Origin of the sequence: Acinetobacter sp. V102_4 (assembly GCF_031799005.1) — a bacterium.
Taxonomy (GTDB): domain Bacteria; phylum Pseudomonadota; class Gammaproteobacteria; order Pseudomonadales; family Moraxellaceae; genus Acinetobacter; species Acinetobacter calcoaceticus.
The window spans coordinates 115,343-173,013 of the sequence record NZ_JAVQNR010000051.1 but is presented as its reverse complement, the minus strand read 5'-3'; the positions used below and the strand labels follow the sequence as shown (position 1 = coordinate 173,013).

Annotated in this window: 43 protein-coding genes and 1 pseudogene (2 of these 44 running past the window's edge); 27 read left to right on the top strand and 17 right to left on the bottom strand. The window is 38.9% G+C overall.

Features of this window, described 5'->3' with window-relative positions; all coding sequences use genetic code 11:
* Window positions 1–87 carry the start of a hypothetical protein gene (locus RMB13_RS16605; RefSeq protein ID WP_017390715.1) on the bottom strand. It extends 204 nt beyond the left edge of the window, so only the first 87 of its 291 coding nucleotides appear in the window; the start codon lies at window positions 85–87; its stop codon lies off the left edge, out of view.
* A 1,037-nt stretch (window positions 88–1,124) separates the two neighbouring features.
* Between RMB13_RS16605 and RMB13_RS16600 the strand changes: the two genes are divergently transcribed.
* Genes RMB13_RS16600 through RMB13_RS16565 form a run of 8 tightly spaced genes read left to right on the top strand, consistent with a single transcriptional unit; the run spans window position 1,125 to window position 10,833 of the window.
* Window positions 1,125–2,183, top strand: a complete 1,059-nt coding sequence (locus RMB13_RS16600; RefSeq protein ID WP_132069849.1) for an ABC transporter substrate-binding protein — start codon at window positions 1,125–1,127, stop codon at window positions 2,181–2,183.
* Between the two features lie 12 nt (window positions 2,184–2,195).
* Window positions 2,196–2,906 (top strand): class II aldolase/adducin family protein, encoded by a 711-nt coding sequence (locus RMB13_RS16595; RefSeq protein WP_045432357.1) that lies wholly within the window; start codon window positions 2,196–2,198, stop codon window positions 2,904–2,906.
* Window positions 2,907–2,939: 33 nt separating this feature from the next.
* Window positions 2,940–4,133 carry an LLM class flavin-dependent oxidoreductase gene (locus RMB13_RS16590; RefSeq protein WP_311085824.1) on the top strand — a complete coding sequence of 398 codons (1,194 nt, stop codon included), beginning with the start codon at window positions 2,940–2,942 and terminating at the stop codon, window positions 4,131–4,133.
* Between the two features lie 10 nt (window positions 4,134–4,143).
* Window positions 4,144–5,715 carry an ABC transporter substrate-binding protein gene (locus RMB13_RS16585; RefSeq protein ID WP_311085823.1) on the top strand — a complete coding sequence of 524 codons (1,572 nt, stop codon included), beginning with the start codon at window positions 4,144–4,146 and terminating at the stop codon, window positions 5,713–5,715.
* Between the two features lie 5 nt (window positions 5,716–5,720).
* A complete protein-coding gene (locus tag RMB13_RS16580) occupies window positions 5,721–6,872 on the top strand; it encodes an ABC transporter permease (RefSeq protein WP_281833824.1) in 1,152 nt (383 codons plus the stop codon).
* Window positions 6,869–7,717 (top strand): ABC transporter permease, encoded by an 849-nt coding sequence (locus RMB13_RS16575; RefSeq protein WP_311085822.1) that lies wholly within the window; start codon window positions 6,869–6,871, stop codon window positions 7,715–7,717. Before RMB13_RS16580 ends, RMB13_RS16575 begins: the two co-directional genes overlap by 4 nt.
* Window positions 7,718–7,719: 2 nt before the next feature.
* The gene (locus tag RMB13_RS16570; RefSeq protein ID WP_311085821.1) at window positions 7,720–9,537 is read left to right on the top strand and encodes an ABC transporter ATP-binding protein; all 1,818 of its coding nucleotides are present in this window, start codon (window positions 7,720–7,722) and stop codon (window positions 9,535–9,537) included.
* Window positions 9,538–9,564: 27 nt separating this feature from the next.
* Window positions 9,565–10,833: an acyl-CoA dehydrogenase family protein gene (locus tag RMB13_RS16565; protein WP_311085820.1), complete on the top strand. Its 1,269-nt coding sequence runs from the start codon at window positions 9,565–9,567 to the stop codon at window positions 10,831–10,833.
* A gap of 338 nt (window positions 10,834–11,171) precedes the next feature.
* Here RMB13_RS16565 and RMB13_RS16560 read toward each other — a convergent pair whose 3' ends face one another.
* Window positions 11,172–12,224, bottom strand: a complete 1,053-nt coding sequence (locus tag RMB13_RS16560; protein WP_311085819.1) for an ABC transporter substrate-binding protein — start codon at window positions 12,222–12,224, stop codon at window positions 11,172–11,174.
* A 283-nt stretch (window positions 12,225–12,507) separates the two neighbouring features.
* Between RMB13_RS16560 and RMB13_RS16555 the strand changes: the two genes are divergently transcribed.
* The 4 genes from RMB13_RS16555 to RMB13_RS16535 all read left to right on the top strand — a co-directional run bounded on the left by RMB13_RS16555 (window position 12,508) and on the right by RMB13_RS16535 (window position 20,106).
* On the top strand, window positions 12,508–14,319 hold the full coding sequence (locus RMB13_RS16555) for an ABC transporter ATP-binding protein (RefSeq protein ID WP_311085818.1): 1,812 nt from the start codon (window positions 12,508–12,510) through the stop codon (window positions 14,317–14,319).
* Window positions 14,316–16,148: an ABC transporter ATP-binding protein gene (locus RMB13_RS16550; protein ID WP_311085817.1), complete on the top strand. Its 1,833-nt coding sequence runs from the start codon at window positions 14,316–14,318 to the stop codon at window positions 16,146–16,148. Before RMB13_RS16555 ends, RMB13_RS16550 begins: the two co-directional genes overlap by 4 nt.
* Window positions 16,149–16,313: 165 nt before the next feature.
* A complete protein-coding gene (locus RMB13_RS16540; RefSeq protein ID WP_311085816.1) occupies window positions 16,314–18,806 on the top strand; it encodes a TonB-dependent receptor in 2,493 nt (830 codons plus the stop codon).
* 88 nt (window positions 18,807–18,894) lie between these two features.
* On the top strand, window positions 18,895–20,106 hold the full coding sequence (locus tag RMB13_RS16535) for a lipase family protein (protein ID WP_311086023.1): 1,212 nt from the start codon (window positions 18,895–18,897) through the stop codon (window positions 20,104–20,106).
* A gap of 94 nt (window positions 20,107–20,200) precedes the next feature.
* Here the strand turns inward: RMB13_RS16535 and RMB13_RS16530 are convergent, their stop codons facing one another.
* Window positions 20,201–21,289, bottom strand: a complete 1,089-nt coding sequence (locus RMB13_RS16530) for an LLM class flavin-dependent oxidoreductase (RefSeq protein ID WP_311085815.1) — start codon at window positions 21,287–21,289, stop codon at window positions 20,201–20,203.
* A gap of 314 nt (window positions 21,290–21,603) precedes the next feature.
* Here RMB13_RS16530 and RMB13_RS16525 point away from each other — a divergent pair, with 314 nt between their 5' ends.
* Window positions 21,604–22,680, top strand: a complete 1,077-nt coding sequence (locus tag RMB13_RS16525) for a sigma-54-dependent Fis family transcriptional regulator (RefSeq protein WP_017390729.1) — start codon at window positions 21,604–21,606, stop codon at window positions 22,678–22,680.
* 29 nt (window positions 22,681–22,709) lie between these two features.
* On the opposite strand, the gene tatC is transcribed toward RMB13_RS16525, so the two are convergent.
* The 7 genes from tatC to RMB13_RS16490 form a co-directional block, all read right to left on the bottom strand.
* Window positions 22,710–23,456, bottom strand: a complete 747-nt coding sequence (tatC, locus tag RMB13_RS16520; RefSeq protein ID WP_045432324.1) for a twin-arginine translocase subunit TatC — start codon at window positions 23,454–23,456, stop codon at window positions 22,710–22,712.
* Window positions 23,453–23,866: a Sec-independent protein translocase protein TatB gene (gene tatB, locus RMB13_RS16515; RefSeq protein ID WP_309950968.1), complete on the bottom strand. Its 414-nt coding sequence runs from the start codon at window positions 23,864–23,866 to the stop codon at window positions 23,453–23,455. Before tatB ends, tatC begins: the two co-directional genes overlap by 4 nt.
* 13 nt (window positions 23,867–23,879) lie before the next feature.
* Window positions 23,880–24,095 carry a Sec-independent protein translocase subunit TatA gene (locus RMB13_RS16510; protein WP_045432320.1) on the bottom strand — a complete coding sequence of 72 codons (216 nt, stop codon included), beginning with the start codon at window positions 24,093–24,095 and terminating at the stop codon, window positions 23,880–23,882.
* Window positions 24,096–24,191: 96 nt separating this feature from the next.
* The gene (locus RMB13_RS16505) at window positions 24,192–24,947 is read right to left on the bottom strand and encodes an ABC transporter ATP-binding protein (protein ID WP_311085814.1); all 756 of its coding nucleotides are present in this window, start codon (window positions 24,945–24,947) and stop codon (window positions 24,192–24,194) included.
* A 33-nt stretch (window positions 24,948–24,980) separates the two neighbouring features.
* Window positions 24,981–25,769: an ABC transporter permease gene (locus tag RMB13_RS16500; RefSeq protein WP_250375717.1), complete on the bottom strand. Its 789-nt coding sequence runs from the start codon at window positions 25,767–25,769 to the stop codon at window positions 24,981–24,983.
* Complete coding sequence (locus tag RMB13_RS16495) at window positions 25,769–26,608, bottom strand: ABC transporter permease (RefSeq protein ID WP_311085813.1); 840 nt, start codon at window positions 26,606–26,608, stop codon at window positions 25,769–25,771. The genes RMB13_RS16500 and RMB13_RS16495 overlap by 1 nt, the downstream gene beginning before the upstream one ends.
* Before the next feature lie 3 nt (window positions 26,609–26,611).
* Window positions 26,612–27,685, bottom strand: a complete 1,074-nt coding sequence (locus tag RMB13_RS16490; RefSeq protein ID WP_311085812.1) for an ABC transporter substrate-binding protein — start codon at window positions 27,683–27,685, stop codon at window positions 26,612–26,614.
* A gap of 314 nt (window positions 27,686–27,999) precedes the next feature.
* Here RMB13_RS16490 and RMB13_RS16485 point away from each other — a divergent pair, with 314 nt between their 5' ends.
* The 4 genes from RMB13_RS16485 to RMB13_RS16470 all read left to right on the top strand — a co-directional run bounded on the left by RMB13_RS16485 (window position 28,000) and on the right by RMB13_RS16470 (window position 31,314).
* A complete protein-coding gene (locus RMB13_RS16485) occupies window positions 28,000–29,133 on the top strand; it encodes an LLM class flavin-dependent oxidoreductase (protein ID WP_005040664.1) in 1,134 nt (377 codons plus the stop codon).
* Window positions 29,134–29,323: 190 nt separating this feature from the next.
* Window positions 29,324–30,151 carry an energy transducer TonB gene (locus tag RMB13_RS16480; protein WP_311085811.1) on the top strand — a complete coding sequence of 276 codons (828 nt, stop codon included), beginning with the start codon at window positions 29,324–29,326 and terminating at the stop codon, window positions 30,149–30,151.
* Window positions 30,152–30,175: 24 nt separating this feature from the next.
* Window positions 30,176–30,910 (top strand): MotA/TolQ/ExbB proton channel family protein, encoded by a 735-nt coding sequence (locus RMB13_RS16475; RefSeq protein WP_017390738.1) that lies wholly within the window; start codon window positions 30,176–30,178, stop codon window positions 30,908–30,910.
* Entirely contained in the window at window positions 30,910–31,314 is a 405-nt protein-coding gene (locus tag RMB13_RS16470) for a biopolymer transporter ExbD (protein ID WP_001018517.1), read from the top strand. The genes RMB13_RS16475 and RMB13_RS16470 overlap by 1 nt, the downstream gene beginning before the upstream one ends.
* 65 nt (window positions 31,315–31,379) lie before the next feature.
* Here RMB13_RS16470 and RMB13_RS16465 read toward each other — a convergent pair whose 3' ends face one another.
* The gene (locus RMB13_RS16465; RefSeq protein WP_311085810.1) at window positions 31,380–32,960 is read right to left on the bottom strand and encodes an ABC transporter substrate-binding protein; all 1,581 of its coding nucleotides are present in this window, start codon (window positions 32,958–32,960) and stop codon (window positions 31,380–31,382) included.
* Between the two features lie 285 nt (window positions 32,961–33,245).
* On the opposite strand from RMB13_RS16465, the gene RMB13_RS16460 reads away from it, so the two are divergent.
* The 3 genes from RMB13_RS16460 (at window position 33,246) to RMB13_RS16450 (ending at window position 39,660) form a co-directional block, all read left to right on the top strand.
* Entirely contained in the window at window positions 33,246–35,858 is a 2,613-nt protein-coding gene (locus RMB13_RS16460; RefSeq protein WP_311085809.1) for a TonB-dependent receptor plug domain-containing protein, read from the top strand.
* A 252-nt stretch (window positions 35,859–36,110) separates the two neighbouring features.
* Window positions 36,111–38,441 (top strand): TonB-dependent receptor, encoded by a 2,331-nt coding sequence (locus tag RMB13_RS16455; protein WP_409070793.1) that lies wholly within the window; start codon window positions 36,111–36,113, stop codon window positions 38,439–38,441.
* Window positions 38,442–38,463: 22 nt separating this feature from the next.
* Window positions 38,464–39,660: an LLM class flavin-dependent oxidoreductase gene (locus RMB13_RS16450; protein ID WP_311085808.1), complete on the top strand. Its 1,197-nt coding sequence runs from the start codon at window positions 38,464–38,466 to the stop codon at window positions 39,658–39,660.
* Between the two features lie 1,081 nt (window positions 39,661–40,741).
* Here the strand turns inward: RMB13_RS16450 and RMB13_RS16445 are convergent.
* From RMB13_RS16445 to RMB13_RS16430, 4 genes are all read right to left on the bottom strand, one after another.
* Window positions 40,742–41,296 carry a TetR/AcrR family transcriptional regulator gene (locus RMB13_RS16445; RefSeq protein WP_311085807.1) on the bottom strand — a complete coding sequence of 185 codons (555 nt, stop codon included), beginning with the start codon at window positions 41,294–41,296 and terminating at the stop codon, window positions 40,742–40,744.
* 694 nt (window positions 41,297–41,990) lie between these two features.
* Window positions 41,991–43,061, bottom strand: coding sequence for a 2,3-butanediol dehydrogenase (locus tag RMB13_RS16440; RefSeq protein ID WP_311076847.1), 1,071 nt, complete (start codon window positions 43,059–43,061; stop codon window positions 41,991–41,993).
* A gap of 28 nt (window positions 43,062–43,089) precedes the next feature.
* Window positions 43,090–44,328, bottom strand: a complete 1,239-nt coding sequence (locus RMB13_RS16435) for an MFS transporter (protein ID WP_311085806.1) — start codon at window positions 44,326–44,328, stop codon at window positions 43,090–43,092.
* A gap of 24 nt (window positions 44,329–44,352) precedes the next feature.
* Entirely contained in the window at window positions 44,353–44,886 is a 534-nt protein-coding gene (locus RMB13_RS16430) for a 2,4'-dihydroxyacetophenone dioxygenase family protein (protein ID WP_311076845.1), read from the bottom strand.
* A 249-nt stretch (window positions 44,887–45,135) separates the two neighbouring features.
* Here RMB13_RS16430 and RMB13_RS16425 point away from each other — a divergent pair, with 249 nt between their 5' ends.
* Window positions 45,136–46,107 (top strand): helix-turn-helix domain-containing protein, encoded by a 972-nt coding sequence (locus RMB13_RS16425; protein ID WP_311076844.1) that lies wholly within the window; start codon window positions 45,136–45,138, stop codon window positions 46,105–46,107.
* A 130-nt stretch (window positions 46,108–46,237) separates the two neighbouring features.
* On the opposite strand, the pseudogene adeC reads toward RMB13_RS16425, so the two are convergent.
* Together adeC and RMB13_RS16415 are read right to left on the bottom strand one after the other, a co-directional pair.
* Window positions 46,238–47,458, bottom strand: a pseudogene (gene adeC, locus RMB13_RS16420) (AdeC/AdeK/OprM family multidrug efflux complex outer membrane factor); the annotation flags it as partial.
* 491 nt (window positions 47,459–47,949) lie between these two features.
* Complete coding sequence (locus tag RMB13_RS16415) at window positions 47,950–51,402, bottom strand: ATP-binding protein (protein WP_311085805.1); 3,453 nt, start codon at window positions 51,400–51,402, stop codon at window positions 47,950–47,952.
* 224 nt (window positions 51,403–51,626) lie between these two features.
* Between RMB13_RS16415 and urtA the strand changes: the two genes are divergently transcribed.
* The 6 genes from urtA to RMB13_RS16385 form a co-directional block, all read left to right on the top strand.
* The gene (gene urtA, locus RMB13_RS16410) at window positions 51,627–52,865 is read left to right on the top strand and encodes an urea ABC transporter substrate-binding protein (RefSeq protein WP_192454418.1); all 1,239 of its coding nucleotides are present in this window, start codon (window positions 51,627–51,629) and stop codon (window positions 52,863–52,865) included.
* A gap of 79 nt (window positions 52,866–52,944) precedes the next feature.
* Window positions 52,945–53,865 carry an urea ABC transporter permease subunit UrtB gene (gene urtB, locus RMB13_RS16405; RefSeq protein WP_192454419.1) on the top strand — a complete coding sequence of 307 codons (921 nt, stop codon included), beginning with the start codon at window positions 52,945–52,947 and terminating at the stop codon, window positions 53,863–53,865.
* A 19-nt stretch (window positions 53,866–53,884) separates the two neighbouring features.
* Window positions 53,885–55,048 (top strand): urea ABC transporter permease subunit UrtC, encoded by a 1,164-nt coding sequence (urtC, locus tag RMB13_RS16400; RefSeq protein WP_311085804.1) that lies wholly within the window; start codon window positions 53,885–53,887, stop codon window positions 55,046–55,048.
* Entirely contained in the window at window positions 55,045–55,803 is a 759-nt protein-coding gene (gene urtD / locus RMB13_RS16395) for an urea ABC transporter ATP-binding protein UrtD (RefSeq protein WP_192454421.1), read from the top strand. The genes urtC and urtD overlap by 4 nt, the downstream gene beginning before the upstream one ends.
* Before the next feature lie 11 nt (window positions 55,804–55,814).
* Window positions 55,815–56,513: an urea ABC transporter ATP-binding subunit UrtE gene (gene urtE / locus RMB13_RS16390; RefSeq protein ID WP_192454422.1), complete on the top strand. Its 699-nt coding sequence runs from the start codon at window positions 55,815–55,817 to the stop codon at window positions 56,511–56,513.
* Between the two features lie 225 nt (window positions 56,514–56,738).
* A protein-coding gene (locus RMB13_RS16385) for an aliphatic amidase (RefSeq protein ID WP_192454423.1) crosses the window boundary here: on the top strand, window positions 56,739–57,671 show its 5' portion. 111 nt of this gene lie beyond the right edge of the window; only the first 933 of its 1,044 coding nucleotides appear in the window; it begins with the start codon at window positions 56,739–56,741; its stop codon lies off the right edge, out of view.

The window sequence follows — 57,671 nt, the reverse complement described above, 5'->3', positions numbered from 1 at the left end:
TATCATTATTGTGTTATTTGCATAACAAAATAATGGGGAAGTGGAAAGCACCATCAGAATAAGAAGTTTAAAAATATTATTTTTCATTTTATATACCTATTTATAAAATAGTTTATATATATTTGATACAATATTTTTAATTTAAAAACAATAATTAAGTTCAATCTAATAAAAAAATATTAATTTTAATGTGATATAAATCACATTAATTGCTTTAAATAATGTAATAGTTAAAATTTATTAACCCATATTAATAAATATAATGATTATAATCCTTTGAAAATTATTATCTACAAATTAAATCATTGATATTTATATTTATTTAATAAATTTAGCTCAATATATCAACAAAATAAAATTAAAAAACCAAATGATATATGATTAAACATTTAATAAATATGTAATTTATTTTTTGTGATCCTAATTTTTACATTGCATGATAATTATAGAGAAATAAGATTCTAATTTTATTTAAAATGTGATTTATTTAACCTTTTATTTATAAATAAAAAATAAATTCACTTTATTTATTGAAGACAATTACTATACTGCCAATAAATTGAAATTAATCACACATTTTAAATATATTGAGGTACAAAAGATAATTTTAGTTTTTCGAAATATTTAAAAGTTCCTGTTACAATTTAAACGTGTACGATCTTTTCAAGATCAAATTATATAAAGTAGAAATATGAGTTAGATCAAAGCATAGTAATATTTAAACTTGATGAAAATCACTGTTTAATTGAATTTTATAAATATTATTTGATTGCTGAAAACTTTATTCTAGAAAAAAATATTTTAAGAAAGCGACTAGAGCATTATCTACAACATTTAACGCTGTACATACCATCTGTAGACTCCGCTCTACTCCAACAATAAATACTCAACTTGCAAACAGAACGAGTTCTAGGGCGGCTGATTGCATGATTCTGCATTTTTGTAAGTTATGTCTGTCGGAGGTAAGTGTTGATAAAACAACACTGGTATTGAAAAATGATGAAATATAAACATTTCCAGCCCAAATGTTTTTAAATAAGTTGTTGAAAATAAATAATAAATTAAATTGGCATAAAAGCTGCTCAATGTGACTGATGAAAGTGGAATTATCCTAAGGAATCCGTATGTCACTTGTAGTAGATAAAAAAGAAAATTCTAAAGAATTTGTAAAAAACATCCTGTCTGAAATTTGGGTTACTCGATGTCCTGTACCCACAGCAACAGGTATTTCCTTAAAGCGCGGCACTCTGGTTAAAAAATTTGAAAAGCACGGCATTGATGTTGCTGTATTGCAAGATGCGCGTAAAGGTTTGTCGGTTCATCATTTTGATCATCAATTACCCGCGTTGTTCAGAGAAGGGGGCAATGTACCTGCATTAGCTGCTCGTTCCGAAGGTGCACCCAGCCGACTCATTGGATTGACTTGGATTGATGAGTGGCAAGTCATTATTGTTCGACCTGATTCAAACATTAGCCAGCCAGAACACCTAAAAAATGTGAAAGTAGCGTTACCAGAATATGCTGACAAGCGTGCTGGTAGTATTTTTAGAGCCATGTCATTGCAAGGTATTCGTGGCGCGTTACAACTTGCCAACCTCACTTTCCGAGATGTCAATTTTATTGAAGTACCTGAGCGTGCAGGGCCTAAAGAGAATCGTGATGCGAGTACATATTGGTCTGGCCTTGATGCATTAATCACAGGTGAAGTTGATGCTGTGTATGTAAAAGGAGCTTCTGCTGTTGAAGCTGCAACTAAACGCGGCCTCAAAGTTGGTATTGATTTAGATAAATTTGAAGATGTGACTTCTCGTGTAAATAACGGAACGCCTCGTCCAATCACAGTCCATGAAGATTTATTAGAAGATCATTTTGATGTCGTAGTCGATTTTCTTGAAGAGTTATTTGATACGGCGGATTGGGCACAAGATCATTTAGATGAAGTGTTGGTCATTCTAGAAGATGAAACGATTGCAGGGGCTGAGAGTGTTGCGACAGCCTACCGAAATAATTTTCATAAGTCTTTACATCCCTCATTAAGTGAAGAGCGTTTAGAGCTTTTAAGACAACAAAAAGATTTCCTTTGGTTACATGGCTTTTTAGAGCGAGATGTCGATATTGATACATGGGTTGATCATCGTCCTTTACTCGAAGTTTTAAAGCGCCGTCAAAATAAAAAATTTTAAGAGGATTTAATCATGACAACACTTACTCAAACGCCATTGTCTCGTGAACTCAATGACTTTATCGAATTGAACCGCGAAAAAGCTGAATTTGCTTTTGAAGTGTTCCGTGAAACAGGAACAATCACAGCAAATGGAACGGTTAATTTTGTAGAACGTGGGCCTGAAAATACCTTAGTCACTTTTAACTATGCAGGGCCGTGGTCTAAAGATAAAAAAAGCAAAGTACTGGTGGAGACAATTGATGGTGAAGTTTTACTGGGAAGAAAAAGTGCAGGTGGGCGCTATAACAAGCTTTTTAAAGAACATGCAGATGTCACCACAATATCTCATGTACACGCACCGAATTTAGGTGCTTGGGCTCAAACCCATCGTACTTTACCGATTCGTTATGTGCCTGTGCAGCGTTTCCATTTATTTAAAGAGTTGCCGATTTACATTGACCGCCGTCAGGCAGAAGTCGATTTCATTTTAGATCAACTCAAAATTGATATTGAGTATCGAGCCATCTTAGAAGCCAACGGTGGTGCAACCGTATGGGGTCGTCAAGGTCTACAGGAAACAGCTGAATTTATCTTGTTGCTAGAAGAAGGGGCTCAAATTCAGCTTCTCGCAGAGTTAGTAGGCGGTAGCCGAGAATACGGGCAAGGGGTTTTACATCAGCAATGGAAAATGAGCGGTTTGACTGAAAAAGCAAAATCTCTTGGATTGCTCCCCCTCAATTAGATAAAGATTTAAAAAATAAAGATCGAGAATATTATGGCTGTAAAACTTTTATGGTATCTCACGTCTCCAGATGGGCCATATCCTTGGTTGGAATCTGGGCGATGGGATACCGATTATGAACACTTGCAACAGATTGCGATTACCGCAGATCGACTTGGTTTTTACGGTTCACTCATGGGTACAAGTGAGTATGAAACACTTTCTGTTGCTGCAAGTTTAATTCCATTTACTGAACGTTTAAAATTTCTGGTTGCCCAACATCCCGGAGAAGTCCAGCCAGCAGTTTTGGCAAAATATGCTCAAACTTTTGACGCATTTTCTAAAGGGCGTTTGCTATTTAACGTAGTGAATGGAAATGATAAGGGTTTAGCAGCTTTAGGTATTCACTATACTCATGATGAGCGTTATGACTTTAGTAAAGAATATTGGACTGCATTTCAGAAAAACTATTTAGGTGATACATCTGGTTTTGAGGGTGAGTTTATCCAAATTGCTCCACGCTCAGAAGGTGGATCTCCAATGTCAAAATGGCGTGGCCCCACTCAAAATCAGGGTATTCCTTTGTGGGGAGCTGGAACTTCTGCGAAAGGCGTTCAGCATTCTGTTGAATTACTAGATGTGTATTTAAGTTTTGCGAATACGCCGCCATTACTTGGAGAAAAGTTTAACAAGGTTGCGGTTGAGGCTGCAAAAATTGGCCGAACTTTAGAATTTGGCACTCGATTACAAATTATTGTGCGGGAAACAGAAGAAGAAGCTTGGCAATATGCTCAGTCGTTACTTGACAAAATTGATGTAAATTATGCAATCGAAGCTGTTAAACGACAGCTTCCTCCAAATGAAACTTTTGAGAGTTATCAAAGTAACAATCCATCTATTCAAAAGAACTTAGAACAATTACGTCGAGGTATTTTGCCTCAAGCTAAAGATTTTGAAATTTATCCTAATATTTGGACTGGCCCATCTTTATTTGGTTTCGATATTTTAAACCCAGCCGCAGGGACAGCCTTAGTGGGAAGTGCTGAAAATATTGCCAAACGAATTAAAGAATACGAAAGCTATGGCGTATCAGCCTTTATCTTGTCTGGTTTTCCTTTAATTGGAGAAGCCTATCGGGTAGCAGATTTATTGTTCCCATTATTGGAACTCGATCATGGTTTTGAGTTACCTAAGCTCAATAAAAATTCATCCATTGATTCCCTTTTGAATCAAGAAGTCGTGGTTTAAGGGAGAAGGCATGAATAAAATTACACGTAGAGAACTGATTAAACAGACTGGATTAGGTGTTGGCGCTTTTGCTGCAATCAGCCTTATCGGGTGCTCTAAACCAGACTCATCGTCTGAGAGTGCTACTGCTAGTACAACCCAAAATGATACGCCGAAAAAAGGTGGCGTTATCAAAATTGGGGTAATCAATGGTAATCAAGCTGGCAATTTAGATGCACATAAACCTATTGGTATGTCCAGTGCGTTCAGAGGTTGGCCTTTGTATGCAAAATTATGGGAATGGGGCAGAGATATTCAGCCTAAACTCGCACTTGCTGAATTTGCTGAACCAAATAATGACGGAACGAAATGGACCATTCGCCTAAAAAAAGAGCTTGAATTTCACCACGGTAAAACCATTACTGCCGATGACGTTATTTTTTCTTTACGTCGTTTGACTGACCCTAAGCTCGCTTCTCCATTTGCAGCCTATCTTTATTCTTTGCAAAGAGATGCAATTAAAAAGCGCGATGAATACACGGTTGAAATTCCTTTTTCTCAAGGAAAGGGATTGGTTGCTTTACCAGAAGCATGGATGAGCTGGGGTGGTATTGTTCCTACAGATTACGACCCAGTTAAAAATGTCGTAGGAGCTGGACCCTTTAAGCTTGAAAGTTTTACACCGGGTCAGCGTTCACGCTTTGTTCGTTTTGAAAACTACTGGAAAGAAAACCAGCCTTACGCCGATGCGATTGAAATCATTGATTTTAAAGATCAGACGGGGCGTCTTGCTGCCTTGCAATCAGGCCAAATTGATATTGCGTCTGGTGTAAGTGCGGAGCACATTGCTTTAATTCAAGCCAATAAACGACTAAATCTGGTTTCATCTGAAACAGATGCTTGGCAATCATTTGATATGAATACGTCTAAAGCACCGTTCAATGACCCACGAGTGCGACAAGCTATTCGACTAATCGCCAATAGAGATGATTTGGTGAAACGCGCTTTGGCTGGTCAAGGGCGAGTTGCAAATGACCTTTATTCGTTTAGTGATCCTGTATATGACCATAGCATTGCTCAGCGTAAGCAAGATTTAAATAAAGCAAAAGCTTTACTCAAAGAAGCTGGTTTTAATAACAATTTGACAGTCGATTTATATACAGGCCCAGATAGCAATGCGGCATTGGTTTTTGCTCAGCATGCTGCTCAGGCTGGAGTCATCGTTAATGTTAAACAGGTTGAAGCTGCTACCTTTGCTGATGCTGTAAAACAAGATTGGGCATTTAGTACCGGTTCGAACGTTTCACGTCCTTTCTTATTAACAGTCTTGCAAATTGATGGGCCGGGTGCGGCAAATAATAAAACTCGTTTTAAGAATGAGCGCTTTACCGAATTAGTGCATGCGGCATTGCAACAACCCGATTTGGAAAAACGAAAAGTTCTTGTTCATGAAGCACAGCATATTCAGCATGAGCAAGGCGGTTTACTCATTTGGGGCTTTAATAATGTACTTGATGCACATTCGAGCCAAATTGGTGGTGTAACACCTGATCGCACTGGCTTTGCTGCGTGGCGTACTGATGAATTTTGGCGTAGAGGGTAACCGATATGACAATTCAATCCAGTAAAATAGAGGCATCAATCCAACATCCGACAATTGCCAAGTCATTTGAATTTCCTGCGTGGTTACCTTGGTTTTTCACACGTTTGGTATCAGGGGCATTGGTTGTTTTTGTTATTAGCCTCATTGTATTTATTGCCACACAGGCACTTCCATCGGATCCAGCTCGCGTCATTTTAGGTCCAGAAGCACCTGAAGCCACGGTTCAAATACTTCGTGAACAATTAGGCTTGAATGATCCGATATTGGTTCAATACTGGCATTGGTTAAGTCAATTATTACAAGGTAATTTTGGACGATCGATTGATTCCAATGTGCCTGTTTTACAAATTATTCAGAATTATTTTGGTAACACAGTTGCACTCACGAGCCTCGTGATTGTCGTTACTGTACCGATTTCAGTCGTGTTAGGTGTGTGGCTCTCGCTTCATCGCGATAGCAAACTCGACCGTATTATTGTCTCTAGCTCTATTGTGTTTAAAGCAGTGCCAGGGTTCGTTATTGCGATTTGGTTAATGATGTTTTTTTCAACATCGGTTTTACACATATTGCCAGCCGCATCGTTGCTGATTCCTAATGAGTCGCCTTATAGCCAACTAGAGTTTTTAATTTTACCAATTTTAACTTTAGCTTTATCACTCATTCCATATCTGATGCGTTTAGTGCGTGGTTCTATGATTGATGCGCTAGAGTCGGAATATGTGACCTCTGCACGGCTGCGTGGTATTCCTGAGCGACGGATTATCTGGAAACATGTTTTACCAAATGCATTGGTGCCAGTGGTGCAGGGAACAGCATTGACCATCCGAGTTTTGCTAAGTGGTGCTTTAATTATTGAGGTGGTTTTCAGTTATCCCGGTATTGGTAATGCGCTCAATGCAGCAATCGAAATGAGGGATATTCCGACCATTCAAGCGATTGTTTTATTGCTCACCATTTGTGTGGTGGTCGTTAATTTAATTGCAGATTTAATCACGACTTTACTCACACCAAAAATACGAACTGCAAAAAGACATAAAGCACGTTCACCGGGAAGACGTCAGGCGTTACGTTTATGGAAGTCTGGCCGGCCAATTACAGTAAAACCTGTAGACCGTCGCAATGCTTTAAAGAATATTCAGCAAGGAGGTGGGAAATGAGCTCACTTCACTGGTACCAAAGAAACTTTTTTCAAACATTAATTCGTGAAAGACAAGTACGTTTTGGATTTGTAGTCACTACTTTGGTTTTGATTTTTGCACTGGTTGGCCCGTTATTCGTTCCATTTGAGCCCACTGCGTTGGTCGGCATGACTTATGGCTCACCTGAAGGACGTTCATTTTTAGGTTATGACTATATTGGTCATGATGTTTGGTCTCGTGTACTTGCTGGCGGTGCTTCTATTATTTGGATGACACTGGCTGCTAGTTTAGTTGCATTAATTATTGGTTCTAGTTTAGGCATATTTGCTGCTTTTGCCCGAAACAAGATTGATCAGTTCGTGACTTGGCTGACTGATGTTTTTATGGCCTTTCCCGATCTCATTTTAGTCTTACTTATTGTTTCGATGTTAGGTCGGCAACCTTGGCTCATTGTTTTAACGGTTTCAATTGCTTTTATTCCCGGAGTCGTACGTCTTGCACGAAGCGTTGCACTTAATTTAGTGGAACAAGAATATATCGAAGCCGCCCGAATTCTAGGTTACTCAAAAACCTATATTTTATTTCGCGAAATCTTACCCAATATGTTGACGCCGTTATTAATTCATCTGGGGGTGATGCTGACATGGGCAGTGGGCATGTTATCGGGTTTGGCTTTTCTTGGTTATGGTGTGGCACCTCCAGCAGCAGACTGGGGACTCATGATTAATGAAAATCGTGCTGGTTTATTAGTTCAACCGTGGGCTGTGTTTGCTCCTGTCATTTTAATTGCTTTGTTTGCGCTCGGAACGAATGTATTGGCTGAGGGTGTTGGACGTGCAGCAGCTCGGATTGAGGAAAAATAAGCATGACAGATACATTTAAAAATACAGTATTGAGCGTAACAGACTTAACCGTGGCATTGGTAAATACAGGCAATCACATCGTTTCTGATATTTCATTTAGCTTGCGAGAAGGTGAAGTTCTAGGGTTAGTCGGAGAGAGTGGTTCGGGTAAAACGACATTATCGAGTGCCTTACTGGGCTATGCACGACATGGTGCCAAGATTATTCAGGGAACAATTGAGTTAGATGATCAAAATATTCTCAGTTTAAATGATCATGCTTTGCGTCAGGTTCGTGGTCATAAAATTAGTCATGTCGCTCAAGATCCTGGAACAGCGCTTAACCCGGCATTAAGTATTGGGCAACATTTACTTGAATTATTAGAAGTCCATCAATCACAGTTATCTAGTGCTGAAAAATACCAAAAGGTTGCCAAAATTTTAGATGAAGTGGGGTTACCTCATGATGAGCTATTTCTCAAGCGTTATCCCCATCAACTTTCAGGTGGACAACAACAACGAATTTTATTGGCCTTAGCGTTTTTGCTACAACCACGTTTAATTGTTTTAGATGAGCCAACCACCGCCTTAGATGTGACGACACAGACTTTAGTATTGAACATCATTCGTAAATTATGCCGCGAATATAATGTTGCTGCTATTTATGTATCGCATGATTTAACGGTGGTGAAAGACATTGCAGATCGGGTGATTGTTTTATATTCAGGGCGAATTGCTGAAGATGCAGTATTAACCCAACTATTTGAAACCCCTAAACACCCTTATACGCAAGGTTTACTTAACGCCATTCCCGATGTGGCCATTCGTAAATATTTATCTCCAATTGAAGGTCATGCTCCTTCACCAAATGAGCGTCCAGCGGGATGTGCTTTTGCAGTACGTTGTACTTTTGCTACCGAAATATGTCGCAAAAAACAACCCGAATTAACTCAATTAAAAGATGAGTTTGATCCGCATTTTGTTGCTTGTCACCATTCAGATGAAGTCGGTGTGATTAATTTTAAAGAGATTGAGCATCCGGTACGTGAATTAGAAACTGACACAGAAGCGTTGTTAAAAGTTGAACATATTAATGCTTGGTATGGGCAGCAACAGGCACTTTTTGATATCTCATTTCAACTCAAAAAAGGCGAATGTTTAGCATTGGTCGGCGAATCGGGGTCGGGTAAAACCACGTTATCCCGTGTTATTGCTGGGTTGAATGAAAATGCAGACGGCCAAATTACATTAGGGGATGAAGTCTTGTCATTGCGTGGGCAACAGCGTCATTTGCAGCAGCGACATAAACTGCAATATATCTTTCAAAACCCTTATAAAGCGTTGAATCCAGCGCATACCATTGGTCAGACACTCATTAAGGTCGTGCAGCATTTCTTTGCAGCATCTCGACAAGAAGCCATAGAAAAAGTCACACAGGTACTTAAACAAGTCTCTCTGCCTATACAAGTTCAAGAACTCTATCCTAGAGATTTATCGGGTGGAGAACGACAACGTGTGGCTATCGCACGAGCTTTGCTGTGCCAACCTGATGTTTTGATTTGTGATGAGATTACATCTGCTTTAGATGTTTCAGTTCAGGCATCCATCTTGAAATTACTACAATATCTCCAGCAGCAAGGTGTGACCTTATTATTTGTGACTCATAACCTAGGGGTTGTTCGTGCAATCGCCGATCGGGTCGCTGTATTAAAAAATGGACATATTGTTGAATACGGCGAAACAGACCAAGTGCTTAGCCATCCTCAACATATATATACCAAAACTTTGCTTATACATGCACCGAGCTTGTTTAAAAACAACGTGCTTGAAGTTTGCGCATAAAAAAGAACAGATTTTTCGGAGTTAAAAATGAACGATATTAACCAACGTAATTTTTTAGAATTAGGTAGCGTAAGACATATTCAAAGCGAGCAAGAAGCACTTGATATTGCAAAAGAGGTGGCAAATCAACTGAATCAATTTGCTCGAGACCCGAGTTATAACAAAACGGTGCCTTATGATCAGGCTCGCTTAATTTCAGAAGCTGGTTTAACCTCGATTATTGTGCCTAAGCAATTTGGGGGCTTAGGTGCCAGTATTTCAACATTGGTCAATGTGATCAAAATTATTTCATCTGCCGATGGTGGTGTAGGGCAGTTATTACAAATTCACTTCACTATGTTCCGAGGAATTTTAACGGGCTATGACGATGAAATTCGTGATCAATTACTTGCCGATGTATTAAGTGGAAAACGCTTGGGCAATGCACTTGCAGAAGTGGGAGGCAAAGATAAGTTTCAGCATAAAACACGCGTAGAACGAAATGCGGAAGGACAATTAATTTTAAATGGCAGTAAGTTTTATTCTACGGGCTCTTTACTTGCAGAATGGATTTCTTTATTTGCTGGTAGTGATGATGGACCAGTTTCGATTTTAATTCATCGAGATACACAGGGAGTAGAGTTGCTTGATGACTGGGATGCAATGGGACAAAATAATAGTGTCAGTGGCACTGTTATTTTTAAAAATGTGATTGTTGATGAACGTTATATTGCCAAGCGAAATACAGGCGGTTTAGGCACGGTTTTACGTACGGGTCTTACTTGGCCCCAAATTTTACATGCTGCAATGGATACAGGAATTGCCAAGGGGGCATTACAAGGCGGGATTGATTATTTACAACATCATGCTCGTCCTTGGGTAGAAAGTGGTGTTGATTCGCCTACCCATGAATCTCATATCATCAAACAGATTGGTGAATTCGCTGTTTTGGTTCGTTCAGCTGAAGCATTGTTGGATCGTTCGGCACAGATTTTTGAACAGCATTTGGCAAATGTAGAAGATGAAGACTTACAAACTGAACTGATTTTATCGGTTGCTGCTACACGAAGTCAGTCTGATCATGCATCTTTAAAAATTTCGAGTGAAATTTTTGGATTACTCGGGGCAAGTTCAACCTTATCGAAATGGAATCTAGATCGCTTCTGGCGTAATGCTCGAACTCACACCACGCATGATCCAATTCGCTGGAGGCTATATCATGTTGGAAATTATTATTTAAATAATATTCCACCAGGAGAATACAACTCAGTGCTTCTGAAGAAACAGGCGGAAAATGTGACTAAATTTAGTAAATAACCAGAGTTCGAAAGTAAATATGATACTCGGAAACATCATCTGCAACCTGCATGGTTTAAACAAGAGACTGTTTCTACGAGAGGTTTTAATAAATCCAAGAAAAGAACAGGTTTTGCAGATGACAATGCCTTTGGTTACTTTGGGCGAAACCAAAGTAACTCCAGCTGAAAGCTAATCCTAAAATTGGAAGAAACTCGATAAGGCTCCGTTAAAATAATTGTTATTAAAGAGATTAACATTACCGATGCCAACTACTACGATAGTTTACGGTTACTTGAATTTGGATGTTAAAAATAAAAAAGGTTGTCATCAAGACAACCTTTTTGCTTTTTGTATTGTTACGCTACTTGAGCTTGAATAGAAATATCCTGCGCCAGCCATTTACGAACATTAATTTGTGCAGGAATAAAGTTCCAGCGGTAGAGAAAGTCACTCAAGTCTTGTAAAGCAACAATAGAAGTCTCATCAAAGTTAGTGTTCAGTTTTAGATGTGCATCTGCACCGTATGCCGCATGAACCCATTGCTCACTACTATTACATTCTTTTGCTAGATAACGATGGGTTTCATCGGCGTGTGCATGGGCCCATTGTTCTGCTTGTAAAACAGCATCGACGATCGATTGGGCTTGCTCTGGATATTGCGTTAGAAAATCTTCATCGACAGTGAGCGTTCTTGGTGTCCCATTATTAGAGCGTAGAATAGGGTCTGGATGTGAGCCAATATCAATAATGATATGCAGGGCGAAGTCATGAGCAATTTGCGCAGCATGTGCACCTTTTAGAAAAATAGCATCAACATCACCTTTAATTAATGCCACGATTTCTGCACTTGCATTAATTTTGTTGCGATTGCCATAAAAACTAGAATCATTTTCTTCAGGCTGTTGTTGCTGTGCGGCTAAAATATCTGCTCGTAAACAATCAACCAACTCAAGATCGCTCACCTCCAGATTTACTGTTTTTAAGGCATTTTCTAACCCTCGAATAGCCTGTGCGCGAGAGAAATCAATAATTGCATCTTGATTCAGTGGAATTCCAAAACGTTTGTCTTTTAGGTCGGCAACAGTTTTGATGTTTGAATCATAGCGTGTTAACAACAATTGAACTTCATCAGCCCAAGATAAGCCAATCACTTTAGTTTTTTGACCAGATGCATATGCCCAGATTGCAGGAATACTGCCACCATGTCGAACTGAGTTGGCAAGGGTATGGTTAAAATGAGAGTTACGAATATCTTTTGAATTTGATTCTCGAATTGATTTTATTTCAATCTGCTGCTCATTAAACTTTTCTTTGAGCCAACCTTTTTGAATTGAAATGCCTAGACCAGTTGGTACAGGGCAGCGTGTATACCAAAGTGTGTTTAATGGTTGAGTTTGAAGTGTTGTCATCATGACATCCTTTTGTGGTTTTCATGCTTTAAAGCAAAATTGATGCCACTCAATAATTTATTGATATTTAATGATTATTTTTGATATCGTTTTTTATGATGTTGATATATCAAATTTTGTTGCGATTACAGCAAATCATTTACGCTAGTGTTTTAAAATCAACACCCCCATAAATAGTTAACTATAAAATCAATATAAAACAATAATTTAAAATCTTTTTAGAGATCATTAATTTGGCATGAATATCGCAATAAAACGGAATCTTAAATTTTTACTATCTTTTATGTTTAAAAATTATCCATTATTACGAAGTTTGGCTTTATACCGTTTTATGCCATTTCGTTTCTTATTGACGGCGACCTTATTTGTTATTGCAAATATAGGGTTAGCACTCCAACAGTATTCAATCGGACATGCGATTGATACCTTAAAACATAGTGAACGAGAAACCTTATTTCAGCATGCTATTTCTGATCCTTTAAATCCTTGGTTTTGGTTCATTCTACTTGCGAGTATTGCTGGTATTAGGGCTGTTATTCAGTATTTGGCAGGGCTAAGTGCTTTAAGCATTGGCCAGCAATTACTAAGTATTTTAAGAGAAAGAATCTTTAGCCAAGTACAGCATTTAGATGTTTCATGGCACTGGAAACATGGGTTAGGAGAGGTGCTATCTCGAACAACCCGTGATTCAGATAAATTAAAAGAAGCTCTTATTAATTTTTGGCGTCAAGTATTTGAATCAAGCCTTGTTGTTACTATAACCGTTGGACTCTTGTGTTGGTATCATCCTTGGCTCGGCCTAGTCCCTTTATTATTTATTTTTCTAGGGCTGTGGGTCCTCTTTAAACTGACCAATCAATTAGTGGTGCTGGATCATCAAGTCGCATCCGCCTACGAAAAAGTCAGCGATACCTTAGCAGAAAGCGTGAATGGAGTACGGGTAGTCAAAGCGTTCCAACTTGAAGAGAAACTTTTACAGCGTTTTAATCATGCCGTAGATCTATTTATTCATCACTCTATTCAAACCATAAGCACAAGTGCGAAACGCTTGCCCATTCCACAAGTGATTATTGCGTGTTCTTATTTATGGGTGATTGGCTTTGGTGCTTATTTAATTGGCCAAAACGAGTTGCAGGTGGGGCAGTTTGTAGCTGCGATACTCATGGCAAATTTATTGGTGTTTCGTATTGAAAGCATTGGTCAGGTCTTACAAATTTTTGCTGATGCTCGCTCTTCGGCAACAAGAATATGGCAAATGCTAGATGAGAAGTCCGCAATTGAAGACCAACCACACCCTTTGCAGTTGCAATGGCGTGATGGGATAAATATTAGATTAGAAAATGTAAGCTTTCAGGATAAAACAACACAAAAGTTTATTTTAAAGCAGTGTCATGTTGAATTTCGTGCAGGTGAAATCGTCACTGTCGTAGGCAAAACTGGCTCAGGTAAAACCACCTTGATGAATTTACTTAATCGGTTTATTGACCCAACAGAAGGGCAAGTCCGGATTGGTTCTGAGCAACAGGGATGGATCAATATCAAAGATTTAAGCCTGTTTGAATTACGCCATTTAGTTCAGATCATTCCTCAAGAAAATTTCTTTTTTAGTGGCACACTGGCAGATAACTTAAGAGTTGCTAAGCAAGATGCAACTGAGCAAGAGATGCGAGACGCTTTACATTTAGCTTCCGCATCAGAACTATTACAACGGCTTGATGATGGATTAGACACTTTGATTGGAGATAAAGGCGTTACTTTATCTGGAGGACAAAAACAGCGGATTGCATTGGCTCGTTCTATCTTAAAAAACTCGCCAATTTTAGCCCTAGATGACTCAACCAGTGCTTTGGATTCGACCACAGAAAAACAGATTTTACAGCGTCTATCAGCGCTTTCTGATATGGGAAATCATTTTAAGAAAACCATTATTATCAACTCAAATAAACAAACCACGATTGCTTTATCTGACCGAATTATTGTTATAGATCAAGGGCAAATTATTGCTCAGGGAACACATAATGAATTAGTACAAAGTTGTTCATTCTATCGAGAGTTGATGGGTTTTGAGTTGCCACAACAGGAGCTTGAAGCATGAATACAAGTGTTAAAAATTTCCATCCGTTCGCAAAATCAGCCGATCTACAAATCGAAGAAAATTTGGCAAAAACCTCAATTCATAGAGGGATGTTGACGAAACTTATTCCTTTAATTTATCCCATTCGTTATTTGCTACTTGCTTTGATTGCAGTAGAAATTTTGCAGGTGATGAGCGTTTTTGTTCGGCCTTGGGTTGTGAAATATATTTTAGATTCAGGCTTTCAACAAATTGCTGGGAAAATGGTGCTACATCAGCCCGTTTTATTGATTGCAATTAGCATTTTAACGTTGAGTTGGATTTGCCGTTTTACTTTAGCGGGGGTATCAAAATATTTGTCAGGCCGAGCAGCTTTAAAAGTGATTAATGGTTTAAGACGTACTTTGTTCCAGCATATTCAAAGTTTAAACATTGGCTATTTTGACCGTACTAAAGCTGGCAGAATTATTTCACGGGCAGATCGTGACGTTGATACTTTAGAGCCTGTTTTAATACAAGGACCACCCGAATTACTTTCAGCGATTTTGCGTTGTGGTCTGGCTTCAGTTCTTCTTTGGTATATTTATCCACCATTTTTCTGGTGCTTATTTGCGACTTTACCAATTTTATTTGGGATGACAGCCTTTTTTAAAAAGTCATCGCAAAAACATTGGGGACGAGTTGCCGAAGAACGCAGTCGATTTACTGCCCATTTGGTTGAAACTGTAAATGGCGCAAAAATCATTCAGCAGTTAAATTACACCGAAACAAATCAATTCCGTTATCAAGATTTATTAAAAGATTTTAATAACGCTATTATTTATGGCAGCAAGCGGACCAGTTGGTTTGCACCCTTTACAGGACTACTTTCGACTGTAGCCACTGCCGGATTTATTGTGATTGGTAGTTATGCCTATAGTGGTGGAATGATTAGTATAGGGCAGTTTGCAGAGAGTATTTTCTATGTGTTTTTATTCTTAGCTCCCTTACAGGAACTTACCGATTTATTTGAACGTTATGCAAATGGAGCGGCATGTGCGCAACGAATATTTTTACTTTTAGATACGCAATCTAGCATTCAAGAACAACCGAATGCTGTGAAGCTTGAACAGTTGAATGGTCATATTCGATTTCAGTCGGTACATTTTGCTTATACCCATAAGCCTGTTTTACAAAATTTTAATTTAGAGATTGAAGCTGGAAAAATAATTGCGATTGTAGGGCCAACAGGACATGGGAAAAGTACGATTGTCCAGTTGTTAACGAGGTTTTATGAACCTCAGCAGGGCGGAATTTTTCTAGATCGTTACCCCATCCAAAATATTCGTCTTGCCAGTTTAAGACAGCATGTGAGTATTGTTTTACAAGATAATGTTTTATTTAGTGGAACGATTTTAGATAACTTGCGTCTAGTCCAACCTAATGTTTCAGATCAGGTGCTTATCGCGGCAATTGAAGACTTGGGGGCAGATGAGATTTTGCAACAACTTCCACAAGGGTATTTCACTGAGGTAGGAACCCTCGGTAAAAACCTCAGTCATGGGCAAAGACAGCTTGTTTGTTTGGTTCGCGCATATTTGGCAAATCCTAAAATATTAATCTTAGATGAAGCTACTTCTGCAATCGATATTTATACCGAGCAAAAAATACAATATGCACTCAGACGCTTATGCCAAAATAGAACATGTATTGTCATTGCACATCGGCTGAGTACCATCCGTGAGGCCGACAAAATTGTGGTGATCGAAAATGGTCATGTTGTAGAGCAAGGTTCACATGAACAGTTAATACAGCAACAGGCCGCATATTTTCAGTTATATCAGTCGTATCTTCAAAATCAACTGGTCTAAACATCTTCGAAATTTAAAACTGTAGTTTTATAAACATTTTTTTGAATCATTGTTTAAATTTAAACAATGATTCTTTTATTTTAATTAATTAACCAATTGATAATAAATAATTTAATTATTGGCATTGGCTTTGCTATATCGGTCTAGATCGTTAAGGAAGCTCATATGCGTACATATTTTTCTCAATTTATTATTCAGTCCTCACTTTTTGCACTGAGTGCACTTACTGCTTCAATTGCTTTGGCAAACGACCAAAAGAATTTGTCAGAGAAAGAGGATGTCATCACATTACAATCTGTCGTTGTCACTGGCTCTAGACGAGCAATTAGTAGTTCTCTCGATGCACCTGCACCCGTTGATATTTTAACTGCCAAAGAGTTACAAGAGACTGGGGCAACTGATTTGGCAGCAGCATTAACACGGTTGTCTCCTTCGGTGACGTTACCGAGTTCTCCTGCGGGTGGATTTGGCGCATCGGTTCCACCAAGTATTGCACTTAGAGGATTATCTGCGGATCAAACTCTAATTTTAATTAATGGAAAACGTCGTCATACATCAGCATATTTCACCCGCCAAGCCTATGCAGGTGGAAGAGGAGCGGCGGTAACTGACCTAAGTTTAATTCCAGTGAGCGCGATTGAGCGTATAGAAATCTTACGGGATGGTGCTGCTGCACAATATGGTTCAGATGCAATCGCCGGCGTCGTTAATATTATTTTGAAATCACGAGATCATGGCGGCGGCGTAAGCTATCAAACGGGTGGCTACACTCAAGGAGATGGTGAACAACATAAAGTGAATCTTTGGAAAGGTTTTGCGCTCCCTAATGATGGTGCGTTGACGGTTGCATTAGATTTAGGCAAACGTGAAGCTGCAAGTAACACGGCCCCAGATACACGAACTTTTTATGATGGTTCAACCAAGGCTCAATATACAGAACAAAATACACCCTATAGAACATGGAAATTTGGTTCACCAGAACAAAAAGATCAAATCAATGTAACGGCGAATTTAGATTTACCTTTGACGGATGACGTTGCATTTTATGGCTTTAGTAGCTACGGACACCGTAAAACGATAGGGGAAAACTTTTATGAGCCACCAACAACCAAAACAGTACTGAATCAATCCAGCTATTTTAAAGAACGTTATCCAGATGGACGCTCGCCATTGAGCTTAGTCACTGTAGATGATTTTGCAACAACAATTGGAGTTAAAAAAGGAGAGCAGAAGTCAGGTAAATATGATCTTTATGCGACCTATGGACAAAATAAAGTCAGCACAGAACAAGGCAATGGCATTAACCCAAGCTACGGGCCAAATTCTCCTTCAAACTATGACTTGGGTGAAAATATTTTTTCGCAATTAAATACAGGACTAGACTATAGCCGCGATATTGCAATTGACTGGTTAGCAAGCCCACTCACGTTGTCTACAGGGGTTTTATATCGTTGGGAGCAATATAAGCAAAATGCAGGTGATCCAATTGCCTATACCCGCGGCCCATATTTTAATCCAAGCACAACATTGGGTGTTGGTGTTCCGGGAATATATGCCGGAATTACAGACCAAGATGAACGAAAAATTAGCCGCGATGTTTACGGTGTCTATCTAGATTTAGAAGCAGATATTATTAAAGACTTGAATGTGGGTGCCGCTGTTCGAAGTGAAAAATATTCAGACTTTGGTTCGACCACAAACGGAAAATTATTTGCTAAATATGATGTATCACCTAAATTTACGGTACGTGGTTCAGTAAATACAGGCTATAGAGCGCCGTCATTGGCACAGCAGGGCTATTCGGCTTATAGCGTACAAACAGTGCAGACCCCTTCAGGTTGGCAAGATGTGCAACAAAGAACTTTAGTTGCAGGCAGTGAGGCAGCTTTACTGATTGGTGGAACTTCTCTTAAACCTGAGAAATCAACGAATTATTCTTTAGGTTTTGTTTGGAAGCCTCTTGTTAATACATCGGCAACTTTAGACCTTTATCAAATTGATATTAAAAATCGTATTTTGCTTTCAGACAATATTACTGGAAGCGTAATTACCAATGCTTTTGCTAATACACCGTATTCAAACATTGCCAATGTGGCGTTCTTTAATAATTTACTAGATACACGTACCCAAGGCGTAGAGCTCGCGCTTAAACATGATTTAAACCTTGAACAATATGGCAAGTTAAATCTGAATCTAGGTCTGGCATATAACAAAAATGAAATTACAGAAACAAGAGATTCTATTACCGCAAAAGGTGAGCGAATTCCGGTTTCAAGCATTGCAGGACGAAATACACAAAGCCTCATTGAGTCCGCTGCACCAAAGACAAAGCTAACGCTTGTCGCACTTTGGTCAAATCAAGCGTGGAGCGTGAATACAGCAATCCGTCGCTACGATAAATGGACCACCTTAAATAATACCAATACTGCATTAGACCAAACCTTTGACCCTCAGTGGATTGCAGATTTGGATATTGGCTACAAAGCGGATGCATTCGTGAAAGGCCTGAAATTCAATTTAGGCGCGATCAATTTATTTAATAGCCATCCTGATCAAGCGAAAGATTCTTCAGTCGGCAACATCGTCAAATATAGTTTTAATGCGCCGGAAGGAGCATTTGGAACATATTTATATGGCCGCGTAAGTTACGAATTTTAAATCAAAAATGATGAAACAAATTTTAAGGTAAATGACAATGCAACATACTTTTTTATCAACGTTATGCAAGTTTTCTTTAATCACAACGGTGTTAACTTCGAGTTGTTTGGCAAATGCTCAACAAGCTCCAGCTCCTGAAGATAAATATGGAGATGGCCGAGTTTCCGAGTTTTATACATGGAAATCGGCTATTCCTGAACAAGCAGGAAAACTATTAAAAACAGAAGCTATTCATAATCCTTATATTCGTTTGGCAAATGACAGTCAGGCTATCCGGATTCTCTACAGTTCTACCAGTGGTAAAGATAGCAAAACACCTATTGTGGTTTCAGGCAGTATTCACTTACCAAAAGGAACACCACCTAAAGAAGGTTGGCCAGTGGTGTTATGGGCACATGGTACGGTCGGTTTGGCCGATGCTTGTGCGCCGTCTTGGAGTGGACGATCATACCGAGATGTACAATATCTAAATCGTTGGCTTAAAGAAGGATTTGCTGTCGTTGCAACAGATTACGAAGGTTTAGGTGTTGCAGGACCGCATTTGTTAATTAATAACCCAATGCTGGCTTATAGTATTTTAGATAGTGGTAGAGCTGCTCTCAAAACCAAGTTACCACTTGCTAATAAGTTTGTGATTGTTGGCCAATCACAAGGAGGCGCTGGGGCTGTTGCGGCTTCTTCTTATTCGGCAACGTACGCACCTGACTTAAATATTAAAGGTTCCATTGGTACAGGCGTGATTTATCAATATCCTGAAGCGACCCCTGAAAAAAATCAGTTAAAGTTAAATCCTTATGAAGTCAGTCCGTCGCTTGCTTATGGCATCTATAGTTTTTTGGTGACGCAAAGTTTATATCCAGAAATAAAAACAGAAGATATTTTCACACCTGAAGCAGCGCCTTTAGTTGAACAAGCAAGAAATGCATGCTTAACAAGCTTTATGGGAGATATTCAAACTGCGGGTCTTTCGCCAGCACAAGCATATAAACCTAATCCACCTGCAAGCTATAAAAAGCTCCAAGAGAAACAGTCGAATGATTATGGTTATTATCCTACATTAAAAATCAGTCACCCATTGTTTATTGGAACAGGGGCAAATGACCGAACACCAGATGCTCGTTCTCAAATGAAGCTGGTGGCAGATGCTTGTAAAGCAGGTACAGTAGTCGAAGGTCATTTGTATCATGGCTTAGGCCATAGCGAAACTGTTAATGCCTCATTAAAAGATTCAATTCCGTTTGCTAAAAAGGTGATTGCGGGAGAGAAAATTCAGGCTATTTGTAAACCTGACTTGCAATAAAAGATGGACTAAAGATTTTCTCGCTGAAGAAAATCTTTATTAAAAAAAGCCGCTCATTCAACATCTTTGAAGAGCGGCTTTATGATTTAAGTGCTTAAGCAATTTGTTTTAATCTTTTGGCTGCCTCTTCACGTACAGCGGGGATAATATAACGACCATAATCGACCGTATCATAGATAGGATCGTAGCCACGATTTAAAAAGGTCGTAACGCCTAAATCTACATAATCAAGCAATGATGCAATAATGGTGTCTGGCGTACCAACTAGGGCTGTCGTATCACCATAAGCCCCTACAGCGGTTGCAGTTGGCATCCACAATGCGCGGTCATGTCGATCACCTTGCTGGGCTGCTGCCAATAAGCGTTGTGAACCGATGCCTTTGATTTTATGTCCCGATAATGTACCGTTATTTTGAAAAGTCGGATTATTCTGAATGTCTGAAAGAATCTGTTCTGCTCGTTGCCAAGCAAGTTCTTCAGTTGCACCAATAATAAGACGTACAGATAAGCTAACAGGAGGCTGTGGTTTATTGGCTTTTTCTGCTGCGAGCTTCAATTTAGTAATTTGCTCTTTTACTCCAGCCAGTGGCTCACCCCATAGTGAATACAGGTCTGCATGCCGGACTGCAATATCATAAGCAATATCTGATGAGCCACCGAATGAAATCGGGATTGTACCGTTGACTGGCTTTAACGGGCAAAAAGCATTATCTAACTTAAAGTATTTACCTTCATAGCTAATGGGTTGATCACTTTTCCAGAGTTTCTGGATGATATCTAGATATTCACCCGTCCGTTCATAGCGCTGAACTTTATCAACAATATAATCGCCCTCTTGAGGCTCGGCAGTAATTCCAGTAATTGCATGTAACCGAATTCTTCCACCACCTGTAGTATGGTCAAGCGTAGCAAAAGAACGCGCAGCAAGATTTGGAGTGAGGAGTGCAGGACGATGGGCAATCATAAACCCGAGTTGCTCAGTATGCTGTGCCAGATAAGCTGCGATTTGTGCGCTATCCGGACTGCTTGGCCCGCTAGCAATTAAGACTTTATCAAAACCCGCATATTCATGTGCCCGTGCATGGTAACGTAGATATTCGAGGTCAATTTTATGACCAATACGTGTTCCTTTGGTTTCAGACCATTGGTTGGGAAAAACCATACCAACAAATTCGATGCTCATTATTAAACCTATTTTGTGGATTTTAAATGAATGAGCAAAATAAATGCCAAGCTTTATGCCTATATAAATCAAATGTTGTAGTGGTTTATAATTACTTGAGTGTTTAGATTTAATCAAAAAGACAACATTGTGTTTGATAAGCAACATATCATAAAAAAAGAATTGTGTTTATTTTTAATTTATAAGAGAGAATATTCTTATAATAAATAGGTGAATTTTGGATTAAATATCTTTATTTATTATTTATTAAAAAACACCCTGAAATGTAATATAGCCTTTTAGAATGCTTATATCATAAGTTTTATGGGGCAATTATGAAGACCTTTTTAGATAATGATTATAAAGTAATTACTTTGCCTGATAATGGTGTTCCTGTAAAACCAATAAGAGCAAAAGCAATTATCTTTTCAGATCAAAACTCCCGTAAATTATTAAATCAAGTGGAAACGATTGCTCCAAGCTCTGCCAGCGTCATCATTCAAGGTGAATCTGGAACAGGCAAAGAGTTAATTGCGCGCGAAATTCATTTGAAAAGTGATCGTAAAAATAAGCCTTTTCTTGCAGTCAATTGTGGTGCTTTAGTCGAGACACTTGCTGAGTCTGAACTGTTTGGTTATGAAGCTGGGGCTTTTACGGGTGCAAATAAAACACGAGCTGGTATTTTTGAAACAGCGGATGGTGGCACTTTATTTTTAGATGAAGTGGGTGAGTTACCACTATCCTTACAAGTTAAGCTATTAAGGGTATTGCAAGAAAAAGAAGTAGTACGCGTGGGTGGTCGAAAACCAATTCCAATTAATGTCCGTATTTTGTCGGGAACACATGTCGATTTACGTAAAGCTGTAGCAGAAAACAAGTTTCGTCTAGATTTATATTATCGCTTGAATGTAGTTGTGCTTAATATTTTGCCACTGCGTGAACGTAAAGGAGATATTTTACCTCTGGTTGATTTCTTCTTAAGTTCATACTCTCAGAAGCTCATTACCACTAAACCCAATATCAGTGATAGAGCAAGAAATGCGCTGCTGAACTATAGCTGGCCAGGCAACATTCGTGAGCTGGAAAACAATATTCATTATGCTTTGCTCGTGAGTGGCGGTAAAACAATTGATCTTGAGCACTTAAGATTTTCTGAGGAAACGGGTTCCGCCGTGTTACCAGACAATGATCTTATTCAAGAATTTGAGAATATCTTAAAGCGTTTATTTCAGGAGTATGATGGAGAAGCTTGGCATATTATTGAAGATAAAATTGTAAATACTGCATTTTCAAGTTGCTGGAATAATCAGGTCAAGACTGCAAAAATGTTAGGTCTATCTCGTAATGTTTTGCGTAATCTTCTATCAAGATATAACTTACTACCTAATAAGAATGAAAATGAAATCGCTTAATGATTTTACATAGAAAAAACATCCATTTTTTAATGGATGTTTTTTTGCGTTGTGAATTTTGTGACCCATAAACCCAATTCAAAAAGCAGCCACATTGGGACTGCAAGAGCAAGCATGCTAAAAACATCAGGAGGGGTAATAAACATTGCAATAAAAAAGAAGAATACAATGATGTGTTTGCGATGTGCCTCTAGCTGTTGAATAGAAATAAGGCCAATAAAAATAAGAATATAAGTTAAAACTGGAATTTGAAATGCCAGACCAAACGCCAGAAAAAGCTTTAAACAAAAATCTAGATAGCTATTGATATCCGTCATGGGTAATACATTATCAGGCGATGCCAATACGAAGAACTTTAAAGCAAGTGGCAAAATTAAAGTATAGGCAAACACAATTCCTAAATAAAATAAAAGGTTACTCGAAAGCACGAGTGCTATACCGAACCTTTTTTCTTTTTGATAAAGAGCTGGAGCAACAAATTGCCAAAATTGATAAAGAATAAAGGGAATGCTTAATAAAATCGCAAAATAAATATTGAGTTTAAAGGGCGCTAAAAATGTACTCATGACATCTGTTGCAATCATGGTGGAGTTGCTAGGAAGCAATGAAATTAAAGGGTGAGCAAGAAAATGGTAGTTCTTCTGAGCAAGCGGCAATAACAGTAAAAAAATCGCTAAAACTGCACCAATGCTATAGATCAGCCGTTTTCTTAATTCTTTTAAATGTTCGCTATATTTCATTTCAGTGAGGCTTTCACTGACAATATGTTCCGTCATGCGGCTTGATCCTCACTGAATTTATTGGCTGTTTTAAAATGAGCTAAAAATGGTGTCTTTAACTCATCTGAACCGGTATAGATATAGTCATTGATGCGGCGTGTTTTGGTTTTTTGTTCAATAGAAACAGATGTTTGTACATTTTCAATTTCTTGTTGCATGAGTTGGAGTTGTTGTTTGAGCTGCTCTTCATTTTGTTTTATTTTTTGCAGCTCTTCTTGCATGACTCTTTTAAGCTCGATTAGGTCAAGTTCGTTTTCAATATCATTTTGAATTTTACTAATTTGGTTTTTAACTGCTCTATATTTTAGGAGGACTGATCTTAACGTGTGAGGAAGCTTTTCAGGTCCTAAAATAATAAGTGCAATAATTGCAAAAGCTAATAACTCTCCAAAACTGATATTAAACATAATAATAAATCACTCATATTTTATTTTGTTTTTCATTATGTGATTCGAGTGGACTGATATCTTTGTATTGCTGGTTTTGCAATAACTTCTGATCATCAGAATTAACTGAATCTTTAAAATCTTTAATTGCACCACCTAAGTCTTTACCTAGATTTTTTAACTTTGAAGTTCCAAATAATAAAATAACAATCACCGCAAACAGTAAAATATGCCAAATAGATAAACCCATTTTCTTTATCCTATATTAATTAAATGTAAATAATATTAATATCACAATATTATCTCTTTTCTAAATCATATTAATATCGATCAATATTCAAATTAATTATGCAGTGTGATCTAGCATATTAAGTGCCTGATTACGGAAACCAAATAACAGCTCACTTTCTTTATGTCGAGGATGAGCTAACGGAACTTGAATAATTTCTTTAATTTTTCCTGGTCGAGCTGACATCACAATCACACGGTCTCCAAGATAGACAGCTTCTTCAATGTCATGAGTCACTAAAATCATGGTGATTTTTTCATGTTGCCAGATACGCTGAAGTTCAGCTTGTAAATGACTCCGTGTGATGGCATCTAAAGCACCAAAAGGTTCATCCAAAAGTAAAATATCGGGTTTATTGACGAGTCCGCGGGCAATTGCAACACGTTGTGCCATGCCACCCGAAAGCTCATGTGGATACGCCTTTTCAAAACCCTTCAGCCCGACAATTTCTATATGCTCATTTACTCGTAAATTTCGCTCTTCACGGGTGAGTGGAGTCTCTTCAAGTGCTAAATGGATATTTTCAAAAACAGTAAGCCATGGAAGTAATCGGTGCTCTTGAAAGATGAGACCGCGTTTTAAATCTGTGCCTTTTATCTGGGTTTGATTTAGTAAAATTTCACCTTCATAGTCTTGATCTAATCCAGCAATGAGGCGTAGTAGGGTTGATTTTCCACAGCCACTACTACCAACAATCGAGATAAATTCGCCTTGCTTAATGTTGAGGTTAATCCCATCTAAAACGGTCAAAATATTTTGATCACGCTGAAAAGATTTATTGAGTTTTTTAATAGAAAGTAGAGAGAAAGACATATTAATTCCCGATGTTATTTTTTAAATTAAAGATTAGGTACGCCATTGTAGTAAGCGCTTTGAAATAAGATGAATGCTTGCGGTCATGAAAGCTCCACACAGAGTCACCGTGATGGCACAAACCAACAGAATATCCATTTCGGCATTAATCTCGGCTTTCATCATTAAGTTGCCGAGTCCCGCACCCGCATTGAATAGCAATTCACTTGCTGTCGTGGTGATCCAAGTAAATGGCACGGCTAAATTTAAACCGGTTAAAATATGGGGTAGGGCTTGCGGGAGACGTATTTTTTTAAATTTGCGCCAGAATGAAAATTGATAAATACGTGCGATTTCATCGTATTTTGCATCATTGTGGCTGAGGCCCTGAAACGTATTGATTACTAATGGAAAAAACGAGGCAAGCGCGATAATAAAGATTTTTGCTTCTTCTCCATTACCAAACCATAAGGCAATTAAGGGTGTTAAGCCCAGTAACGGTACTTGTCGAATACTATTAAATAGTGGAGAAACTAAAGCATTTAAAACCTTTGAATAGGCGAGCAAAGTACCTAAAATTAATCCGCTTATCGAACCTAAGATAAATCCTATTCCAGCTTTTTTAAGGCTTCCCCACGTGTTTAGCCACAATTCACCTGTTTCAAGCAATTTAATAAATGCGAAATAAATGTTTTGTAAAGGAACAAATGCATAAGCATGACTGGCACCTAAACTTGAGTTGTATTGCCATAAGCCTAATAACAATAATGGCAGTACCAAGCCTTGTACTAAAATAATTGGCCGTTGCCATGTCTGTTTTAAAGTAAATGAACGCTGAGACATTATTTATCCCTCGAACTGAGTGCAGGTGAGATAAAGCGTTGTTCCACTAACCGTAAAACTTTATCTAAACCAAAGCCCACTAGGCCTGTGATAAACACACCGACCATCACGACATCTAATCGCAACATTTGACGTCCTAATTCCATCATTTGCCCAATACCCGTTCCAGCAGCCAGTAGTTCAACGGCAACCAAGATCAACCATGCACGACCAAGAGCAATTCGTAGCCCACCAATTAACGGCGGGAGTATGGATGGAAGAACAATAAGCCTGAGCCAAGCACGTGTTTTAAGCTGGTAAATTTGTCCTAGTTCAATATATTTTTTGGGAATATTTTTGACTGCATCGGCAGTTGCTAAAGCAATTGGAAAAAAGCAGGCTTTAATAATCAGTAGAATTTTAAATAATTCACCAATCCCAAAAACTAAAATAAAAATGGGAATAAGGACAAAGATCGGAATTTGATAAAGAACGTTGAATAAAATATAGGTGTAATTACGGAACGTTGTGTTTGCTCCATAGGCAATACCAAAAGCAATTGCACTGATTGCTGCAATGGAAAATCCCAAAAACAGACGAGAAAGACTATCTTTGAGATGCATTTGAAGCTCACCACTTTGTAACAACGCAATGAAAGTATTCCAGACAGTTTTAGGCGGCACCAAAATTTGGGTTGGGAAAATCTGTAAAGAACTAATCAAATGCCAAATGAGTAATACTAATAAGGGTGAAATCACAGAGAGCAGCCCATACACCTTTTTAGAAGAAAATTTCTTACGGAGTGGGGTTTTAAATAAAACGTTATTTTGCTCAATAAGCGGCTTTACTAGTATTTTCATGGTCTAGTTTCCCTGCTTATTGGGGGCATGATTGGCCTGTAAATTTTGAATCGCTTGACGGGTAAACTTCGGATTCAATAATTCATCTGCTTTGATTGGTGTTTGAATAAGCTGATTTTTCACAGCGTGATCAATGACTTTTGAATAATGCTGTTTAAGAAAATCGACTTGATAGTTAGGTGACCAGTCTTGTTGCCATGTGCTTGCCGTGTTCTGGCTTTCACGTTGAATCACACTAAGAGGTTGGCCAAACTTAGTTTGACTTTGCTGAAACTCATCTTGATGGTGGGCAATCCAGTCCATTGCACGTACTGTCGCATCAGCAAGTAATTGAGTAGTATCTGGATGTTGCTCAATGTAGCTTTTGCTACCCCAGAGTTCGGCACGCATTTTCCAGTCCGCTGGTAAAGATTGTGATGACCAAATAATTTTACCCAAATGGCGATCTTGTAAAGTAAGTGCATCGCTTAAGGTAAAAAAGGCATCTACACTTTTAGCAGATAGAGCAGCAGCCCCAGCTTGTGGGTTTAAGTTAACAATTTGAAAGTCTTTTAAGCTTAGCCCTTTACTTTGTATGAGTTGCCCAAAGTTAATTTCCCACGGACGGCCACGATGTAATGCAATTTTTTTACCTTTTAATTCTTCAATAGATTTAATAGGTGAATTTTCTGGGACAATAAGGTAGACGTTATTACCAATACCTCCAGGTACAACAATTTGCGTTTTAACGCCTGTTGCATTGAGCACTACAGCAGGAAGGTTTCCATAAAAAGCAAAATCGATTTTATTATTTATAAAACTTTCATTGACCAGAGTTGCTACAGCAGCAGTGGTTACAGGTTCCCATTTTAATTCAATGTGATTTTCCTTTAATGCTTTTAGAAAAATTTGATCTTGTGAAATCAGTTGTGGCACACCAATAAAGTCCAAACTACCCGAAGTGCCATTGGCAACGACTGCAATTCGGAGTTGTTGCTGTTCAGACTGTTTTGGGGTGGTCTCTTCTGTTTTTTGTGCGCCACAAGCAACAAGACCCAAAAAACTGAAACCTAAAAGTAGACGTGGAAAAATACGCATATCATCATAAGAATTAAAAAATATATGGGTATAGAGCAAGAACCAAGCCAATAAAATTATTATAAATAAATCAATAAATTATAATTTTTTAAAATTATTATTGAGGTTAAATACCGCAGTTATGTTGTGATTGGGACACTCTTTAGTGGCTAAGTGTTGAAATATCAACACAGCATTTAAACTCGATTTTGTAATAGTTATATAAAACAGTACCATAGCTGAAAATTAATTTAAAAAAATAACGGCATGATTCCTGCTCATAAGACTTTTAACGAATTAAATATCGTCAAATCTTTAAATTATCGAGATTCATTATGTCAGTTGAGTTTTTATGGAGAATCCCTGTTCATGGGGATGGTCGTCGAGCACATCAGTTACACACACGCGGTGAATGGAATCAATTAACGCCATCAGTTCAATCTCCACAACGTGTTGCACCACAACATGAAGATCAATTATTTGCTTACTATGACTATGTCCAGCAAGTGGCAAAAGCAGCCGATATTGTTGGTTTTCACGGCGCACTCATTCCTGCTTTTCCACATACTGAAGAGCCATGGGTGTTAGCCTCTGCGCTGGCAAGAGAGACAAAAAGGCTTCGCTTACTCATCGCAATTCAGCCTTGGTTTATTCATCCAGCCTATGCAAGCCAAATGGCTGCAAGTTTACAGCGTTTAAGTCAGGGACGAGTAGAGTGGAATGTAATTTCAGGCGGTGGTGGCGCACAGCAACGCGCTTATGGGGACTTCATTGAACATGATCAACGCTATGCACGGACCAATGAATTTTTAGAATTTGTAAAAGGTTACTCACACAATGCACCTTTTAATTACGATGGAAAGTTTTTCCATGTTGAACAGGGCGGCCTGAAATACCCAATGAATCAATATGACGTTCCGCGTTTGTGGTTAGCAGGTGCGAGTGATGCTGCTTTACAAGTGGCAGGACGTCATGCCGATATTCATTTAACTTGGGGGGAGCCTGTAGACCAACAAAAGAAAGTGATCGAACAGGCTCAAAATTTCTTTGAGCAGAATTCGCCAGAACGGAAAGTTAAATTTGGCATGCGTATCGATATTTTGGCACGACCTACTCAAGAACAAGCATTCCAAGAGCTTAAACAGATGTATGAAACCATTGCAGTTGATGGTAATGCATTTGAACGAAAAGATACTGAATCGGTAGGAGCTAAACGTCAGCAAGCATTGGCACAGGGCAATCGTTTTGAAGACTTATTTGTAAGTCCGAATGTTTGGGCGGGAATGTCAAATGTAAGAGGTGGGCCAAACTGTATTTTAGTAGGGAGCTATGAACAGGTCGCAGAACGTTTGCAAGAATATATTGATATTGGGGTAGGACATTTTATTTTAGCGAGTAACCCTCATTTAGAAGAAGCATATCGGGTGGCTGAAGAAGTCTTACCCTTAGTAGGATATAAATTAAAATAATAAACTTAGACCTCTTTGAGAAATCAAAGGGGTCTTGTTGTTTGAACAGCATAACAGTGTTTGAAAACCAACATCTTTTGTATCAAACATTTAAAAAATATAAATTAAACTAATAAAAAATAATAACTTAAGTATTTGGCATGGCTTGTGCAACTTACTACTTAATCTTTTATTTTTAGTTTAAGTTGCTATGCGTGAACAAATCTTTAATCCCCATAAGCGGGCTTTGCTCTTTGAGCAATATGCAACAGTTGCAGCCTCAACTGAAATTGCAGATCCATTTGCACGGCATGATCAAGAAGCCATTCAACCTGCTCCAGAGAAATTAAATAAAGTCTTAATCGCAATTATTGCGGTTGCTTCAGCACATCTGGGAATTTGGTATATCGCAAAACAATTACCAACAGCGGCTTTAGACATTCATAAACCCGAACCTGTGGTGATTGAAATTGTAAAACCGGTTGAACCACCTAAAGTGATTGAACCAAAAATCCCACCGATTACTGAAAAACCAAAAGTTCCACCTGTGGTGGAAAAACCCAAGCCAACTCCTAAACAAGTTGAACAGCCAAAACCTGTCCAAAAAAGTGTGGAGCAACCTAAGCCAATTGCAAAAGCGGTGGCTGAACCAACTCCACAAAAAGTTGCAACACCTGTGGTCGCAAAAGAAGTAGTCGCAGAACCGGTTAAAAAAGTTGCTGAGCCTGTAAAAGCTTCAGATGACAACTTGCCAGTGACTGAAGCCAAAGGTTATGCCGGATATCTCAGTAACCCTGCACCTGAATACCCTGAACAAGCTTTAGAACGTGGTTGGGAAGGCTCAGTCATTTTACGGGTAAAAGTCTTAGCAAATGGTAGCCCTGATACGGTTAGTGTCAAGCAAAGTAGTGGCAAAAAACTTCTAGACAGTGCTGCCGTAAGAACAGTAAAGCAATGGAAATTTTCACCTGCACTAAAAGGGAAAACACCTGTAGAAGGCTGGGTCGATGTTCCAATTCATTATCAATTACCGAAATAAAATTTAAATTAAGAGGATATTTTCATGACAGATATTAATTCATTGATCCATGACGGCACGATCTGGTTATTAGTTGCTTTCTCAATTGTGACTTGGGTGTTGATTGTGGTTAAGGTGGTCCAGACACAGCGAGCGACTAAACAAAGTAAGCTTTTTGTAGAAGAATTTTGGAAAGCAAAAAATTTATCCGATGCAGTGACGAAATCTGAACTTGGTGAAGGCCCAGCAGCACGAGTGGCTAACACAGGTTTTCAGACATTAATTGAAGCAGATGAAAAGACGCATCAAGACTTACAAAACAGTTGGAGCCGTCAGGACTTATTAGAGCGCCATTTAAGTAAACAAGTTCTTACCGAGCGCCGTCAATTAGAAAAAGGCTCGGCTTTACTGGCTTCTATTGGAAATAATGCACCTTTCATTGGTCTGTTCGGTACAGTCTTTGGGATTATTCATGCATTACAAGCGATTGCTCATTCAGGTAATGCAAGCATGGATGTGGTGGCTGGACCAATTGGAGAGGCTCTGGTTGCAACGGGTATTGGTATTGCAGTTGCTGTACCTGCGGTGCTTGCCTATAACTACTTTGTGCGTAAAGTAAAAACAATTGGCGCAGATCTTGATGACTTTGCAACTGACTTTGTAAGCTTAAATCAAAAGGCAGGATTCCAACTACCAACTGCTAAAAAAGGTACGACTGGAAATACGACCCTTAAGGATAATTCTGTTAAAGAAGTGAAAGAGAAAGGAGTGTTTGCATAATGGCAATTTCTACCTCTCAAGAAGACGATGTCGTCAGTGAAATTAATATTACGCCGTTAGTCGATGTCATGTTGGTTTTACTCATCGTATTCATTGTGACAGCTCCTTTGTTAACAAATACGGTGAAAGTGAACTTACCCAAGGCGGCACCAACTCAATCTACAGACCAGAATAAAGCTGTGGTGATTAGTGTAAATCCACAAGGTGAAATATTCCTTGATAAAGATAAGGTGACACTTGCGAACTTTGAACAAGAAATAAAGTCACGCAAAAGCAGTAACCCTAAATTAGCATTAAATTTAAATGCTGATGAGACTGTACCTTATGGAACAGTCGCAAAATTATTGGCAAGTATTGAACGTGTAGGGGTAGATAAACTCTCTGTGATTACAGTACCTAAGTAATTATTACCCCCGTAAAAAAAAGCTGCTTCGGCAGCTTTTTTGTATTGTGAGTTTACAGATGAGTATTAAGCTTTCCAGAGTTTTTCAAAGCGCCATGTCGGAAAAATCGTATGTTCAGGAGCTAAACCGCCAATATTTTTAGCTGCTGCGTCAATCGTATGGCTAAATCCCCAAATAAGCATTCCACCACGTTCATGTTGAATTTTTTGTGCTTGCGCTAAATGGATTCTGCGTTTGGCTAAATCAGGCTCTGCCAGCGCTTTAAAAAACAACTCACTATATTCAGGGTCTTTAAAGTTCACACGATTGGTTGTGGAAATTGGAGCATCATTAACAACGGCAGTCGATAAATAGGGTGTGCCTACATTGGTCGCATTACTCGAAAGCTGCCACTTATTGCGGTCAGGACCATTAAACGTTGCAAAATCGACTTGTTTAACACGAATATTCACATTGGCTTGTTTTGCTTGCTCGGCAAAAATTAATGCAGGTTGAGCACTACTGACTGCGGTAACAAGCTCAATACTTAAACCATCTTTAAAACCTGCTTGCGCTAATAGATTTTTTGCCTCGACAATGTTTTGTTGGCGCTGCGGTAAATTGAGAAAGGCAGGGTCTTGCGGCGAATAAAGATCGTTGGCGATTCGACCTTGCCCATTTAAGCCCCGTTGTACCAACTCCTCTCGATTTGCAATTAAACGAAATGCCTGACGCACTCTAGGGTCATTAAACGGCGCTTGTTGAGTATTAAAGTCAAAACTATTATGCGTATTGGTCTCAGAGCGTATGGTTTGAATGTGTTTTGCTTGCTCCAAAATTTTAATGTATTCAGGTGAAATCGCATTTGCGACATCAATTTGCCCAGCCAATAAAGCATTTAAGCGAGAGACCTGATCTTTAAAATCAATCACTTCAAAACTATCTGCATAAGGTTTGTCTGCTTTAAAGTAGTTGTTAAAACGGGTAAAAACAGAACGCTGCCCTGGAATAAACTCTTTGACTTTATATGGACCAGCTCCGACTGGATTATGAATAGGGTCGAAGTCAGTCGGTACAATTCCTCCAAAGTTTACCCAAGTTTCGGGCAGTGCAACAAAGCCGGGAATCGTACTAATAAAAGGAATACGAACCGTGTATTCATCTAGTTTTTGAATACGATCTCGGTCAATCCACTGCACCAGATTGCGAAATGGTGAAGCGAGTTTAGGATCTGTTAGACGTTTAACTGAAAAGATCACATCATCTGCCGTAATGGTCTTACCGTGATGAAATTCTAAGCCTTTGCGTAAACGGATAGTCCATTCACTTGCATTGTGATTAGGTTCGGCAAACTCCGCTAAAGCAAGTCGGGGCAGCATATTTTCATCCCATTCCCATAACTTATTATAAATCGCGAAACCTCGTGTAATACCACTTCCCGATGCTGAAAGATGAGGATCTAGACTGCCTGATTGTTGTCCTCCAATTAGACCCAAGCGTATAACTCCTCCATGCTTAGGCGTTGCTGAGGTAGTTTTTGATTCGGTACTATTATCTGGAGAGGGGCCACAGCCTGATAAACTGCCCAACAAAGAGACGCCACCTAGCGCCGTGAGACTTTGTGTTAAAAATTTTCGACGTGATAACAGAAATGTTTGATTTGTCATTATAAATACCTGATTAGATCTTCATCTTCTAAGGTATTGCAGAATAAATGCCAATATTTTTATATAATTTTAATATATTTATCAAAAGCTTAAACAAGTATTGTTTTTAGTGGGTGTCTCTATTTCAACAGCTTTGTTGAAAAAATAAACATGAATAGAACTAATAAGTAAACAATGAGAAATTAAAAATAATTGAATCAAATGGTTAGGATAAGTTATTTGGGCATTTAATGGTTGGCATAGGCTTTGCGTAACGCATTGTAAATTTACTTTACTGAGTGTGATATGAGACAGTCTTTTCAATTAAAACCTTTAGTTATTGCGCTTAGCGTATTAGGGACGACTTTACCGTTATATGTTTTTGCCGAAGAAACACCACAACAAGCAGGCGATTATGAAAGTGATGTAATTACTTTGTCAGATGTAGTCGTTACTGGAGCAGCTAAGAAAACCACCGTTGTTCCCAAACGCAAAGTGACCTCAATTTATGGAACGGATAGCTCTGTATTGGATACCCCGCGTGTAGTATCCCAAGTATCAGAACAACAATTTAGAGAAGATGTTATTCGCAGTGCGGATGATCTTGTCAAATATGCACCTAGCATTACGCGAGGCGGGGGACAAAATGCTAACTTTGCTCCACAAATTCGTGGACAGAACTCAGAAGTTTTTCAAGATAGCCAACGAATTTATAGTACCCGCCATCCGACCAATCTCAATGCTTATGAAGCAGCCGATATTGTGGCAGGGCCAACAGGTGTAATTTTTGCGCCGACTTCAGGTTCTGGCGGATATATTAACTACCTAACCAAAAAGCCTAATTTTGATAAGGCTGAGACCAATATCTCTGGGACTGTAGGTTCAATTTACTCAGGTAAAGGTGCAGAGCCTAATTTCTCTGTCAGTATTGATCATACTGCACCCATTTCAAAAGAGTTAGCATTTCGCGTGAGTGCAACAGCACAAAAAACAGATGACTATTATGACAATGTGAAAAATAACTTTAATGCATTTTATGGAGCGCTTGCTTGGCGTCCAAATGATCGTTTAAGGGTAGATTGGAATATCAGTTACGATGACTATTACGATTTTAATGTGACACATGGCTGGAATAGAGCATCACAACAATCAGTTGATAATGGCCTTTATTACAAAGGTAGAGCTACGCCTATTATTCAAAACGGTTCGACTTTTTGGTCTCCTGTATTTGAATCGGGTGCGGCAAATTCTAAAGTCATTGGTTGGCAAACTCGTCAGAAGAACGATAAAAACCAATATGTGGCTGTTGGTGGAGTTCAGACCACACCGTTACCGAACTCAACTGCTGATCAAGCAGGAACTATTAAAGGTTGGGTCTACGATCCATCAATTCCTGGCAATGAATTGGTCAAGCTAGATGATAATGTTTCAGGACGTAGTGAAGATAAAAATAGTGCCAAGCGATTTAGCACTCAATTAAAAGTAATTAAAGATTTAAATGAACATTGGTCTATTGCAAACAGTACGCTCTATCAAAATAACAAAGATTTAGGCGACTCTGTTGGAAGCTTTTTTACAGATTTAGATCATGAGTTAATTGATAACCGACTAGAATTTTTAGGCGACTATGATTTTGAAATAGGGGGCGTAAAAATTAATAATAAAAGCAGTACAGGTGGAACATATCGTCATGAGAAGTTTACGTCTTTAGCTGCAAATAATAGTTTTAATATTAATCCTTATGATTTAACCAATGATCCATCGCAGAAAAACCCTGGTGATTTACTGGGGTTGATTAATAATAGCGGTTCAACAGGAGGTTGGATTGGACAAGCCGGAGTGCCTCAATATTCTCAATATTTTGGTTATTTAAATTTACCGCGCATGTACCCAATTGGAAATGGTTTATATGCAGAAAAAGGTGGCTTCCCACCAAATGGAGGAGGAGCTGTCTATACCGGCTCGGGTTTCTGGGATACGTTGAGTGTGTTCACTCAACAAAACTTTACCTTTAACGATGTATTCGGTATTAATTTAGGTATTAACCATAGTTCTGTAAGAGCAAAACTTGAAAATCCACTTGATTTAACCCCAGCAGATGTTCGTTCATCGAGTGATAAATATAGTCTATTGAGCTATCAACTGAGTACGTTTATTAAGCCTACTGCAAAAAGTACACTCTATTTTACTTATGACAAAAGTACTGCATTAAATACGGGAGTATTTGGACCTTTCTTGATTTGGGGCGCAGGAAATCAACTCAATCCTTTAGCTTTTGATAGTGGAAGTGAGCTAAAAGAAATAGGGTTTAAATATGAATCTATTACTGACCAGTTATTTTTAACCTTAAGTGGATTTGAACAAAAGCGGGATTTATCACCGGATACGAACGGCAATATGGCACGCTTTGAAGTGAAAGGCATTGAGTCATCATTAAGATGGCAACTACAAAAAAATATAGCGATTGGGGGAAATTTCACTTATTTGGATGCTGAATACAGTTCTATTATACCTGCTGGTTTTTCACCATTTGGCTTTCACGCGGACAATGCTACGGTTTGGGGAGACAATAACGCTTTAAACCAACGTAAAGCCGGACGCTATGACGCAGCAGGAATTCCCAAGTACTCTGCAAGTGCTTATGTAGATTACCAACATCAGTCTGGTTTTGGGGTCAACCTATCAGGATGGTGGACAAGCTACTGGTACACAAACTTAAGTCAAACCGTGAAAGTACCGAATAACTATAATCTGGACTTAGGTCTTTATTATCGCCAGCCACAATGGACGGTGGGTCTTAACATTCTTAACCTAACCAATGAACGAAATTTTGTGAATGGTTTGGCAGGAGCGAATAGCGAGTTTTTACAACCTATGCGTCCACTGACTGTACAAGGCCAATTTAGTTATAAATTTTAAAACCAATCAATCATTTCCAAGAATCTTAAAAAGCCATACTTCTGTATGGCTTTATTATTAATACGGGATATAAAACACGTTAAATCGTGAATGTTGAAATAACAACAATAATACCTTTCAGACTGTCTATCTATCAGCAGCATTGAGTCAATTTTATTTTTAAAATTTTATTAAGTATTTGAAATTACTTAAACAAATTAAATGGCATAGAAGTTGCCAATATAAGAATAGATTTATTTAAATGGAGTCACCATGTTTAAGGTTACAAAAATTAGGCAGAGTATTTTAACTGCTATGTGGGGAGTAACGGCGAGTGTTTCGACATTAGCTTTAGCGAACGATGATGCTGATGCAATTCCTCCTGAGCAACAAGCTCAGGTGGTAAATGCTAAAGATGTAAAAAAACTAGGCGATGTCATCGTTACTGCACAATATCGTGCACAAAACATTCAAAAAGTTCCGACTGCAATTACAGCGGTTTCAGGTAAAGATTTGGCGGCGAAAGGCTCAACATTTATTGGCGATGTTTTGACTTATACACCTAATGCAGCAGCTGAAAACCCTGATGGCGATAGCCGTCCACGTTGGTATATTCGCGGTCTAGGAACTGGCGATGTTGCTGCCTCCACAGTTTTTCCAGTCGGTATTTATGCAGATGGGGTTTATTTAAATGCGCCTGTTGCTGGTGCTGGAGATTTATTCGATTTAGAACGTATTGAGGTTCTACGTGGTCCACAAGGCACCCTTTACGGTAAAAACACCACGGCTGGTGCAGTAAATTACATTTCACGAAAACCTGTTTTTTCAGATAAACCGACCGGTTATGGAACTATAGGAATAGGCGACCATAATCTTCGTACTTTTGAAGGCGCCGTGAACGGGGCTATATCAGATAATGTTGCCGTACGAGGAGCATTCTATTCAGAAGACCGTGATGGTTATGCAAAGAATTTAGCCAGTGGAGAAGACTACGGAGATGTTGATAAAAAATCATTCCGTTTCCAGATATTAGGAAAAATTAATGATGATTGGAATGCTTTAGTCAATCTGCATAGCCAAACCTATAATGGTCTCGGCAATAATGGCTCTTTAAGTATTGGAAAATACTGGGGTGTTTATGAGAGACCAGAAGGCAGAGATACAAATTTAGATTTAGCTGAAAGCAATAAAATTCAACATGATGGTACATCGCTCACATTAACAGGAGATTTAGGGGGCGGTCATACTTTTACATCCATTACAGCGTTTGATAAGACCACTCAAAAATCCATTTCTGATGGTGACTATACACCATACGATGTAGCACGAAGCTATAGTGATAATGAGTGGCGCCAATACAGCCAAGAGTTTCGCATTTCATCCGATGCTGAAAAAAAACTCAGTTGGATCGCAGGTTTTCACTACTTTAATGAAGATCTAGACTCAACAGGGGTAAGCGCACGAGTAAACAAAACATTACCGAATGGTGCTCCAGCTCAAACCGCGGGAACGCCTGCTTTCAGGGATATTACCTATAACCAGACCACCCAAAGTTTTGCCTTGTTTGGAAACAGTACCTATAAATTTACCGACAAATTTAAAGTAACAGGTGGTCTACGTTGGACAAGTGAAGAAAAAGATATTGATGTAGATCTTGTTCAAATTACCTCTGGCGACTACACCAAAGGCAGTTGGTGGCAAAAGGATGGGTACAGTAATGCAGTTTATAACCCAGCGCCGAATGCAAATGGTTCAACAAGTCGTAAAAAGAGATGGAATGAGCTGACTTACGATATTACGCCAGAATATGAAATTACTTCTGATATCAACACATACTTCCGTTTTGCTCGAGGTTTTCGCTCAGGAGGTTTCAACACCGGTCTTTCAAGTAGTCTGACTCAACTTGCAGATGTTAATCCTGAATATCTAAATAGCTATGAGCTAGGGTTGAAGTCTAGCTTGTTACAAGGCAATTTAACGGCCAACGCTAATATTTTCTATTACGACTACAAAGATATTCAAACAAACCTATTGGTTGCGACCGAAGGACAGGGTGGAGGGGTAACTTCAGTTTTAGCAAATGGTCCTAAGGCAGAAGTAAAAGGTGCAGAATTAGAATTAGATTATTTGGCAACCGATAATTTACGCCTACGCTTTGCCGGAGCCTATTTAGACAGTGAATACACCGACTTCGTTGATAAAAACCCAGTAACCAATGTCGTAAATGCTGACAATACAGGTAACAGCTTGGTTCGTTCTCCTAAGTACACCATCGGTTTAGGGGGTGAATATACCTTTAACCTTGATAGTGGAGCACGAGTTATTGTGGGCACAGATGCAAAATATCGTGACCGTGAGTTTTTCTTAGTAAATCGTCAAGATTATTCAGTTGACCCAATCTTGAGTCAAAAAGCGTACACCTTATGGAACGCGAACGTTGGATATATCAGCGCAAATAATAAATACCAAGTTAATGCTTACGTTAAAAACCTATTAGATGAAGAATATCAAGTTCACGGGCGACCAAATGGTCCTGCTGGACAATATGTCTTAACCTATGGAAACCCACGTCAAGTTGGTGTTTCTCTCACTGCAAAATTCTAAGCTTTGCTTTACGGAGAAAATAATGGGAATTGAATTTTTTACACGTTTGCCGCTTCATGGCGAAACAGAATTTTTACCCGGTGATCCACGTAATCGCGGTGATTGGGCCAATATTGAAAATGTTGAAAATACCGGAGCGGTTTCTAACTACAACGTAGGTGATGATTTTACCTATATTGATTATCTAAGCCAGATCGCACGGGCAGCAGAAATTAATGGGTTTGCCGGCGCACTCATGGTGAATGCGCCAACGGGTGAAGAACCTTGGACTGTATGTTCGTTACTTGCTCGAGAAACCAAAAAACTTAACTTTGTGACGGCATTCCAGCCTTATCATTTTAGTCCATATAATGCTGTACAAACTGCGGCAACTTATCAGCGTGCAACTGGCAATCGACTGGTTTGGAATATTATTAATGGCGGCTCGGAAGTAATCCAACGTCAAGTAGGTGATGATTTACCTCATGACGAACGTTACGCACGTGCTACAGAGTTTCTAGATGTTGTAAAAGGATATTGGAATAATCCTTCATTTCACTATCAAGGAAAGTACTATTCAGCAGAAGGTGGTGGATTAAAATATCCACTGAATAAAGCGAGCCTCCCAATTATTTGTACAGCAGGTTCTTCAGAGGCTGCTCGCGAGTTTGGAGCAAAACATGCCGACTATTATTTAATGCGAGCTGAAAAACCTGAAGAAATCGCTGCATTGATTGCCGATGTACGTTTACGTGCAAAAAAGTATGGTCGTGAAAATATAAAATTTGGTTTATCAATAGATACCATCGCACGCCGTACTGAACAAGAAGCGTTGGCAGAAGCACAGCGCTTTTTGGATGAAGCAGCTGAAAAGCAACGTTTACATGCAGCAGCAGCCCATGCGGGTTTACGTTCAGCACGCGTATTAAGCTTCGAAAAAGAATACGCTGAAAAAGATGGTAGTAAAAATGTCAGCGACTTCTTTATACATCCAAATGTCTGGTCTGGCTTTGGCTATATTGGTGTTCCACCAGGTGTTGCTTTAGTGGGAAGCTACCAACAGATTATTGAGCGTATTCAAGAATATAATAGCATTGGCATAGAGTTATTCTTTCTTGCAGGCTATCCACATCTTGAAGAATCATATCGACTTGGTGAACACGTTCTTCCACACTTTAAAAAGCAACGTGCTCGATTACAACCTACAGTAGCTACACCAGAGTTTGATATTGCGCTTTAAAGTTTAAATGTTCTTTAAATAAGCCTGATTAGTAAGCTAGTTGGGCTTTTTTAATTTTTATCTATGTGTAAGTTTTATTTTGTCAAGCAACTTTAAAAAATTAAAACCATTATTATCAACAACTTATATATTTAATTAAATCAAATTTAGTCCCAAGAATCTTCATTCTGTGAACCTGAAAATTCAGCGTGATAAGCATCGGATAAGGGCTATTTGTCAGGACAAACGTACACAACATCTTTAAAAGCAAATTACTCAAAGTAGACGAATGTGCTAGAGATAAAGGCACAGAATATTCATCTAATTTTGCAATCAGAGAAATTCGATCGTGGGCTTGAGCAAATGGTGTCATGTTCGCAAGCAGTTAAACTTGATGAAGATCATCATCATTTAGTTCAGTTGAGTTTTATAAATTTTATTTGAATAAAGATTTCTTTATTACAGTGGTTGTCATCAATGGGCAGCAATATTTTTTATCGTACAACTGTGATGGTAAGGCAACAGCAAGAAGACATGTAGCTAAAAGCTTGATAGAACTAAAGACTTAATAAAGAATTATATAATTGTTCGTATAATGTATATTATGTTAAATAGAAGATTTGGAAACCTACCATATAAAGCTCTGGCTACTCTACGTTGTTACTACGCCGTTTATGCTTCATTACACTGAATTATTAAAAGCTTGCTCGACTGCATCTGTTGCTCAAGCAACTTACTAAGCCGTGGCACTCTTAACTACTTAAACTGGCTTAACCCTATTTCTAATCTTAGCCAGAATAATTCTCTACACAGCTTCCTATAAGTTGTCATTACATTTTTATATTTACCATTGTGAACTGCACATCACCTTTACGAGCTGTATTTTGTGACTACTACTGGCTGCTATATAGATTTCTTTTTCTAAATCGCCTTTTAAACATTAAAATTATTAAGCTTGCTAAGCTCTTATTTAAAATTCAAACAACCATGTATCCTGTTGAAATTTAATTAAAAAATAAAAATATAGTTATACAGGCTTTTAAAAAACTTATATAATTTATGTGCATAGCTATTCTTTAGATTTCCATCAGCACAGTACAACTCACACTAACTGTAATAAAAAATACTCAAGCAATCCCTTCCGTTCATCTGGTTTGTTCGGGTCTAAAAGCTGAACCATTGCGCCATCAATCACAAACAAAAACATGTGTGCATCTTGTTTTGAAGCATTTTCATTGCTTTTTAAAAGCAAATTATAGATTTCATTAATCAGCCAGTTCCGATAGTCAACTACCACCTGATATGCCTTTGGATGTGTTTTCGCAATTTCAAAAATCGCTTTGAACGACAAATGGTAAAGCCCATCTAAGTCGGCGTGTAAGTAATATATTTTGCGGAGTTTTTCAACTAGTGTTAATTCTTTTTGAACATGGATAATTGAAATGACCTCATGTTTAAGGCCATCTTTTTGAAAAGTTAAGCTCATTTCAATAAGACGTTCTTTTGAGTGAAAGTAGTTATAAAAGGTGGCTTTAGGGATGTTTGCCGACTCAATAATTCGGTCTACACCGACATTGTGAAAACCGTATTTATTAAAAAGATATCTTGCAGAATGAAGCACGCTTAAAGCACGAAATGGAAGATCTGAATGTGGCATAGTTTTACCGTGTCAAATTATTGTTGTATATGAATGAGATAAAAAAGGCATAGCAAAGCCGTAAAGACTGTGCACAGCACATCTCAAGTTTTATTGTTGATGCAAGTTTTTTGAGCCGTAATGACTTAAAGCCTGAAAACCTTTTGGTGATCAAGCTGCTTTAAATTTTTAAGTTGTGTCGTTATAGCTTTTGGCAAAGGTTGCCAAGAAATAATGAATGTGCAAAGCCAACTCCTTCTACTGGGAGTTCTGCCAGACATTTTAAATTATGGTGGCAGAACGGAAGAGGGTTAGCAGACTAGTAATAACTCAAACTAGCACACCCGAAGGTGTCCCTCTCCCGTCCTACCGCTACGGGAGGGAACGAGTAGTTCACCACACAAGGTTATTCCTCAGAAGGAAAAGCTCTGATGCGGGAGTTATTATGCGGTCTGCTAAAACCGACTGGCAATGTGGCCAGCAGGCAAAGGATAGTGTCCAAATCTCTTGTCGTCAAGCACACAAAATGACATTTGTTTTTAAAATAGACCATTAAAAAGTAAGGATAAATAATTATCTAATTATTGTTAATTTGAGGTTTATAAAAAGATATGTGTAGAAATTTAGCCTGTTTATATAGAAGTATTCAGTTATTTTTAGAGTTGGGCAGGCATTTTTCTTTTGAAAGGTGTGTGAAAAATGCCTACTCATTTTTCTAGGCGCTCAAGTTTGGTGCGACCAAAATTTTGATTTGGGATCTGTCTTCAAGTAGCGCATCAAAACCGTCTTTTACTGCGCGCTCCAGCGGAACAACTTTAGTCACAATGAATGACGGATCAAACATTTTATTTGCAACCAGTTGAATAAGCTCTTCATACACATGTCGATAGCCCACACTCGCGATGAGAGACAACTCATTATTGACCATATCAAACGAGTTAAATTTAGCTTCAGGCATGAGGCCCACCATGACCAATTTCCCTCCTTTACGCAGGGCCTGTAATCCATTTTCCAAAGTGGCGTTTAAGCCAGCAGCTTCAAAGCTAGCATCTACCCCTAACCCGTTTGTTTCAGCTTGAATGGCTTGAACCAATTCATGACTATCAAACTCTCGACCATTGAATACATGCGTTGCGCCAGCTTGTTTCGCAGAGTTTAAGCGTTCTTCTGAAACATCGACCGCAACGATGGTGGTGGCTCCTTGTAACTTTGCGAGTGCAACCAATAACAGTCCAATTGGCCCTAAACCAAATACGGCACATGTGTCACCAAGTTTGAGTTCGGCACGGCGTAAGGCATGTAGTGCTACTGCGGCTGGCTCAAATGTCGCAGCTTGTTCAAAACTCACCGTATCAGGTAAATGGTGCAACATATAAGATGGAATAACGGCAAACTCAGCCATGCCGCCGTCTCCCATTAATCCAGCAAAACCCATTGATACACATAAGTTGTATGAGCCAGTTTCACAATATGCACATTGTTGACAGCGGTATTCTGGTTCTACCGAAACACGGTCGCCGGCTTTGAAGTTTCTTACAGAGCTTCCAACCTTAACCACTGTGCCGCAAAACTCATGTCCTATGACGATGGGTGCGACCGTACCTGACAGTTTATGAGGTACTTCGATCGGAATCGCATGTGGACCACTGTCATACTCATGTAAGTCACTGCCACAAATGCCGCAATAGGCAACCGAAACAACGACTTCGTTATCTTTGGGTGTTGGTACTTCAATTTTTTCTAAACGAATATCATGGGCAGCATGCCATTTAAGCGCGCGCATCATATTTTTCTCCGTCATCATCAGTTTGTATTTATGAAATTACGTTGTCGGTTTGCTTTTTTAGTAGGATCGGTGCGGTCTCTTTAAGTCCAGCTGAGAAAAGGCCTGCCATCATAGCGGCGACAGCAGCCATCCACATGGCAATTGCCAACCCATAATGATCAGCTGCAAAACCTGCGACGATCGGGGCAAAAAAGCCACCTACCAGTTCACTTGTTCCCATAATCAGTCCCAGTGCACTTGCAATTGAATGGCGTGGCACGGTTTCAGCGGGAATGGTCGACATAAATAACGTGAAACAACCAAGCCCCGTATACGTTAAGAACACGAATACTCCTAGGCTCATGACAGATGTGCCGTAGATCATGGCAATTGGGCATAAAGCAGCAATTGGGGAAAAGATCAGCAGAGCTGTCTTACGTCCCATACGGTCTGATAGACCGGGAACCACGAATCCCCAAAACACCCACGCTGCACCTAGACAAGTCATAACAATGGTCATGTCCGTTGCAGAAAAGTGTCGATATTTCATTAAAAATGTTGGTGCAAATGAAATAATCACCACAAACCACGTGAGAAAACAGCAACCGATCAGCACACATAACAAAATGTTCCGTTCACGTAGTAGAGTCCATCTGCTTACATGAGAGTTTTGCTGTGTTTGTGCAGGTTGTACCTGACTCGGCTTTTCTTTTACCCAAAGCCATATGCATAAGGCTAGAACTAAGCCTGCGATACATGAAACATAAAATGCATCGCGCCATCCATAGTGAGTCGCAATACCGATCACCACGGGTGGCCCAATCACACCGCCAATGAGACCCGGAGATGAACCTTGTAACAGTCCCATATTCAGTCCACGGCGTTCAGGTGTAGAACTGTCGACCATTAAGGACTGTGCCATTGGTAAAACAGGTCCTTCGAATAACCCCATTAAGGTACGAAGTATGAGTAAACTCATGAACCCGACCACCCAACTTGAAGCAGCCGCACATACTGAAAAGCCAAGTACCGCGAGCAAAAGAATGGGTTTACGTATACCTCGAGCATCGGACCACGCGCCTGACAGTGCACCCGATAATGCCCATGTCAACGACAGTGCAGAAGACATTAGGCCGAGCTGCATTTCACTTAGATGTAACTCATCGGATATAAAAGGAAATAAAAACGATAAGGCCAAACGGTCAAAAAACACAAAACCAGAAGTCACGCACAAAATCAGCAATAACCGATTTTCGTAGGTCAACAAGGACCGATGAGATGTATACATTGCATATTCCTTTGCAGCTGTAGATCAACGATAAAGTTTTTCAATCATCTCCGCGCCGAGGCCGACTTTTTCATAATGTGCTTTGCACATCTCGATGTATGAATGCACGTCGAAATATCCATCGGGATTGCCTTGTTCGTCCAACCAAATCAGTGGCCCTTTTACAATGAAAAATGCACGCATAGGTTCAGGATGGTCAAAAGCGACGAGCGTATGTCCTTCTCCCGGTGTTTCATAAACAAAGTCCCCTTTTGTTGCTGTCCAGTCATGTTCCAGATAGCCCCATTTTCCAGAGATGGTATAGGCAAAAACTTCGTGAGGATGGTAGTGTCGGTTAACCAGACCAGCACTTTTGGCCATGAGAATATCGCACCATTTATTTTGTGAAGGTGAAATCCATAGCGGACGCGATGATACGGTATCGGTAAAAGGTACATAAAGACGTTCATCCTCTGATGCTGCATCGGCAATGTAAACCTCAGGCAACGCATCTGGTTTTAACGGATTAAGAATAGGTGAAATATCTTGCCAAAATTCATCCTTCGCTTTGTCAACCACGATATATCTCCTTAATTTTGATATCGTGGAAATCACTTTAGCGAAACAATGCTAGGCTGGCTTATCTAAGCTGGACGTATTTTTTGATTCAGCAGGACATCATTATTTAGTATTTGTCTGACTTGATGAGGTCGTTATTTTTTAAGTATTGAAATGGTCAATTTCAATTAAAAAGGGTTGTTTTAAACGCTTTATGCGTATAGTTATAACAGTAAGTTTTATGAAAAACTAAAATAAGGACGGTTTAGGATGAACACTTCCAGCATAGTTTCTTATGCACATTATTCGACAGAAGATGTACCTTTTACTGATCAACTTGAATACTGGAACACATCTAACACCAACTCACTCATCGGTTTGAAGACCTCTTCGCTTCATCTTGAAGGAATTCAATGTGAAATGACCTGTGTGAAATTACCCGAGTTGGGCATAGCCAATATCATTGGCAATAATCATATGATTGAGCGGGATGAAAAAAACATACGTAGTTCTATTTCAGAGTCGATTTTTGCCTGTCTAATTATTAGTGGTAAAGCCTATTTTGTACAAAAAGGAAAATGTCTGTTATTGGAACCGGGTGAGATCATTATTTATGACACACGGGTACCGTATCATTTTGGTTTTTTAACTGAGATGCAGCAATATTTAATAGATATTCCTACCCATGTTTTTTCAGAGCTTTGTAAATTAAGTATCGATCAACTACCGCTTCAACTTTCTAATCAATCCAAAAGCGACAAACTTTTTGCCACAAATCTCAGTTCAACTATTCGCAACTATTTTATTAATCCGTGGGAACAAGATGGAGCCTGTTTTTACGACGATATTCGTGCACTCATTTCCACCACTGTGATTAACCACACGAAAGGCACACAGTTAAGCTGGGCACATCATGCTTATTTAAAAACAGCAAAACATTATATTGCGAATAATCTTTCTGACCCCGACCTTTCCACTCAACACGTAGCCGCAGCTGTTGGAATTTCATTACGCCATTTAAATCGGCTATTTCACCTGCAAGATCAGTCTACTGTAAGTGATTATATCTGGACCTTACGATTAGAGCGTGGCTATGCTCTATTGCATGATTTACATCAGCGCAAAGTGACTATTGGTGAGATTGCTTACAGATTAGGATTCTCTAGCCAATCACATTTTAATCGTGCGATTAAAAAACGCTATGGGCTGGCCCCCGGAAAAATCCGAGAGTCAGGCTTATAAACTCAATACATATGAAATTATGATAAATCCCATGTGTTCTTTGTTGAAAACACTCTTTTTTCATTTGCGCTGATTTAAGAGATTGGAACAAGCTTCAACTAGAAATATGAATTACAAATATTATGATTCTTTAGATATCCCCTCCTAAAACTTTATAAATTTCAATTTGGTTATTTAATTTGACCTGTTCAAGTGCCAGTAAGCCTTGCTGTGCTGCATACGCAGAGCGTTGTGCATCTAAAACCGTAAAATAACTATCAACTCCAGCTTTATAACGTGCCATTGAGAGTTTATATGTTGCAGCTGTAGCAGTGACTAAACGGCGCTGAGCATCTAGGCGCTCCTCAATATGTGCATGTGTAGCAAGAGCATCATTCACTTCTTTAAAGGCTGTTTGAATAGACTTTTCATATTCTGATAAAGCAACTTTTTGGTCTATTTCAGCAATTTTAATACCCGCCTTTCTTGTTCCCCAATCAAAAATTGGTAGATCAATGCTTGGACCAATTGACCATGCAAAATTACCCGACTTAAATAAATCTTTAAGTTCAGTAGATGCATAACCCGTAGAACCAGTAAGGCTTATGGTTGGGAACATTCGAGCCTTCGCAGCACCAATGTTTGCACCTGCCGCTCGCAACCCATATTCAGCAGCTTTAATATCTGGACGATGATTTAACAAATCACTTGGTAAACCCGCTACAAAATTCTTCTCAAGGGTAATATTTTTAATTGAATCACTTGGAAGTAAGTTTTCAGGAATAGGAGAACCTGCTAACAAATCTAGTAGATTTTTTGCCTGTAGAATTTGAGTCTTATAAGTTGCAACGTCATTTCTAGCAGTCTCTACAGAAATTTGTGCTTGTTTTAGTGGCACTTCACTGTCAATACCAACATCAAAGCGCTTCTTGTTTAGGTTATAAGCATCGACTTGCGCTTTTAAAGTCTGCTCAGCAAGATTTAAATTGGCTTGTGAAAAAGCATAATTTAACCAGACCTGAGTGATGTTACTGATTAGACCAATTTGTACAGCTTCTTTCGCGCTTTGAGTTGCAAGATAGTTATTTAATGCAGCATCCTTTAAATTTTGAACACGCCCCCAAAAGTCTAGCTCATAGGCAGTCATTCCTAAGCCCACTTGAAATGTAGAAACTGGGTTATTGGGGTTAATAGATGGGCTAACCTGCCGCACTGCATTTCCAGTTACCCCAATGGTCGGGAGCTGGCTATTTTTTGTGATTTGATATTGTTGCTGTACACGCTCAATATTAAGCGTAGCAGTCCGTAAATCCCGATTATTGTTTGGCCCTATTTCAATGGCCTCTAATAATTTAGGGTCAGAAATAAACTCTTATAGAAAAAATAATAAAAAATTTATTTATCTTCTTAAAATTACTTTCCTTGTCTAAACCATCAGGAAAGTAAGTTATCAATTAATCCAAGCAAGCATAAATATTGAAATCAAACAGTTATGTCGCTAAAACAAATCTTATATGACATATAAAATAATTTAATTCTAGTCATTTTAATTATTCCTGAACAATAACGATATACCATTTTATTATCTATACATTTATAAACAATTTAATGGGAAACAATAGTAATGATATATGTTTACTATGCTTTTTTACTTTTCTTCTTAAAGCTAAGTGCAATCGGTTTAATTTTTGGCTTTTATCATGATGATATATTTTTCTTTATAGCAGGTGCTCTATGTATTTTCGCATCCTTTATAACTTACTTAATGATTAAAGAAGTTCGCAAAAATCCTTTTGACAAACACTAGCGAATCAGAGAAAACAGGCTTAATGAATTCAGATGATATCGTCCTTATACCCTATCCTATTTCAATACATTAGCATAATCATGCAGACGTTGAATTGATCTTTTGAAATCAAACCGCTGTAGATCTTGTTCTATCTGCTGCCAAATGTCTTGATATTGATTAAACTGTTGCTTACATTGCATCAATTGTTGTTTAGCTCCACGAATATAACCAATACTCAAATGTTGTTCTAATTGTGCTAGTGCATCTTGCAGATTGAGATGGGTGACAAAAGAAGGAGCTATTTGAAAGGGATCTATTATTTCACCGATATTGTTTTGCATTGGAATATAGATTTCTGGTTGTTCTTCAGCTTGATGTTGATGAATCCATTTTACTCCAAGTTTATCTCCAATTTTGTTTAGCAATAAATTGAGATCGACTGGTTTTACTAAAAAATCTTCATTTAATACATCTGTTTCAGGATTTTGCATACGCTCATTGGCATCTGCTGAAATAATAATAATCGGTACATTGGTAATCTTATTTTTACGTAATAACTTAGCCGTTTCCCAGCCTCCGAGCACTGGCATACTCAAATCCATCAAAATCAAATCAGGATTAAACACAGGAACTTGTCTTAAACATTGTAATCCTGATTCTGCTTCCTCCAAAACAAAGCCTAAAGGCTGTAAAAAGTTTAAGACTAAACCACGATCAGTCACCTCATTATCAACCACTAAAATTTTCTGACGCTGCCCGGTATAACCAACCACAGTATTCGATGCGACATCAGCAATTGGGTGAATCAGTGACTTAGATGGCAAAAATAGTTTAACTTTAAAAATTGAACCTTGTTGAAGCTGACTACTTAACTTCAACTCCCCTCCCAATATATCTACCAACATTTTAACGATAGGCAAGCCTAAACCTGTACCTGCAAAGCTGCCTTGAACCACGTTATTTCCACGTTCAAAGGGTTGAAAGATTCGTTCTAGATCTGATTCAGCAATTCCACAACCTGTATCATGAATCTCAAAATAAGCAGTCTGAAAACGATAATCAACTTTAAATTCAACTTGGCCCGAAATAGTAAATTTTAAAGCATTTCCAATGATATTAATTAGAATTTGCTCAAGTCTTTTTTTATCAATACGAACGTATTCAGGAATTTTTTCGCTAATTTCTACTTTAAACTTGAGTTGACGCTGCAAAAATTGCGGTTCAAACATATTCACGATTTGATTTAAAAATTTGGGAAAATTAATATTCGACATTTCCAGAGAAATCTTTCCTGTTTCAATTCGGGCAAGATCCAGTAAACCATCAATCAAAGAGGTAAGATGCTGCCCGCTACGGCTAATTACTCCGAGCGCAGCTTCACCTTTTTCAGATAAGCGTTCTTGTTTTTGAAGAAGTTGACTATAACCTAAAATACTATTTAGTGGCGTACGTAGTTCATGACTAATTCCCACCACATAGCGACTTTTAGCTTCATTAGCTTTTTCCGCTTGAGTTCTTGCATCTTGTAATTGACGATCAGTTATTTTATGGGCTTCAATCTCATCCATGAGCAATTTAGTTTGCGTATTACTTTCAAGCTGTGCCTGACGGCGACTTTCATCATTCAGAACTAACCACCATGCAGCAACGCATAGTAATAAAAACAACACCGCATAAATTTTGATAAATAAAGTCAATAATGCATCGTGTTGCTGGAAAGAATAACCTGTATTCGAAAGCTCTTGTAAATACACTAAACTGAGACTTACAGCTAATACCACACCAAGCACAAAGAGTAATAATGTATATAGGCTCAAACGTGTATTAATATATTGAATCCATTTTTTTGGTAAGAACCACACTGCAAATACACGAAGTTGATATGACCACCGTGCATGTGGTTTACACAGATCATGACATCGTGCCTCTAAAGTACAACACAGAGAACAAATTTGACTATTATATGCGGGGCAACTTGCCATATCCGCAGCTTCATAATCGTGTTCACATACTACGCAGGTATGTGTTTCTACACAGGATAAAGGTTGTTCTTCCAAACGGGCAAGATAATATTTACCTTGGGTTAAATATGCAATAATAGGTACACATAGGATCGATGAACCAAGCGCAATGAAACCTGCTAAAGATTTGGCAATCTCACCAAACATTCCCCAATAACATAGCAGTGAAAGACTCGAAGCTATAAATAAACTGCCGACACCAACAGGATTAATGTCATATAAATAAGCACGTCTAAACTCAATACCTTTGGGACTTAGACCTAGCGGTTTACAGATTACCAAATCTGCCACAATTGCACCGATCCATGCCAAAGCCACATTACTGTAAAGCCCTAAAACTCGTTCTAAAGCATGAATCACACCCAGTTCCATCAGGAGTAAGGCAATAAAAATATTAAACACTAGCCATACTACGCGTCCTGGGTGACTGTGTGTTAAACGAGCAAAAAAGTTAGACCACGCCAACGAGCCAGCATAGGCATTTGTGACGTTAATTTTAATTTGTGCTACACAGACCAATAGAACTGTCAAGAATAAAGCGATTCCTGGATGTGAAACAACATGTTGAAAAGCGATCCAATACAAATAATTAGGATCTGTGAGTTGACTGCTGGGCACTAAAAATTTCAATGCTAATACCATTAGCATCATACCCATGAATATTTTAAAAAAACCTACCAAAATCCATGCGGGGCCTCCTAAAAATACCGCCAAATTCCATTTATATTGAATATTTTTTTTATCCGGTAAAAACCGTAGATAATCAGCTTGTTCTCCAATTTGGGTAATTAAAGCAAAGAGCACCGTACAAGACGCACCAAAAAATGCCAAGCTAAATGAAGAACTGCCACTTTTTGCACCCTCAATCAGTACAAGTTCTTTTAGTAAGCTGGGATGTTTTAAAAGAACAAAACACCACGGCAAGAGAAGAAGAAATAACCATAAGGGTTGAGTAATCGCTTGCACTTTATTGATAAAGCCAATGCCCTTCACTACTAGCGGTAAAATAATTACAGCCGAGATCAGATATCCCATACTAAGCGGAATACCCAAACCTAGTTCCAATGCCAATGCCATAATTGCAGCTTCAAAGGCGAAGAAAATAAAGGTGAAACTGGCATAAATTACCGAAGTGATTGAAGAACCTATATACCCAAAACCAGCACCACGGGTGAGTAGGTCAATATCAACATTATAGCGTGCGGCATAATATCCAATCGGCCAGCTAGTTAGAAAAATGATTATCGCAACCACCAATAATGCCCAAAAGGCATTATTAAACCCATATTGCCATAACATGGTTGCGCCCAAGGCTTCCATTGCTAAAAAACTGACCGCAGCAATAGCCGTATTGGTTACTGTCCACAGCGACCATTTGCGAACAGACTTTGGAGCATAACGTAATGCGTAATCTTCAATACTTTCATCAACGACCCATGTATTGTATTTACGGCGAGTCGGGATCACACGTTGCGGTGCTGAGTGGGGCTTGGCTGATGGATCCATGATGATCAAATATTTATAAATAGTTACTCTTTAAAGTTAAAGCAAAAACTATACCTACCCAACTTAGGCCTAACTAAAAATTAATCTATAACGGACTACACAGCTATATACGTAATGTGACGTATATGTTCATTTTTTAATTCCTCTTAGTCTTAGTCCATACCAAGTGCACAAATATTAGCAAGTGCATAAATTCAAACAGCTTCAAATCAGGGGAAAACATCATGACTTTCAAAACAAAAGTAAATACCGCTGGATTACTGGCAGGTTTACTTACAATACCTTTTTTACTTGCACCTATAATGACTAATGCCAATGTTCCAGCAACAGCAAAAGTGAATACCACAAAGCTTAAAGTGGATGACAAATTTGTATACGTGGGCCAGCTTCACTCAGCAACAGGCACAATGGCAATTTCTGAAACAGGCTCGATTCAAGCAGAACGCTTGGCGATTGAACAGATCAATAAGCAAGGAGGTGTACTGGGGCGCCAAATCAAGATTATTCAGGAGGATGGCGCTTCTGACTGGCCAACTTTTGCTGAGAAAGCACGGAAACTTACTGAAAAAGATAAAGTTGCTGCAATCTTCGGTTGTTGGACATCTGCCTCTCGTAAAGCAGTACTACCCATCATTGAGCGTAATAATGCCCTGCTTTACTATCCAACATTTTATGAAGGTTTAGAGCAATCGAAGAATGTAATCTATACTGGTCAAGAAGCAACGCAACAAGTTCTTGAAGCTTTGAACTGGTTAGCAAAAGAAAAGAAAGCGAAGACTTTCTACTTAATTGGGTCTGATTATATCTGGCCACGCACCACCATGAAAATTGCTCGCACACACATTGAAAAAGTATTGAAAGGCAAAGTGGTCGGAGAAGAATACTATCCTCTAGGCCATACTCAATTTGGTTCTTTGATTAACAAAACCAAGCTAAAAAAACCGGACGCAATCTTCGCTGCTGTCGTTGGTGGTTCAAACGTATCCTTCTATAAACAAATGAAAGCTGCTGGTGTAACTAGCGACAAACAAACCTTACTAACCCTTTCTGTAACTGAAGATGAATTACTGGGGATTGGTGGTGAAAATATGAAGGGCTTCTACTCTTCAATGAAATATTTCCAAAGCTTAAACAACCCAAATAACGTGGCATTTGTAAAAGCATTTAAAGCAAAATACGGTCCTAAAGCTGTGGTGGGTGATGTAACCCAAGCTGCTTATTTAGGGCCATGGTTGTGGAAAGCTGCTGTAGAAAAAGCGGGTAGCTTTGACGTCACTAAAGTAGCTAATGCTTCACCAGGTATAGAGCTTAAAACAGCACCTGAAGGTTACGTGAAAATCGATCCAAACCATCACTTATGGAGCAAGTCACGTATTGCTCAAGTGCTTCCAAATGGTCAATTCAAAGTAGTATACGAATCAAAAGGCTTGATCAAGCCAAATCCATTCCCTAAAGGATACTAATTTAACTGCCACAGGATCAGGAGAAGTCATTCTCCTGAACTTTTATACCACACAATTTTAAAGCTTGGAGGATGATGCGATGGATATTTCATTTGCGGAATTCGGTGCAATATTTGCCATGCAAGGCTTTAATGGTTTATCAGTTTTCTGTGTGCTGTTACTGATGGCCTTAGGTCTTGCAATTATTTTTGGACAGATGGGCGTTATTAACATGGCGCATGGTGAGTTCCTAACCATTGGGGCTTATACCACATTTTTTATTTCAACTCTGACTGAAAACTACTTCCCTCAATTACTACCTTACTATTTCATCATCGCGATTGTAGCAGCATTTCTCACCTCAGGGATTATTGGCTATATGGTCGAGCGGCTAATGATCAGTCGACTATATCAGAGACCACTTGATACATTATTAGCCACTTGGGGCTTAAGCCTCATTATGCAACAGTTGTTCCGTTCGGTATTCGGCCCTAAAGAGGTCAGCCCCACCCTTCCAGATTGGTTGATGGGGTCTTATCAACCAACAGAATCCATTGATATTCCTATTAATGGTCTATTTTTGGTCGGAGTGACTTTAACTGTTACGGCCTTTGTTTACTTTCTGATTTATCGTTCACGTTGGGGCTTACAACTTCGTGCCACGAATCAAAACCGTTTTATGAGCGGTGCCGTCGGGATCAATACCAAACGGGTCGACAGCTTGACCTTTGCACTAGGTTGTGGTTTAGCCGGGATTGCTGGGGCAGCCTTTACCACCATCGGCTCCACAGGCCCAACAGCAGGTTCTCTTTACATTGTCGATACCTTCCTTGTGGTTGTGTTCGGTGGTGCAGCTAGCTTACTAGGTACCATTGCATCTGCATTCAGTATTGCCCAAGCTCAATCATTACTAGAATTCTTTTTGTCAGGTTCTATCGCAAAAGTGATTACTTTGGCGACCGTAATCATCATCTTGATGCTACGCCCTCAAGGTTTGTTTTCAATTAAAGTTCGTAAATAGATATTCAGGAGAGATTAATATGAAAAATCTAATGAATGTCTTGTTAGGGGGTAAAGAAGGTGCTATTGGGCTGATGATTCTAGCGATAATCATCCTACTCTTAATGCCGATGTTCCTTGATGTATTCCGCTTAAATCTGATGGGCAAATATCTAACTTTTGCATTTGTAGCAGTGGGATTAGTGCTCTGTTGGGGGCATGGAGGCATATTAAGTTTAGGCCAAGGTATTTTCTTTGGCATTGGTGGTTACTGTATGGCGATGTTCTTAAAGCTTGAAGCTTCGGACATGCAAAGTACAGCCGCGCAAACAACACCGGGTATTCCAGACTTTATGGACTGGAATCAAGTCACTAGCTTACCGATGCTTTGGGAACCATTTCATAGCTTTAGCTTCACCCTCTTCGCCATCATTATTATTCCAATTTTGCTTGCCTTCATTATCGGTTTTGCCATGTTCACACGTCGTGTAGGCGATGTGTACTTCTCCATCATCATGCAAGCAATTGTGGCAATCTTGACCATTCTTATTATTGGTCAGCAAGGTTTTACTGGTGGTATTAACGGTATTACTGATCTAAAAACCTTACATGGCTGGGATATCCGTACCGATGAAGCCAAATATGTTCTTTATTACATCAACGCATTATTACTGCTTGCGGTGATTATGATTAGCAGATTTGTACTGAGTTCTAAACTTGGTCGTCTACTGTCTGCAATGCGTGACAAAGAAGAACGCGTGCGTTTCTCTGGGTATGATGTAGCCATGTATAAAGTCTTTATCTTCTGTTTTGCCGCAGTCGTCTCGTCAATTGGCGGTGCGATGTTCACTCTACAAGTCGGTTTCATGTCACCAACCATTATCGGCATTGTACCTTCGATCGAAATGGTAATTCTTGCCGCCGTGGGGGGGCGTTTATCTCTTATCGGTGCAGTCTACGGTGCAGTCTTAGTTAACCTTGGCAAAACTTATTTCTCTGAGGCTTTCCCTGAGCTGTGGTTGTTTTTACTAGGCGGTCTGTTCATCTTTGTGGTGATGTTTCTTCCAGATGGTTTAGCTGGTGTTTATCAAAAATATGTACGCCCTTTATTCATCAAAAACAAAACATTAAATGGAACAACTCCCCCACCTACCATCGATTCTGACGAAAACAAAGAACCTGTCATGAAAGGAGGTGCTAAATGAATAAAATTGGCGTAGAAATGAGTAAACCTGTCCTCGTTATTGAAGATTTAACGGTTTCATTTGACGGCTTTAAAGCAGTCAGTGATCTCAACTTCTATTTAGATAAAAATGAAGTGCATGTCGTGATTGGTCCAAATGGCGCTGGTAAAACTACGGTTTTAGACCTCATTTGTGGTAAAACCAAAGCCACTTCGGGCACGATTAAATTCAATGATATTGAGCTGACCAAACTCAAAGAATTCGACATAGTACGTAAGGGAGTTGGACGTAAATTCCAAAACCCAAATATTTACGAAAATCTGTCGGTATATGACAACTTAGAAATGTCATTTCCAAGAGGACGCAATGTTTTTGGTGCGTTATTCTTTAAACGTACCAAAGATGTTAGTGATCGCATTAGCGAAGTTGCATCAATGATTTTCCTGACTGAACTATTAGACACATCTGCCGGCTTATTATCACATGGTCAAAAGCAGTGGCTGGAAATTGGCATGCTACTAATGCAAGATCCCGAGCTTTTAATGCTTGATGAACCTGTTGCAGGTATGAGTGTCTCTGAACGTGAGCAAACGGCACAATTACTTAAAAAAATTAGTCAAGGACGGTCAGTGCTAGTTATTGAGCATGATATGGAATTCGTAAAAACCATTGCGGACAAAGTCACCGTACTACACCAAGGTAAAATTTTGGCGGCAGGCAAAATGGACGACGTTCAAAATGATCCTAAAGTCATTGAAGTTTATCTCGGACACTAAGGGGACCTAATATGAGTGAATTATTCGAAATCAATTCTTTGTGTTCAGGCTATAAACAAAGTCAAGTTATTCATGACATTAATATGAAAATTCAACCCAAAGAAATTGTGGCTATCATGGGCCGTAACGGCATGGGTAAAACAACGCTCTTTAAAACGCTGATTGGAGATATTAAAAATACTAAAGGTGAAATTAAGCTCAATGGTAAAAATCTAGAGAAGCTTGATCCTTACCAACGTGTAGAAAATGGCATGGCCTATGTACCACAAGGGCGAATGATTTTTTCAACCATGTCGGTACTTGAAAATATTCAAACAGGCCTTCCAAATTCTGCCCATGGCAAAGTTCCTGATGACTTATACGAGCTGTTTCCTGTACTTTGGGACATGCGCAAGCGCAAAGGCGGTAATCTATCTGGTGGACAGCAACAACAGTTAGCAATTGCACGTGCACTTGCGACTAATCCTAAAGTATTGTTATTGGATGAACCAACTGAAGGGATTCAACCATCCATCATTAAAGATATTGCGAAAACATTAAAAGAAATTCGTGACAAACGAGATTTGACCATTGTAGTTTCTGAACAAGTCCTGAGTTTCACTATGGCAATGGCAGACCGTTTCATGGTGATTGATAAAGGCCGTTTCGCTTACGAAGATGTCCGATCAAATATCGATGAAGTTACCATTAGTAAATATTTATCAGTTTAATTTAATAAACTTTTTCTATATCTCCCTTCGATTCGTCGGGGGATTTTTAATCATAAAAACTTTTATTTTTTATATATAACAACCTTTAGTTTTATTTGGATTATTCAACGGTAAAAATCATTAAAAAATGTATCGATATACGCAATTCAACGTATTTTTTAAAACTGGATTTCACGCGACACTCTTTACATAGATTATTTGTACCAAAAAACTTGGAGAAAGCAAATGCGTCATGGTGATATCTCAAGCAGTCCAGATACAGTGGGTGTTGCGGTTGTAAATTACAAAATTCCTCGTTTACACAAAAAAGCTGAAGTTCTTAACAATGCAAAAAAAATTGCTGAAATGTTGAAAGGGATTAAACAGGGTATTCCCGGTATGGATCTGATTATTTTCCCTGAATATAGCACCATGGGCATTATGTATGACCACGAGGAAATGATGGCAACAGCCGCCACCATTCCTGGCGATGAAACTGCGATTTTCTCTCAAGCCTGCATTGAAGCCAATGTTTGGGGCGTGTTCTCTATTACAGGAGAGCAGCACGAAGAACACCCACACAAAGTACCGTATAACACTTTAATTTTAATCAATAACAAAGGCGAGATTGTTCAAAAATACCGCAAAATTATTCCTTGGTGCCCAATTGAAGGTTGGTGTCCAGGTGATACTACCTATGTAACTGAAGGTCCTAAGGGTATGAAGATGTCATTGATCATCTGCGATGATGGCAACTATCCTGAAATTTGGCGTGACTGTGCCATGAAAGGTGCAGAGCTAGTCGTACGTTGTCAAGGCTATATGTACCCTGCTGCCGAACAGCAAATCAATATGGCGAAATGTATGGCTTGGGCTAACAACGTGTATGTCGCTGTTGCGAATTGTACAGGTTTTGATGGAGTCTACACTTATTTTGGTCACTCAGCAGTTGTCGGCTTCGACGGTCGCACCTTAGGTGAGTGCGGCACTGAAGAGAATGGGATTCAGTACGCACAACTATCATTGCATGAAATTCGTGATGCCCGTAAATATGACCAATCTCAAAACCATTTATTTAAGCTGCTACACCGTGGCTATACCGGGGTTTATAACAATGGCGATGGTGATAAAGGGATCGCGGATTGTCCTTTCGATTTTTACAAGACATGGGTACTCGAC

Coding starts and splice junctions, on each gene's coding strand:
- RMB13_RS16600 (WP_132069849.1), top strand. CDS start 1,125: ATGTCACTTGTAGTAGATAAAAAAGAAAATTCTAAAGAATTTGTAAAA.
- RMB13_RS16595 (WP_045432357.1), top strand. CDS start 2,196: ATGACAACACTTACTCAAACGCCATTGTCTCGTGAACTCAATGACTTT.
- RMB13_RS16590 (WP_311085824.1), top strand. CDS start 2,940: ATGGCTGTAAAACTTTTATGGTATCTCACGTCTCCAGATGGGCCATAT.
- RMB13_RS16585 (WP_311085823.1), top strand. CDS start 4,144: ATGAATAAAATTACACGTAGAGAACTGATTAAACAGACTGGATTAGGT.
- RMB13_RS16580 (WP_281833824.1), top strand. CDS start 5,721: ATGACAATTCAATCCAGTAAAATAGAGGCATCAATCCAACATCCGACA.
- RMB13_RS16575 (WP_311085822.1), top strand. CDS start 6,869: ATGAGCTCACTTCACTGGTACCAAAGAAACTTTTTTCAAACATTAATT.
- RMB13_RS16570 (WP_311085821.1), top strand. CDS start 7,720: ATGACAGATACATTTAAAAATACAGTATTGAGCGTAACAGACTTAACC.
- RMB13_RS16565 (WP_311085820.1), top strand. CDS start 9,565: ATGAACGATATTAACCAACGTAATTTTTTAGAATTAGGTAGCGTAAGA.
- RMB13_RS16560 (WP_311085819.1), bottom strand. CDS start 12,224: ATGACAACACTTCAAACTCAACCATTAAACACACTTTGGTATACACGC.
- RMB13_RS16555 (WP_311085818.1), top strand. CDS start 12,508: ATGTTTAAAAATTATCCATTATTACGAAGTTTGGCTTTATACCGTTTT.
- RMB13_RS16550 (WP_311085817.1), top strand. CDS start 14,316: ATGAATACAAGTGTTAAAAATTTCCATCCGTTCGCAAAATCAGCCGAT.
- RMB13_RS16540 (WP_311085816.1), top strand. CDS start 16,314: ATGCGTACATATTTTTCTCAATTTATTATTCAGTCCTCACTTTTTGCA.
- RMB13_RS16530 (WP_311085815.1), bottom strand. CDS start 21,289: ATGAGCATCGAATTTGTTGGTATGGTTTTTCCCAACCAATGGTCTGAA.
- RMB13_RS16525 (WP_017390729.1), top strand. CDS start 21,604: ATGAAGACCTTTTTAGATAATGATTATAAAGTAATTACTTTGCCTGAT.
- tatC (WP_045432324.1), bottom strand. CDS start 23,456: ATGACGGAACATATTGTCAGTGAAAGCCTCACTGAAATGAAATATAGC.
- tatB (WP_309950968.1), bottom strand. CDS start 23,866: ATGTTTAATATCAGTTTTGGAGAGTTATTAGCTTTTGCAATTATTGCA.
- RMB13_RS16510 (WP_045432320.1), bottom strand. CDS start 24,095: ATGGGTTTATCTATTTGGCATATTTTACTGTTTGCGGTGATTGTTATT.
- RMB13_RS16505 (WP_311085814.1), bottom strand. CDS start 24,947: ATGTCTTTCTCTCTACTTTCTATTAAAAAACTCAATAAATCTTTTCAG.
- RMB13_RS16500 (WP_250375717.1), bottom strand. CDS start 25,769: ATGTCTCAGCGTTCATTTACTTTAAAACAGACATGGCAACGGCCAATT.
- RMB13_RS16495 (WP_311085813.1), bottom strand. CDS start 26,608: ATGAAAATACTAGTAAAGCCGCTTATTGAGCAAAATAACGTTTTATTT.
- RMB13_RS16490 (WP_311085812.1), bottom strand. CDS start 27,685: ATGCGTATTTTTCCACGTCTACTTTTAGGTTTCAGTTTTTTGGGTCTT.
- RMB13_RS16485 (WP_005040664.1), top strand. CDS start 28,000: ATGTCAGTTGAGTTTTTATGGAGAATCCCTGTTCATGGGGATGGTCGT.
- RMB13_RS16480 (WP_311085811.1), top strand. CDS start 29,324: ATGCGTGAACAAATCTTTAATCCCCATAAGCGGGCTTTGCTCTTTGAG.
- RMB13_RS16475 (WP_017390738.1), top strand. CDS start 30,176: ATGACAGATATTAATTCATTGATCCATGACGGCACGATCTGGTTATTA.
- RMB13_RS16470 (WP_001018517.1), top strand. CDS start 30,910: ATGGCAATTTCTACCTCTCAAGAAGACGATGTCGTCAGTGAAATTAAT.
- RMB13_RS16465 (WP_311085810.1), bottom strand. CDS start 32,960: ATGACAAATCAAACATTTCTGTTATCACGTCGAAAATTTTTAACACAA.
- RMB13_RS16460 (WP_311085809.1), top strand. CDS start 33,246: ATGAGACAGTCTTTTCAATTAAAACCTTTAGTTATTGCGCTTAGCGTA.
- RMB13_RS16455 (WP_409070793.1), top strand. CDS start 36,111: ATGTTTAAGGTTACAAAAATTAGGCAGAGTATTTTAACTGCTATGTGG.
- RMB13_RS16450 (WP_311085808.1), top strand. CDS start 38,464: ATGGGAATTGAATTTTTTACACGTTTGCCGCTTCATGGCGAAACAGAA.
- RMB13_RS16445 (WP_311085807.1), bottom strand. CDS start 41,296: ATGCCACATTCAGATCTTCCATTTCGTGCTTTAAGCGTGCTTCATTCT.
- RMB13_RS16440 (WP_311076847.1), bottom strand. CDS start 43,061: ATGATGCGCGCGCTTAAATGGCATGCTGCCCATGATATTCGTTTAGAA.
- RMB13_RS16435 (WP_311085806.1), bottom strand. CDS start 44,328: ATGTATACATCTCATCGGTCCTTGTTGACCTACGAAAATCGGTTATTG.
- RMB13_RS16425 (WP_311076844.1), top strand. CDS start 45,136: ATGAACACTTCCAGCATAGTTTCTTATGCACATTATTCGACAGAAGAT.
- RMB13_RS16415 (WP_311085805.1), bottom strand. CDS start 51,402: ATGGATCCATCAGCCAAGCCCCACTCAGCACCGCAACGTGTGATCCCG.
- urtA (WP_192454418.1), top strand. CDS start 51,627: ATGACTTTCAAAACAAAAGTAAATACCGCTGGATTACTGGCAGGTTTA.
- urtB (WP_192454419.1), top strand. CDS start 52,945: ATGGATATTTCATTTGCGGAATTCGGTGCAATATTTGCCATGCAAGGC.
- urtC (WP_311085804.1), top strand. CDS start 53,885: ATGAAAAATCTAATGAATGTCTTGTTAGGGGGTAAAGAAGGTGCTATT.
- urtD (WP_192454421.1), top strand. CDS start 55,045: ATGAATAAAATTGGCGTAGAAATGAGTAAACCTGTCCTCGTTATTGAA.
- urtE (WP_192454422.1), top strand. CDS start 55,815: ATGAGTGAATTATTCGAAATCAATTCTTTGTGTTCAGGCTATAAACAA.